We start from the raw sequence: 57,671 nt of genomic DNA on the forward strand, positions 1-57,671 counted from the left end.
GTAATGCTTTGTGTTGCCGCAATATTGTCGGAGGTCATGATCCAATTGAAACCTTCTTCTGCAGATTTTCCTAATTCAGGATTCTGGAATTTAATGAATGGATAAAATGCCGCAATAGGAGCTATATTGGCCATTTGTGAGGAAACCTTATTCTTTACGACAATGGGTAATAATTGTGCCAGAAGTTCATCAGAAGCTCCTTTTAAATCGATTTTATCCGCTAATGTACTGGCCTTGGAAGGATCAACAGTAAGTATAGCTGACAGGGAATTACCGCGTACAGAATTAGAAACAGCCCCCACTCCTTTTTCAAAGACCGGAAGATACTTTTTATCTTTTGTTTTTGCTAAAGCAGCAACCGCAGCACCCTGAACTAATGTTTTAGGGTCATTTGTTGCTAGTTTTTCAACGTCAGCAGCCAAAGCTTTTGCTTGCTCAGGGTTCGAAAGATCCATCAGTTCCAAGGCTTTCATTCTTACTCTGAAATAAGGGTCTTTCAAAGCAGCAGACAATAATTTTGTAGCTGCGGGATTTTTACCAACCTGATCTTTAATGGCTTTTAGCGCTGTATATCTGCTCTTAAACTCTTTGGACCCATTGAATTGCATCAGGTTCTGTTCAGGAGTTTTTGTTTCCGTAATTTCTGAAACTAATATTCCGTCAGCATTGATATTAACAAGATCCGGAGTTTTTGAAACATCAAAATTAAATGTATTCTTTGCTTCAGCATTTACCCACACATTATATCTTTTCGGTTTTCCGTTTTCATAAACATCTATTGCCAATGGAAACTGAAAAGGCTGTTCCTGGCTTTGACTGATCACCAAGCTGATCTGTTTTTTAACGGGTTCAAAAGTATAAGAATAACTCAATTTGGGATGCCCGCTTCCAAAATACCATTGATTGAAAAACCAATTCAGATCCTTTCCGGAAACCTTTTCAAAAGAAAGTCTTAGCTGATGAGCCTCTCCGTTTTTGTATTCATTCGTTTTCAGATAATCATTCATTCCGGCAAAGAATGCGTCGTCCCCAAGATAGTTCCTCAACATATGAAGGATGCCACCCCCTTTCTGATAAGTTACCAAATCAAAAACATCTTCACGGGAATCATAATTAAAACGAACCAGGTTTTTATTAAAATCAGCCGGATTATGAATGTACATATTCACATCGCTCATCTGATGATAGTCCGCCTGATCTTTACCATATTTATATTCGTTCCATAAGTACTCTGAATAATTGGCAAATGATTCATTTACGGTAAGATTACTCCAGCTTTCCGCAGTTACAAGATCCCCAAACCAGTGGTGGAATAATTCGTGAGCAATTGTATCTTCCCATTTATTTTCGTCAATTAATTGTCCCGGTTTCTGTAAAATATCACTTCCATGCAGTGTTGCTGTCGTATTTTCCATAGCCCCACTTACATAATCCCTTCCGGATATCTGTGCATATTTTGCCCAAGGATAATCGTAACCCATTTTCTTTGAGAAAAATTCGATCATTTCAGGAGTATTTCCATAGATCTGCTTTGCATAAGGTTCATATTCTTTTTCAATATAATAATCCACCGGAATATTCTTCCATTTATCTTTCACGATCGCATAATCCCCCACTCCCATAAAAAACAGATAAGTTGAATGTCTTTTATCCATGACCCAATGATCTGTTCTCAGTCCATTCGCTTCTTTCTGGGAATCCTTTAATAATCCATTAGAAAGAGTCACATATTTTTCAGGAACCGTCATATAAATTTCCTGCGTTGTCTTTTGATTCGGTTTATCAATGGTTGGAAACCAGGCGGAAGAAGATTCGGTTTCACCCTGTGTCCAGATTTGGGTTGGTTTATCCGGATCTTTCCCCTGAGCATTAATGAAATATAAACCTTTTGCATCATTGATGGCTGCACTTCCTTCTTGTTTTACTTCATTTGGACGGGAAGTGTATTTGATGTACACTGTGTAATCCTGATCTTTCTGATATGTTTTATCCAAAGTAATGGTTAACACATCATCTTTATATTCATACTTTAAAGGAGATTTCTTACCATTGTTATCTAAAGCGACTTCATGGATCAGCATACTTTTCGCATCAAGAACCAGCTGATTGGCGGAATAAAAATAAGGTGAAGCGGTAAGCCACTCCTCTCCGTTCATCTGTTCTTTCTGGTAGTCAAAATTGACTTTAAGTTTGGTATGCTTTAGTTCTGTTACTTTAGTGTGTGTGGCCCTGTAGACTTTTTCTCTACCTGAAGTTTCAGTTTGTGCTGATACGTTTGCAGAAAAGAAAATCGCTAGTACCGCAATCGATAAAATGGCTTTTTTCATTATTACTTAGAATTATTTTTAGTTAAAATCTCAAAAATGTCATTGACTAATGTTTCATAATCACCTTTTTTAAGTTGTTCCTTTGTTTTTGCAAAAGCTTTCTTCAACTCGCTTTCAGGGTTTTCTTCATCAATAATTTCAGCAGAATTCACTCCTTTTAATTGTAGAATGGCATTCCTTAGCATTTCGAGATCTGCTTTTTGATCCGTATTTATTTTTATATATTTCATTATATTATTCTTTAATAAATTTCACTTTATTACCTCCCTGCAAAATTAGAAGCTGCCTTTTTGTAACATCAAAATCAATAACAATTCCCGCAGCATCAAACTTAAAACTTGTTTGAGAAGTTGCTTCTAAAGGAAAAGCACCCTGTCCCGTTGCCTGGGCCATTAATACTTTTTCTTTAATGAAAATGGTAATTTTCATCGGCATTTGTGCCGTCGCGTATGTTCCGGTAAATTTTTGAAGCTCACTTTCCGGAAGATTCACTACATTAAAATTCGGAATTTCAAAGCTTTTTCCATAAGCTGCATTTAAAGCGGTGATCGAAATATTATTATTGTCAAAATTACTTTGATTACTGATCATAGCAAAAGTTTTCTCGCCATCAGGGAAGTAATACAATATAGAGCTAAAATGATCTATTCCTCCGTTATGCCCAAAACCTGTTTTTCCCATAAACGGAACTTCGGCCAGGCCAAAACCATAATGGTCTTTAAAATTACGCATTTTATCTAAACTTTCTCTGGAAATCAATTTTCCTGAAGCCAGTGCATTTATAAAAATAATCAATTCTGAAGGAGTAGAAACCAAATTTCCTGCGCCCAAGGGAACAGACATATCCGTTTCGGCACTTCTTACATAATTCCCATTTTCATAAGTGTACGAATGGGCCATGTTTTCTAAAGATTCTATCTTTCCTCCTGCTTTTGTATATTTTAGTTGTAAAGGTTTTGCTATAAACTCTTCAATAAGCTTTGCGTAAGATTTTTTATAAACTTTTTCCAGAATAAAACCCAGCAAAGAATAATTCGAGTTGCTGTAACTGAATTGAACACCAGGTTCAAAATCCGAGCCTGCCTTTTGAATAATATCGATAAGCTTTTCCTTGGAAACAGGTTGTAAATAGTAGGATGCATACAAGGCATCATCAGTGAAATTATGAATCCCGCTTCTATGATTTAAAAGATTTTCTACTTTGATCTTCTCAGCGTTCTTTATTTGAGGAAAGAATTGACTTAATGAAGTGTCCAGTGTTAGCTTTTTATCTTCTACCGCCTTCATGATCAAAACGGCTGTAAAAGTCTTTGTTATGGAACCGATCCTGTAAACCGTATTAAGATCTGCTTTTTTCCTAGCCTCAACATCAGAAAATCCAATCGCATTGGAATAAATTATTTTTCCGTGATCTGCAATGGCAAAACTTCCCATCACCTTGTGCTCGCTATCCAGAGCTTTAAAATAATTGTCCAGTTTTTCCTTATCAATATTCTGGGCAAAACTGAAACTGAAAACTCCGATGGAAACGCAAAGAAATATCTTTTTTAACATACTAATGACATTTCATTAATAGGTCATAAAATATGAAGATTTGTTACATATTCAGTAACGTATGAAAATAGTACTAGATCGCCACAGGAGCCTTAATTCCAGGATGTGGATCATAATTCTCCAATGTAAAATCTTCAAAATTAAAGTCGAAAATATCCTTGATTTCAGGATTTAATTTCATTGTCGGAAGAGGTCTTGGGTCTCTCGAAAGTTGTCTTTGAACCTGTTCGAAATGATTATTATAAATGTGGACATCTCCAAAACTGTGGACGTAATCTCCAACTTCAAGATCGCATACCTGAGCCACCATCATTAACAACAGAGCATAGCTTGCAATATTAAAAGGAACTCCAAGGAATACATCAGCACTTCTCTGATATAGTTGTAAAGACAATTTCCCGTCAGCAACGTAAAATTGAAATAATGCATGGCAAGGTGCTAATGCCATATCAGGAATTTCCGCTACGTTCCACGCAGAAACGATCAATCTTCTGGAATCAGGATTTTTTTTGATCTGATCGATCACTTCTGAGATCTGATCAACCACTTTATTATCGGCACCTCTCCAGCTTCTCCACTGCGCTCCGTAAACAGGACCTAAGTCTCCATTTTCATCTGCCCATTCATCCCAGATGCTCACTCCGTTATCTTTTAAATACTGGATATTGGTGTCTCCTTTTAAGAACCAAAGCAATTCATAAATTATAGATTTCAAATGCACTTTCTTGGTGGTTACCAAGGGAAAACCTTTTGACAAATCATATCTCAGCTGATATCCGAAAACGCTTCTTGTTCCGGTTCCTGTTCTATCAGTTTTATCTGTTCCGTTATCCAGAATATGCTGTAAAAGGTCTAAGTAGTTTTGCATTGTGAAAGTTTAATTATTGTGCTTTTAGTAAATTCTAACAGATGTCAAAGTTAATAAAAAAACAGTTGTGAATTTATTTTTCACACTGTTTAACTTTTATTTTTATCCGGCTTACGATTCCCAGATCTCATGACAGGAAATCAATTTTCAGCCATTCAATAAGTAATTAACGTATAACTACCGCAACATCCTTTGTGTTTCCCTCTACTGATTTGATTTTTCCAAATTTTTTCTTTTCCATTATGGTATCATTCCAATAATCCAGAGTGACATTTCCAAATTTTATAAGTTTTTTATACTTACTCTGATCTATAATTTCTTTTCCACCAAAGTCTATTGATATATCTCCAATCGACTTTAATTTTCCAAACTTACTATCATCTATAATATCATGATCCCAATAATCTATAGACAGATTTCCTATCTTTTTTACCTTTCCGTTCTTTTCCTGATCAAAACGATCCCAGTAATCTATAGCAATATCTCCAATATTTTTTACTTTGCCATCTTTATCTATATCAAACTGATCATAATAGTCAACTTTAGAATTTCCTATTTTTTTTATTTTTCCCATTTTCTCCCGGTCGAAATATTGATCATCATAATAGTCGATATTCCCATTTGAAATGGAGTTAAATCCTGCAATTGATCCGTCATTATTAATGGTAATAATTATACCCCCCATTGTAATATCCACAGATATGAGATCGTAGGATTTCCCAGAAATATTAGCTCTTACCTGAGCCAGCAATAAAGAATTTGATATCAGGAATAAAAAGACGAATAGAATGTATTTTAGTTTCATAGCTTACCAGATATTTTCAATCGTTTGATGAACATTATTGATCTCAAACTTCTCTGCTATTTTCTTGCCAAACATTGCTTTTACTAATGGAGATTCAGCAGAAACGGTCATGATCTTCTGATTTTCAAATGTAATTTCTCCAATTGAAACCGAAACATAAAACAATCCCTTATTCGTTTTTATTAATGCTCCATTTTGAACTTTAAAAGATGGTTCCGTAACTATTTTTTGAATCAGAGCCTGTTGATTCAACACTTCATTGAGCTGCCTTTGAAGATGATTAATTTCCTGTTGCAACATCTCACGGCCAGTTTCATATTTATCTCCCATGGAGCTTTTAGTATCATTATTTGAAGCGCGGGTTTCAGCAATCAGCAATTCAAATTTTTGTGCTCTTTCTGAAAGTTTTTCCTTAATAATATATAGTAGTCCTTCTTTATTCATATGAATTAAATGCCGTTATCCGAATTAAAAAGCGGACCTTGGCCCGCCTGTGTAAGTATTATTTTTTTTTTAAATATAATAAAAATGTTCTTAGATTTTAAGCCAGAATCTCAGAGGCTCTGGTCTTCATTTTTCAAAAACCACATAATCAGAAACTTTAAAATTAAAATCTTTTCCTGTGGTGAAATCCCTTTTTGTACCATCAAAAACGTTTCGGAAAACTCCTGACAGATTTTCATCTTGGATGCTGAAACTTACATCTTCTTTAGACATATTCAATACAACAAGAACTTCATCTTTACCATTTTTCCTGACATAAGCTAAAATTTTGTCATTGGCCGTTGTATTTAAAAGATAAGTTGTTACATGAGTGTCTCCACCTCTTAAGGCAGGATTTGAAGATTTCAAAGCCAGTAAGGTCTTATAAAAATCTGCCACCTGATAATTGGCAGTCCACTCAATAGGATCTTTTTCAAAGAATTCCAATCGTTTCATATTAGGTAATTCCTGTCCGGAATATAACAACGGAACTCCATTCCAGGTCGCCGAAAAAACAGCCATAGGTTTTGTGATGACACCATACTTTTCATATTCTGTTCCGTTCCAGGAGTTTTCATCATGATTGGTCGTGAACCAGGCTCTCATTGAAGCATCTCCAATGTTGGAATATTTCAATAATAAATCTTTCAGATCTTGTAATGGCAGGTTCTTTTTATAATAATCTTCAGATTTATGCATCCAGGTCCACGAGTAACTTGCGTCAAAAATTTTCCCGTATTCTGGATTCTCCAATTCGTCAAATTCGCCTAACCAGAAAAGAGGCTTTAGGGTCTCTACCTCAGGACGGGCCTGCTGCCAGAAATCAACCTCAACCCATGAAGCAAGATCGCACCTGAAACCATCAATATTAGTTTCTTTAACCCAGAACTTCATTGCATCAATCATTTCCTTACGCATCTCCTGATTCTTATAATCAAGTTCGATAATATCATCCATTCCCGATGCAATATGGAATTTTCCATCCGGATCTTTTAAATAAAATTCAGGATGTGTTTTTGTCCAGACATGGTCCCAACCGGTATGGTTCGCCACCCAGTCGATGATTACCTTAAATCCTAATCTGTGGGCTTCATTTACCATGTGCTTAAAATCATCGAGTGTCCCGAATTCAGGATTAACAGACGTATAATCTGCAGCAGCATATGGACTTCCCAAGCTTCCTTTTTTATTTTGCTGAGCAATCGGCGTAACCGGCATAAACCAAAGAACTTTTATTCCCATAGACTTTAAACGGGGCATCTCTTTTTCAAAAGCTCTAAAAGTCCCTTCTTGTGTATATTGCCTTACATTGACTTCATAAATATTTGCAGAGTGTTTCCAATCTTTAGGTAAATCCATAGTCTTATTTGTATTTTGTACAGCACAGGAAACAATTCCCAAGCCAATAATTGCCAAAAAAATTAATTTTTTCATTAATTCCGGTTTTAACAAAAGTAAGGATTGTTTTATGATTAAAAGAGGAAAGATAGAACGGAAAAAGGGTTAAAAGCAAATTTAATTCTACCTTTTCAGCATTTCCGCCTGGCATAATTTACAAAAAAGCCCCGGACATTAATCCAGGGCTCTATATTTTTATTGTGTTACCAATTATCTTTCGTCATCGTTGTCATCATCTTCATCGAATACATCGTCATTGTAGTCTTCTTCTTCCTCATCATCAAAACTGTCGTCTTCATCGGAAAAATTCCCTCCGCTTTCGAAATCGTCATCAAAATTAAATTCATCATCGATAAGAGGCATTGCAGATTTCTTTTTAGATCCACCCCCGTTTCCGCTCTTGCTTGGAGCTTTTAACGGAACGTTTCCAAATCTGTATACTGTTATAGGATAATTAACTCCTTTGGTTTCCTCGATTACTTCAATTAATTCACAGAAGAATTCCCAAAGATCCAGAAGTCCATATTGAAACTGAGCTTTATTTCCTACACTTGCAAAAGCTTCATCAATATAAACATCTGACATAATTTCCCCATCACCGTCATCACTCATATCTTCTAATGGAACACTTTTTACTATCGTACCATCTTCTTCCAATAAATTAAAAGTTGAAAGTTCATCTCCCTGCAAGCTGAACGCACTCTTAATTCCCAGATGTAAATTCCATAGTGTCTGTTTTCCCTTCACTTCGATATCACGGAAAATATCTTCTTTCGCATCTAATATTACGCGGATCTTGTAAACCATATCAGTCTTTAAATTACTTTTTGCCTTTATTTATTATGATAAATTTCTGTTGCAAATATATAATAAATGACATGTCACAAAAAAATATTTCAAGATTTTTTAAAATATTTTTTTTCCTTACATTTTGCCCAGATTATTTACTTTTTTCAAGCATAAAACTGAATTTTGTACCTTCAAGGTACACGCTTTCAACTGTAATATTTTCTTTATGAGCTTCCAAAATATGCTTTACAATAGCCAAACCTAATCCGGAGCCTCCTTCTCTACGATTCCGGCTGGTTTCTACACGGTAAAACCGCTCAAATATCCTCGGAAGAATTTCTGACTTGATTCCCATACCGTTGTCAATAACTTCAATTAAAACTTTATTCTTAAGGACGCTGGTTTTCACTACAACCTTTGCTTCCTGCCTGTTAGCATAGTGAATAGCATTAGAGATCAAATTAATAAAAACCTGTGAGATTTTTTGTTTATCAGCTTCCACAAAGATCTGAGGATGCAGTGTCTGAATTTGTAATGTAGTATTGTGCTTTTCTGCTTCAAGATCAAGCAGGTCAAAAACTTCTTTGATTAAGAGATTAACATCAAATCTCGAAACCGTAAGATTGATTTCTCCGGCCTCAAGCCTGTTAATCATATCCAAATCGGTAACAATAGCAATCAGTCTTTCTACGGATATATCTATTCTTTCAAGATATTTATCGCGAATGGTCAGGTTATCTACTCCCCCATCCCTCAACGTTTCTACATATCCCTGAATTGAAAACAATGGAGTCTTAAGCTCATGAGAAACATTTCCTATGTACTCTTTACGATAGCTTTCCATTTCCTTCATCATATCAATCTCAGAAACTTTTTGCTGATTGAGATCTGAAAATCGCTCTCCTAATTCTTTAATGGTAATATTCTCGTCATTGGTATTTACAATTTCCTGTGGCAGGAGCTGGGAAAGCCCACGAACCTGTTTTTTACCATAGTAATTGAACAGCAGTTCAAGAACGAGGTAGTTCACAATAAATATAACAACGAGACATATGATCAGCCCTATTTTAAAAAACGGTGTTTTATAATAAATATCCTTCAGCGAATCAAAGATGATCACCAATAGAAACATCACCAATGTGATAAGACATGATGCTACAAGAGTAAGCCTGTAAAATTTCAATTTTACAAATTTTTTATGGTTATAAGGTAAAGGTAGGCTATTTCGATTAAACGATCAGTTTATACCCTATTCCTTTTAAAGTCTGAATGGTATTAATTCCTAATTTCTCTCTTAATCTTCTGATATGAACATCAATGGTTCTTTCTCCGACAATCACATCATTTCCCCAGACTTTCTCAAGAATTTCTTCTCTTTTGAAAACTTTTTCCGTATTGGAGGCTAAAAGATACAGCAGATCAAATTCTTTCTTAGGAAGTAAAAACTGCTGCCCGCTTTTAGAAACCCTGAAGTTATCTTTATCAATAATCAAGTCTCCAATTTCAATTAGCTTAGCATTGTCTGACACCTGAGATGTTAGCTGTAATAGGGCATTTACTTTAGAAATAAGGATTTTCGGTTTGATCAGCTTTACAATATAATCATTGGCTCCGGCCTGGAAACCTGCTAACTGAGAAAACTCTTCGCTTCTTGCAGAAAGGAATACAATCAATGATTTTTGAAGTTCCTTTACTTTTCGAAGTTCCTGACAAGTTTCGATACCATCTTTTTCAGGCATCATTACGTCTAGTAAAATTAGATCCGGAACAATTTCTTTGGCTTTTTCTATCCCTTCATTACCATTGGTAGCGGTATAAATATCGTAGCCTTCCTTTTCTAAATTGTAAGACAGAATCTCTAAAATATCGAGTTCATCGTCTATTAAGAGTATTTTCTTTTGGTTCATTTTCAATTTTTACGTGTCAAAGTTAATAATTTTTGTACCATAGAATAACAAATCATCTATCGTTCATATAAAGTTAACAATTATATTGTTTTGTTAATGTTTAGTTAAGGAAAAATTAAATTTAACTAAACCATTAAGACCGATAAACTTTTATTCCTTTGCACCGAAAGAATATAGTAAAATAAAATGAATTTTAGAAAAGCTAGTATAGCGGTTATTTTTTTAACCGCCTCATCGACTGCGTTTTACGCTCAAGATACCAGGCAGGACACCATCAAGAAAGAGAAGAAAATCGAAGGTGTTGTCATCCAGGGAAGTAGCAATAAAAAAACTGAAACTGCTGTATTAGGAGAACAGAAAAAAGCAATTATCCAGAAGCAGGCTGTAAGTGCTGAGGAAATTTCCAGAAAGGGAATTTCTAACGTAGAACAAGGCCTTACAAAGGTAACCGGAATTACTACAGTAGAAGGACGAGGGCTTTTCGTAAGAGGTCTGGAGGAAAGATATAATTATCTTTTAATTAACGGTCTTGGCTCTCCTTCCAATAACCCTTTCCAAAAAATCATTGCATTAAAGCAATTCCCTACCGACGTTGTGGGTAAACTCAATATCTACAAAACATTCAATTCTAACCTTTACGGAGATTTTGCCGGAGCTACTTTTGATATCGAAACTTTAACGATTGATAAGCCCTTTTCGAAAATTGAATTCAGTGTTGGAGTTAATACATTGAGTACATTCAGAGATAACTTTAAAGTGGCTGAGGGTGCAGATGGGATGAATGGATATTTGGGTTTAAATTCCAGAGATAGAAGACTTCCAAATGAAGTAAGAGATTATAGACCAAATACCCATAATTTTACTAAAGATGAATCATTAAATTCATTTAAGGATTCATGGAATGTAAATAATATTAAAACTCTACCAAATACAAGTATAGGTTTTACTACAGTACAAAAGGTAAAAACTGGTGAAACGGGAAATATTGGAATCTTATTTTCTTTGAATCAGGGCTCTAAATATTCATATAAAGAAGGAGATAATAATCAGTTTAGAGATAACGGACAGATTATAGAGGTAAGTAATCTACTCAACAAGAAAAGTTATATCTATGAACTTGAGTCCTCAGCATTGTTGGGAGCAGCGTATAAGAATAGGGGTACAAATATTAACTTAAACGCTATTTATTTACAAAACTCTGCTAATATTATTGAAGATTTTAAAGGTTATAAGAACTTCAGTGTGGAGGACAATCGTTTTTTTAGAACCAATCAACAAGATATTTCCAAATTTCTAAATTTACAATTAACAGCTTCTCAAAAAATCGGGGAACGTCATTTGTTTAAAGCTGGAGGCAGTTACGTTCTTAATAATTACAGCCAACCTGACAGAAAAATATTTGAACTTACTTATCCTCAAGATTTTAGTCATGCTGCATTTTCTTATGGTGGTAACAATTTAATCAGACAATATCTAGATGTTGATGGAAAATTCTATGCGTCAGCTTTTGGTGAGTACTCTGTTTTCCTTGGAGAAAAGGGTGATAAAAAAGAGTTCCCTATGCAATTGTCTGTTGGATATAATGGCTTTTCTGATATCAGAAAAAACTCTTATCGCTTTATTTTTGGTACGCCTAAAGGTACTAACACCCCTGTCTTTATAGATATTGACAGTCCTCAATCTACCTTAGAAAATTCAATTAAAAATGATAAACTATTTTATAAAGAAGACTCTGATGCATATTCCTATTTATCAAATATTTATCAGTTCGTAAATGCAGGATATCTAAATTTTGATTATAAACCAACTGAAAGTTGGGATATTTTAATTGGAGGAAGATTCGAAAATGACATGAGAATTATTCGTTACAACAAACCAGGGGTTTCTGATAGAATTAACCTTACCACGAATAAAAATTATTTTCTTCCTTCCCTTTCCATAAAGAAAGCTTTAGATAGTAAAAACAACTTAAGATTATCATTAAGTAAAACGGTTACTCGTCCTATCTTAATTGAAACAATGCCGATTGAATATATCAATCCGGATAACACAACTGTGAGAGGTAACGAAAATATTAAAAATAGTGAAAACTATAATATTGATTTAAAATGGGAGTATTTCCCATCTAATAAAGAAATGTTTGCAGTAAATCTATTTGCTAAAAGAATTGATAATGCAATTGAAAAGTCTATCGCTCCATCGGGAAATGCAAGTGGTGTAGTTATTACTTATTACAACTCCAAGAAAGCAACGCTTGCTGGAATAGAGCTAGAAGGTATATTAAGTTTAGGTAGAATTTCTGATGCACTTGATAAGTTTACGTTTGGTGCCAATGCAACATTTATGTATTCTGACGTAAAAAGGAGTGAAGAACAATTAAAAACAGAACGACCAAATATTGTTGGATTTACAGACGATCAGCTTCATAAAAGAGGCTTGCAAGGTGCTGCACCTTATACTATAAATGCTGATTTAAAGTATGAGTATAAGAATTCCAAAAATCTTAGCAGTACACTTTCTCTAGTATATAATGTTTCAGGATCAAAAATTTATGCTGTAGGTGGGTCTGGAACTGATAATTATTATGAAAAACCGTTTAATCAGCTGGATTTTGTTTACCAAAATCAAATTGATAAAAACTGGAATATAAAATTCCGAGTTCAAAATATCCTAAACAGTAAATATCGTGTTGAGTTAGGAGATGATAATTACTATACACTAAGAACAAACGATAACTATTCTCTAAACAATTATTTCAACGGAGTCAATTTTAACTTTACAGTTGGCTACACATTTTAAAAAATTATAAAAATTAAATCTTACTATAAAATGAAAAAGAATCTTTTAACTTTATTTTCCTTAGCTATAGCTTTGAGTGTAACATTGACTTCATGTACCATAGATATTAACGATGGGGACAACGGTAACGGAACAATAACAAATCCTGGCACCACTGAAAGTGTACTAAGTGGTAGCGGAACCCTTTCAGGTACAATTACAAAAGATATATTAATTAAGAAAGGAACTTATATTCTTGATGGTGTTGTGAAAATAACAAATGGTGCAACTATTACCATTGAGCCTGGTGCTGTTTTCAATGCTGTAACTACAAAATCAAGTAGCTTGGTAGTATTACAAGATGGTAAAATAAATGCTGTAGGAACTGCAAGTGAGCCAATTGTATTTACAACTACAAATAAGCAGCCTGGGGATTGGGGTGGAATTACATTATATGGAAATGCCCCAATTAAAGCAGTTAATGGGTTATCTCAAGCATTATCTGAAGATGGAAATAGTGTTTATTATGGAGGAAATGATGCAAACCATAATTCTGGAACAATGAAATTCGTTCGTGTAGAATATGGAGGAAAGAAAATTAATGATGGTACTTCAGAAACCAATTCTATGACATTCTATGCTGTAGGAGCTGGAACTACATTAGAAAATCTTGTAACTTACAAAGGAACAGATGACGGGTATGAATTCTTCGGAGGGACTGTAAGTGCTAAAAATATTGTTTCTTATGGCAACTTCGATGATTCATTTGACTGGCAAGATGCATGGAGCGGACAAAATAACACAAACTGGTATGCTTTCCAAACGGGTACAGGAAATTTCGGAATGGAGATTGAAGCTTCTGCAAACGTTGATAATATTGCACCAAAAATCTCTAATATAACTTTAATCAGAGATGCAAATACAAATCCAGAGGTTGCAGGTTCAGTAGAAATTTCTGCTATCCAATTTAAGAGACAAGGAACTGGTATTTTCTCTAACGTTTATATTAGCGGATACAAAAACTTAGGTGGTAAAAGTGCTTACTCAGTTCTTATACAAGATGCTGCAACTGAAACAAATCAAGTAAATACAGGAAAAGTAGTAGTTGCACCTATGACCTATCTTAACTCTGATAACGCTGGAGTTTGGGGATATGCATATAATCCAAACGGTGGAAAAACTTTCACAAACGCAACAACAGTTACAAAAGTTACATTGGTACCAGGAGCTTGGGCTACGGTAGATGGTGTTAACCTTTTAGCTGGATTACAATAAGCAAGTAATAGTTTCTCATATCACATTAAAAGCCATCAGAGAGTTTTCTGATGGCTTTTTTAATTTATTACACAAAATAGGCATTGAAAATCTTCAATACCTTTTATATAATTCTGTTTTCTAGGAAATCACAAAGATATATCCTAACATGTTTACATTAGTAAAGTTTGGTCATAGTTAATTAGTTTCGTTGTTGATCAGATCGTAAAAAAATCTTTTGGAATTACTTCTTTCATTTCCTTTGTCTTGAGCAGTCGGTTTTGTCCATAATGCTCTATGGAAATCACCTTCTTCAAATCACTTTTAGTAATTTTAGGTTCCAGAAGTAAGGAGTAAAATTTTGCAATGTCTACCCTTAAACTTTCAGTCTCTATGCTGTATTTTTCTTCACCCGACTTAAGACATTGATCAAATAATTTTAGCAGCTGATGAAAATGAATCAATTCTTCTTTTGAAAGAGTCGTTTTTTTGTTGAAAAGCTTAAATTTACCTTTATTGTTCCTGGTCTCTTCCTGGGCAGGAAAGTCGTTAAAATCCCCATCGGGAACATTCAACTTAATCTTCAGATAGCTAATCATTTGTTCAGGGGATATTCTTTCCTGATAGTAATCGTGGAGTTCTTTAAGGGAAGTCCACCTGCTTCTATCAAGTGATAAATCCACTTGTCGCAGAAAAGCATAGAAGAAAAGAATTTGTTTGTAATCTACTTCTAATTCATTCATAATATACAGTAATTTATAAGGGCTTTCCCCCTATTAGTAATAATGTTGGGAAAGTAAAAAAATAGTTTTTCGTAAAAATATTTGTGTGTAAGGTGTGTATTGTATACTGCAAAAGTACACGGTAATGACAATGCGAATTTATTTCATTATTAAATAATAAACATATATTCTTATGTAAAATTAATATTAAAATTACCTTAACTGTATTTTTTTCAACATAAAATAAAAACACCAAAGTAAATTACAATGGTGCCCGGTTACAAAAACAAGTATTAAAAAATTATATTAAAACTCTTTCCAGAGTAAATGATCCTGGATCAGTAATCCCTCTATTTTAGGGACTCTTGCTACAGCTTCTGCAGAACAGCTCGCATTTAAAAAGACAGCATTTGCCTGGTCTCCTGCTTTTGGCCACTGCATTTCTCCTTTTTCATTTAGAGGAAAAACATTTCTCGTCGCAAATCCTAAAGTCCTTGAAAGTTCAAATTCTGTCTCATATCCATATAACTCAGCAATCAAATTAGCCTTCTGAAGCATATTTCCGGATCCGAAAGTGCTCCAGTGATCCTGGACATTATCATTTCCTACCAGAATATTCACTCCATATTTTTTGAACGCTGGAACAGGCATAATTGTTCCTCTGAAAGGAATAGAAGAGGCTACTCCCACCTTAGCATTCGCAAGTCTTTCAGCGATTTCATTTGTTTCCTTTAAAGATAAATGCCCCAGGGCAAAAGCATGGCTGATGAAAGTTTTTTCCTTGAGAACCGGATTTTCAATAACCTTATCGATCAGATAACTGATGGTTTTCATCCCCGATTCACCTATTTCATGCAAATGAATATCAATTCCTTTCTCATAATCCAGCGCCAACTGAACGGTGAAATCAATTACCTTTTCAATATTCCCATCAATTGAATAGGGGTCTAAGCCACCTATAAAGCTTACACTTTTTAAGGCAGCCGCTTCTTTCATCAGGTGAGCCGAATCGGTATAATACAATCCATGTTGAGGGAAAGCCACCAGTTCAGCACTGAAAAAATCTTTTTTATGTTCTAATGCTTTTTCTAAGTTTTCCAGGGATTGTAATCCTGAAGTAGGATCGACATTAAAATGAGTCCTCGCAAAAGTGGTTCCGTAAGACTGCAATAAAGAGATCAGCTCTCCTCCTCTTTCAACCGATGTCTTTAAAAGCTCAGGAATGATTTCCTGTTCATAAGCAATCATGTCTTTCACTGTTTTTCTTTTCGGCGATATTGCCTGCCATGGAAGTCCATATAAAGTTTTGTCCAGATGGATATGCATGTCACTAAATGCAGGGAGCATCAGTTTGCCATTTACATCAATCCCACCGGAATGTGCATCACCAGGTAGGATATTTTTTATTGTTCCTTTTTCAATTTCAACACAAAACAAATCCGTTTTTGTTCTGATAACGTCTTTCTCATCGTAATCGAATCCGGTTTCCAGGCGTACGTTTTTCAACAGATAGTTTCCGGAGGCAATAACCTTATAGTCTGGCTGCATACTTCTCATTTTATGATAACAAAGTTAAGCCCACCATTTCTAAAACAGGTGTACCAATTATATGATGCTTTGTACGGATTATTACTCTTTAAATTGTGAAGGTGTCATTCCGGTTTGAGCCTTGAAAAATTTTGAAAAACTGGCGTGATCATAAAACCCAAGATCATATACAATATCTTTTACAGACATTGCAGACACTTTCAGCAGACGCTTGGCCTCAAGCAAAATGCGATCCTGGATCAACGAGGAAGCCGATCTATTCAGGTTCTTTCTGCATATTATATTTAAATAGTTGGCAGAGATATTTAATTTTTCCGCATAAAAAGAAACTGAACGTTCTTCTTTAAAATATTGGTCAATAAATGACAAAAATTTAGATATTACGGGATTGGAATTAAAAATTTCAAAATCATTAAAAGCTCCTTCTACTGATTTACTGATCAGCAAACCAATCACTTCTCCTCTTTTTTGAATCAGTTCCCAAAATACAGGCTTATTATTTAAAGAATCTTTAATAGCCTTAAATTCGTACAAAAGCTGCTGAAAGATTTCCTCAGAGACATCAATCACGGGATGATTCTGATAATAAGATGCTGAAAACCGTAATACCGGAAGAAAATTTTCAAACCATTCACGGCTGATCATCAGCTGATATCCTATTGTCTCTTTCTCTATCACCCATTGATGGACCTGTCCGGGAAAAACCAGGTGAATCTGACTATTTTCAACTTTGTACCCCACAAAATCAATTGTATGAAAACCTTTACCTATTTTAAAAAGGTTAATAATGAAAAAATCATGCTTATGAGGCTCATCGATTGATCTTTCACCATACAGCTCATTAAACAAAAGATGACAACCTTTTGACTGGTCCTCACTGAATTCATGAATACCTAAGACGGGAAAATAATCTGACTGATGGCTCATTCCGCTTTTAATTTACTCTCTAAAATAAGTAAATTCTGCCAGAATAGATCACAACCTCTATCAAAAAACAATCGTACCCTGATGAACGAGAGATTCGATATGGGAAATTCTTGAAACCGCCTCAGCAGAACAGCTCGCATTTACAAACACCATATTGGCATCATCCCCTTTTTTAGGCCACTGCTGATTTCCGTTATCATCCAGCGGAAGTACATTTCCTGTTGCCAGTTTTAAACTCCTTGATAGTAAAAATTCTGTTGAATATCCATACAATTGCGCCATCAGATTTGCTTTCTGCAATACGCTTCCTGAGCCGAAAGTATTCCAGTGATCAACAATACTGTCATTACCCGTCAGAACTGTTACACCATATTGATACAATAATGGAATCGGCATAACAAGGCCTCCGAAAGGAATGGTAGAAACAATTCCTATTTTAGCGGCAGCCAGCTTTTCTGCAATTGCTTCCTGTTTTGGTTTTTCAAGCTTCCCCAAGACAAAGCAGTGGCTCAAATAGGTTCTTCCTTTGAGAGATGGGTTTTCATTCACTTTATTAATAAGATACTCTACTGTTTTTAAGCCGGATTCTCCGGACTCGTGCAAATGAATATCAATTCCTTTGTCGTGATCCAAGGCAAGCTGAACTGTAAAATCAATTGTTTTTTCAATAGCTCCGTCAATCGTATAAGGATCTACCCCTCCTATAAAATCAATATCCATAGCAGCTACTTCTTTAAGATAAGGCACCGAATCCGTATAAAAAACACCATGCTGAGGAAAAGCAACCAACTCCGCTCCAAATGTTTTCTTTTTATTCTCCAATGCTCTTTGAAGGTTTTTCAGGGAATCCAGTTTGGATGTAGGCTCAATATTGACATGGCTTCGCGCAAAAGAAGTTCCTTTAGATTGTAAGAGCTCAATCATTTTTTCTGCTTTAAAAGCTGAATTCTTCAACATTTCCGGAAGTATCTTCTGCTCCAGGGCAATCATTCCCTTTACTCCGCCTGTTCTTTTCCTTACAGCCTGCCAATGATCTCCATAATATGTTTTGTCTAAATGAATATGCATATCTTTAAATGCAGGCAGCATTAAAAATCCCTTTGCATCAATCGCTTTAGCATTAGGCTGGTTTGGAGTAATGCTTTTTATTTTTCCATTTTCTATATAAACACAAAACAGATGGGTCTGCGTAGAAATCACCTCCCCTTCTTGATATTGAAAACCGGTTTCCAACCGAACATTTTTAAAGCTCAGTTTTCCATTACTTAAAGTTTCATTTTCAAAAAGCAGGCTTGCAGCATTCATTGTTCCGGATGTTAATGTTGTTAAACCTGCCATTGCCAAGGCAGAGCTTTTAATGAAGTCTTTACGGGTTATATTGCCTGAGGTGTTCATATCCAATCTATTTATTACAAAAATAAATATAACAGAGATGAAGGACAGGTATAGTTTATAACAATGTCTGTACAATTTATTGTGAAACTCATTTTGCGGAAAATTTTATGTATACCGGTATCTGGTGTATTTAAAAACAAAAAGGACAAGATTGATAAATCCTGTCCTTTTTTATTTTTGTTTCTATTGAGTTAAGAATACTCAAATTTCCTTACAGCTTCCAGCGTCATATCGATTTCCTTCTCTTTGATCGCATCACTGATAAAATACGTTTCATAACCGCTTGGCGGAAGGTAAATTCCATTGGTTAGCATTTGATGGAAAAAGTTATTGAACAAGGAATGATTCGCTTCCTGCGCTTCATCAAAGTTTGACACTCTGTTGATATGAAAGAAAACAGACATCATAGAACCTTTTCTGTTGATTTTATGAGCAATCCCTTTTTCATTTAAAATTTTTCCAATTTCAAAATCTAAAGTTTCCGTAGTTCTATTAATTCTTTCAAAAAAGTTCGGATCATTTTTAATCAGCTGAAGTGTTTTTAATCCGGCTTTCATAGCTAAAGGATTTCCGCTCAGTGTTCCAGCCTGATACACTCCTCCTTTCGGAGCCAGGTGATCCATGATCTCATTTCTTCCCGCAAAGGCTCCTACAGGAAGTCCTCCTCCGATTACTTTTCCGTAGGTAACCAGATCTGCTTTTACATTGAACAACTCCTGAGCACCGCCAAAAGCTAATCTGAAGCCGGTCATTACCTCATCAAAAATTAATAAAGCTCCATTTTCATCACAGATTTTTCTTAAATTCTGTAGGAAATTATTTTCAGGTAAAACACATCCCATATTTCCGGCAACCGGTTCTATGATTACGGCAGCTATTTCTCCCTGGTTATGACGGAACAGATCTTCTACCTGCTCAAAATCATTGTAGCGGGCCAAAAGAGTATCTTTAGCAGTTCCCTGAGTTACACCGGGTGAATTTGGGTTACCAAAAGTAGCAGCTCCACTTCCGGCTTTGATCAAAAATGAATCTGAATGTCCGTGATAGCATCCTTCAAATTTTACAATCTTATCTCTTCCCGTGTATCCTCTTGCCAGCCTGATTGCACTCATACAAGCTTCAGTTCCAGAAGAAACCATCCTGATCTGATCAATGTTCGGAACATTTTCTACGATGAATTTTGCAATTTCCGTTTCCAGCTCTGTAGGAGCACCAAAGGAAAAACCTTTTTCTGCCTGTAATTTAAGTTCTTCCAATACCTCAGGATGGGTGTGTCCAAGAATAGCGGGTCCCCATGAATTAATGTAATCCACATAGGTGTTGTTATCCTCATCTGTAAGATATGCACCTTTTGCAGACTTCATAAAAACGGGAACACCTCCCACTGATTTGAATGCCCGTACCGGAGAATTTACTCCGCCCGGAATGTATTGATATGCTTCATTGAATAAAGCTGAACTTCTTTGATATCTCATGTTACGTAAAGAAATGCGCCTCTCGGCGCATATATATTTTATTATTTAATTTCTCGGCTTTTTATCTATCAGATAAATCAACTGTCCAGGCGAAGGTTGTTGTCCTTCATCCATTCTGTTTTTTGCGTATAGCTTGTGTAGTTTGATCCCGAATTTCTGCGCGATGTCGTGCATATCTTCACCAGACTCGGCTTTATACACGGCCGTATTTCCTGTGGAATTTTTAGATTCAAGAAATACGATATCATTTTTCTTTAAAGCAGTTCCTTCTAATTCGTTCCATTTGATCAATCTGCCTTCGCTAACCTTAAATTTGTTGGCAATGTATTTTACATCTGTATCCTCTGGAATAACGATATATTTCAGTCCGTCATTAGGATGGCTTTTTATCAGTATAGAATTAAGGATTTCAGCTTTTGTTTTAATTCTTTCTACCCTTTTCTGCTGTTGTGCATAAGAAGTCTGTTTATAAGGTACATTCACTGTAACAGGATCTTTTTTTGCGACTTTAGAAGGTTCTAATTGTGCCATGAAAGTTCTGTCATCCTTAAGGTTCGGATATAAGCTTAGTACGGCATAAAGAACCTCTTTGGAATTGGTATTGTCAAACTCATACAGTTTATATCTTTCAATTTTACCAATAAGAATGGAAGCATAACGCGGATTGGTTGCATATCCTGCTTTTTTTAATCCGTACGCCCATGCTCTGTAATCTTTCATATCCAGCTTGAAAAGATTGGTGTAGTACTTTCTTGTTGAAAGGAATATGGAATGATCTTCATAAGACTGCCTTGGATCTTCATACACACGGAAACATTCGTTCGGAGCATCATCCGTATGCTTCATTGTTTTCCCTGTCCAGTCTTCTTTGCATTTTATCCCAAAATGATTTTTCCCTTCCAGAGCCAATCTGCTTTGCCCTCCCCCTGTTTCCAGAAGCCCCTGAGCAAGCGTAATAGAAGCAGGAATTTTATATTTTTCCATTTCTTCTACTGCATATTGTGCAAATTTCTGGATGTATTGGTCTTCAGTAGCCCAGGTCTGAGCTGAGAATTTTGATAAAACTAAAAGGCTTACGAGTAAGAAAAGTCTTTTCATGTTTTTCAATTTTTACTTTATATAATTAATTTTCTATTTTGTTTTTCTAAAAGCAAATTTGCGCCTTCAATTCCCTGCAAACCGCCGGTATGGAAGCATAAAATTCTACTATTCTCAGGAAAATATCCATCATCTATCAGTTCAAAAACCTTCTGCATCATTTTCCCTGTATAAATCGGCTCCAGCGGAATCTGGTATTTCTCTTTAAAATCATTTATAAAACGGATATTCTCATCCGTTATTTTCCCATAACCTCCAAAATCAGAATCTATTAGATGATAATTTTTCTTCAAGGTTAATTGGGCTATGGTATCCTCCAATGAAGAATCACCAACCACCTTAAATCCTATAACCTGCTGATTATCTTCACAAAAATTAGAGATCCCGGCAATTGTTCCTCCGGTTCCAACTGCGGTGCAAAGATAATCAAAATCTTTTGTTTCATGATTCAGCATCATTTTCACGCCACGAACGGCATCTTCATTGGTACCTCCTTCGGGAATGATTAGGGCATCCGGAAATTCATGCTGCAAAAACTCAGATAATTTTTCTTTATTACGATATTCCTCACGCGAAACAAATTTCAGATTCATTCCATTCCTGAATGCAAAGAGAAGTGTTGGATTATCACGCCATTTTTTAGAGAGTTCTTCTCCTCTTATAATTCCAACTGTACGAACTCCTGCTAACTTCCCTATCGCTGAAACTGCTGAAATATGATTAGAATAAGCACCGCCAAAAGTGATGATGAGTGGATTTTCAATTGGTTTTTGAAGATAGGTATTAACATTATGAAAAAGTTTCCAATACTTATTCCCCGAAATCAGTGGGTGGACAAGATCTTCTCTCTTAAGAAAAAGACTGATATTCTTATCCATCTTTATTTCATCAATCGGAATAGGCTCTGCAGGAATCTGTAAAATCATTTGTTTTAAAAGTAAGACTGAAACTAAAGGCAAAATTACCATTTTTAAATCTTATCTATCTGTACTTCCAAAAACTCCAAAGTTTTCTGCTCTTAAGATAACCTCCATCATCTTCCATAGCATAGGCTTCTTTTTCGAATGAAATACTCCGGTAAGCCAGATAAGCATCTTTTAACCTGAAAAAGTGATAGTAATATTCTATAACATAAAAGATATAAAAGAAAATAATCAACAGTTCCAGTTGTTGTCTTAAATGAATTTTTTCGTGATTGATCAATACATTATTTTCCTTATCTTCGGGTTTTCTTACGAAGATAAAAGGAAAAAGAGCAATACCATTAATTTTTAATTTTTTTAATGGTTTTTGGCACACAATTATCATAATAACAAATATAAAAGTTTTTGATCAAGATTTAACTTATGGCTCATTTTGACATCAAAGAACATGAAGACTTCTACTATAACGAACAGGGATATAAAGTCTTTACGGAAAAGTTTCATCTGAAGCGAGGATATTGTTGTAAGAGTGGCTGTAGACATTGTCCTTACGGATACGATAAAAAGACTGATACATTCATTAAAAACGATAAAAAAAATAAATAAAATGAAAAAATATATTTTTATTTTGTTAGCCGCGGCTACTTTAGGTTTAACCTCCTGCAGCCCTTTTCAGGTTCGTTCTGACTATGCCGAAACTGCTAATTTCACTTCTTATAAAACATACAAAATAAGAATTGATGATTTGAAACTTAACGATATTGATAAAGACAGGGTTTTGAATGAATTATCAAAACAGCTGCAGAGCAAAGGTCTTTCATCGGGAGAAAATCCGGATCTTATTGTTAATGTAAAAGCTAATCATAAAAAAGTAACGGATATCAACAGTTATTCACCATACGGAATGTGGGGATGGGGAGGACCTTTTGGATGGGGTATCGGAATGAACAGAACATGGACCAGTAACTATAATGAAGGAGCATTAATTGTAGACCTGGTAGATACGAAAAGCAATAAGCTGGTTTGGCAAGGTATAGGAAGCGGAATATCTGTAGACTCACCAAGAGCTAAACAAAGACAGATCCCTGAAATTATGGCGGAAATTATGAAGAACTATCCTCCACAAAGAAAATAAAGATTATTTTAAATCAATTATACTGAGCCAATGCATGATTTTGCATTGGCTTTTTTTATTAATTTGTAGTTCATCACGGTAGTTATCTTATCAAATATATACCATACATAATATAAACGGCCAAAATTAACAGAAATGTAATTTTTCATTTCATAAAAATGTAGTAATCTTACACCCTAAATTTTTATTAAATATGAAAAAAATTATCTTATTTCTTGCTTTAGCAGGTATTGCTAAAGCCCAGGCTCCTGCAGGATACTATTCTTCTGCCAATGGATTAACAGGGGCTGCTTTGAAAACAGAACTCAGTTCCATTATTACGAATGGTCACCAGGACAAAGGTTATGGAGGACTTTGGACCGGATATAAAACTACCGATATTGATAAAACTTATGAAAACGACGGATCTATCATGGATATTTATTCCGAGAAACCCAATAGTGCGGATCCGTACAACTATACTCCGGTGACGAATCAATGCGGAACTTATTCAGTAGAAGGAAATTGCTATAACCGTGAACATATTGTACCACAAAGCTTGTTTAATGAAGCATCACCGATGGTTTCGGATATCAACTTCATCAGAGCTACCGATGGTAAAGTAAACGGAATGAGATCCAATTATCCTTTCGGAAAAGTAGGAACAGCAACATTTACATCCAAAAATGGATCAAAATTAGGGAACTCCGTATCTTCAGGGTATTCGGGAACAGTTTTCGAGCCAATTGATGAATTCAAAGGGGATGTGGCCAGAATGATCTTTTATTTTGTAACACGTTATCAAAGTAAGCTTTCTTCTTTCTCTTCAGGTAACATGCTAGGAAACACAGCTTTTCCGGGGTTACAAACCTGGGAGCTTAATGTTCTTTTAGCATGGCATAATCAGGATCCTGTTTCTCAGGCAGAAATCTTAAGAAATAATGCTTCTTATACTTATCAGGGCAATAGAAATCCTTTTATTGACAATCCTGCTTATGTAGATCAGATCTGGGGATCTCAACAACCATCAAACGATACTCAGGCACCTACAACAGTTACGGGCCTTAGTGTTTCAGGTAAAACATCAAGTAGTGTATCTCTTTCATGGACTGCCTCAACGGATAATGTTGGCGTTTCCTCTTACGACGTTTATATGAACGGAAGCTTAAAAACCAATGTAGCTTCAACTTCTGCAACAATTTCAGGATTGAGTTCATCCACAACTTATACTTTTTATGTAGTAGCTAAGGATGCGGCTGGAAATACTTCTTCCGACAGCTCAACAGTTTCTGCAACTACAGAATCCGGAGGAACAACGAATCCAGGTACAGATTGTGTCAATGAAAATTTTGAAACCATTCCTACGGGAAGTTCATCAAGCTATTCTACAAGAACATGGACCAATGGTGGAATTACCTGGACTGCAACAGATGCAAGAACCGATCAGACGATTTCCAATAAGGCGATTACTGTTCGTGATGGTTCTTTAAAATCGAGCAGCTCAGCTAGTGGTATCGGATCATTAACGGTAACTACTCAATTAAAATTCAGCGGAAGCGCAGGAACGTTTAATGTTTTGGTAAACGGAGTACAGGTGGGAACAATTCCTTACAGTGCAACAACTGCAACCACAACAATCAATAATATTAATGTTTCCGGGAATGTAGTAGTGACATTGGATAATAATTCATCAAGCAATCGTGTAGCTCTTGACAACCTCAGCTGGACTTGCTATTCCGGAACAGGAAAGCAAGGCAAGAGTATCTCTTCTGATGTTCAGCCTGAGTCAAAAGATTTACAGGTTTATCCTAATCCCATTTCAAATCAGGAGATCTTCATAAAAGGAGAAACTCAGAATATTAAAAAAGCTGAGATCTATAATTTGCAAGGAAAAGTAATGGAAACAATTAACAGCCCCTTCAAAAACAGCAGGAATTCAATTAAAATTAAAAATCTTGAGCAAGGTATCTATATCTTAAAACTGGATAATTCCAGTCTTAAGTTTATCGTTAAATAAGCTTTCATGATTTTATTTTAAATAAAAAAAGCCTTCTCTTTATTAAGAGAAGGCTTTTTATTGGTAGTTTAAATATCAGGGAATCAAGACCGCTCTGCCTTTGATTTTCCCTTCTCTTAACCGGTCATAAACCTCATTAGCCTGATCGAGCTTATATTTTTCAATTTCAATATGGATTTTCTTTTGTCTGGCAAGTCCTACAACCTCCATCAGTTCCACCCGGGAGCCCCAGTAAGGATTAGTCATACTTACCCCAAATGGCAATCCGGACATATTGTATTGATAATGTCCTCCTCCCAATCCTACAATGGTAAGGTCTCCGTCAAGGCTTACAACCTTAGTTCCCAACTCAATGGTCGAAGTTGCTCCAACAAAATCCAATACTACTTTAGCCTTTTTTATTCCGGTAATCTTTTTGATCTGTTCTGCAGCATCAGCATCTTTGGAATAAATGGTGTAAGAAGCTCCAAGCTCTCTGGCAAAGGCCAGCTTATCTTCTGTGACATCACATGCAATAATTTCAGCTCCGCTGATCTCCCGTAAGATCTGAAGTGCAACATGCCCTAATCCCCCAACACCGATCACCACCACATACTCATCTGCCATCAACTTATCCAGTGACCTTTTGATCGCTGAATACGGGGTTAAAGCAGCATCGGTAAGTGGTGCAGCTATAACGGGATCGAGATCATAAATAGGAACCAATAAACGGGACGATGGAACAAGCATATATTCTGCCATCCCGCCATTCAGTCCTAATCCTCCACCATACGCCATTTCTGACTGATGGTCACAATAGTTCTCTTTTGATTGCTGACAGGGTTTACAATGCCCGCAGCCCCAAGGTCCATAGACTAAGACAGCATCCCCTTTTTTATATCCTTTGACATCTGAACCGATTTCTTCAATCCATCCCGCATTCTCATGTCCCAAAGTAAAAACAGAACCTGAAACTGTACCTTCATCTATAATATGCAAATCCGAATGACAAACACCTGCACCTCCAATCTTTAATAATACTTCTTCTCCTGATGGTTTTGGGATTTCCATATCATTTACAACACGGACATCTTTGTGTCCGAAAAAACGTACTGCTTTCATACAATTAATATTTGAAATTTATATACTTCAATTTACTAATAACATACTGGTTTACATGAATAAATACCATTAAATAAATCATGTTTCCAATAAAATTTCCTATATACGTATTACATTAAAGAAAATTACAAACAACCCACCAACAAAAAATGACCGCAAAATTGCGGTCATTCAGTTCGATCATATCATTAAAGTTATTTTCCCATATTTTTAAGCTGATTAATCTGCTCCATATATCCGTCCCAGCCGACAGTAGAAAGGACAAAGATCATATAGGCAAGACTCAGAACTCCTATAATCAGACCAATGATGCATAATATTCTTCCTGTTTTAAGGTTATCATAGTCTGAATATACTCCCGGATTCTGAAGATACAGCGCATTATCCTTATTGTACAGATTCATTCCGATTAATCCACAGATTACACCTACAATCCCGTTACAACAACAGCTTCCGAGGATAGCGACGATTCCTAGTACTAGTACGGTTGTCGCGTTTGGTAATTTTTGATTCATAGTTAGTTATTTTAATAATTTAATGTAATGTTAAAGGATGTTTATAAAAATAAGAAACCACCATGATAATTGAATTAATAATGGCTAAAAAAACCAGTATATTACCATAGCTTCTTTTTTTATCAATAAAGTTCACTCCTACCATAAGCAAAAAAAGAAGTAAGGTGTAGACCGCAGGAAACATATGAAAAGCCTCTGAAAATTTTCCTTCAAAGACTAAAACAATTGCCCTTTGGGTACCACAACCAAAACATTCAATTCCTAAGAATTTTTTGCTTGGACAAGGTAGCATAAAATCTTCAATCTTCATTTCCTGAACTTTTATTTTGGTTTCTAAAATTAAGAAGAAATTTTAGCTCTTAGATATTGATGTGGGAAAAAACAGTTTTCATTCATTTCAAAGGATCCCTGAACTGCAATATATGGATTTCTAAGAATTTCCCTGGCTACAAAAATAAGATCGGCATCACCCTTCTGTAAAATATCCTCAGCCTGCTCTATTTTTGTGATCAAACCTACTGCTCCCGTCTTCACTTCAGCTTTATTTTTTACCTGTGATGATAAAGGGACCTGATAACCGTCAAAGACAGCAATCTTTGCTCCATGAATATTCCCACCACTTGAAACGTCCACTAAATCCACCTTATGCTGCTTCAGTATTTTTGCAAGCTCTACACTGCTTTCGATATCCCATCCATTTTCAGCATATTCTGTTCCTGAGATTCTCACAAACAATGCAGTATTATCATTCAGTTCCTCGTTTACCGCATCTACTATTTCTATTAAAAATCGTATTCTGTTTTCGAAGCTGCCTCCATATTCATCTGTTCGTATATTCGAAAGCGGAGATAAAAACTGATGAACTAAATATCCATGTGCCCCATGGATCTCTATAATATCAAATCCTGCTTTCACAGCTCTTCTTGCAGCTTCTTTAAAATTCTGAACCTGAGTTTTGATTTCTTCCAGCGTCAGAGCGTGTGGAATTCTTTCTGTAGGATGATAAGGAATCGGGCTAGGTGCCAGGGTTTCCCACCCCTCTTCCACTGGAATTTGAATATTATTCCAGGTAGAGCCTTTTCTTCCGGCATGTGCCAGCTGGATTCCGATTTTACTCTCAGAATTGGAGTGGACAAAGTTGACAATCTGCTGAAGTTTTTCAGCCTGTTCGTCATTCCATATTCCCATACATTTATTAGTGATCCTTCCCCGGGGTTCAACACCCGTTGCTTCAATCATTATCAGTCCGGTACCACCTTGTGATCTGCTTCCGTAATGTACGAAATGAAAGTCATTAGCCATTCCGTTTTCACTTGAATACATACACATAGGTGACATAACCCATCGGTTAGAGAGTTTAATATTTCTGAATTGTATCGGAGTATATAACATTGTCTATTAATTTTTGAATTTTACTAATGAAGAGGAAATAATCCCGGGTTGCCCACGTGATTAAAAAGAACTAATTTTACCTCCCCTTTTTAGGCTCCAATAAATATATGAAAAAAGATATACAGATCGGCTACGAATATTTTAAAAATAGCTCTGAACTGAACGATATAGAAAAAAAACTTTTCGAAAGAGCAAAACAAGCCCGCGAAAATGCTTATGCCCCTTATTCCCAATTTTTGGTCGGGTGCTCCGTATTACTTGAAAACGGAGAAATATTTTCCGGTAACAATCAGGAAAATGCAGCTTTTCCATCCGGACTTTGTGCTGAAAGAACAGCTCTATTCTGGATAGGTGCAAATTTCCCTGAGGAAAAGATCAAAAAGATTTTTATCGTAGGAGGCCCTAAAGAATCTTCTGAAAAAACACCACCGATTCCCCCGTGTGGCGCCTGCAGACAAAGTCTTATTGAATACGAAACAAAACAAAAAGAAAATATTGATCTTTATTTTTCCAGTATGAATGACGAAATCGTTAAGGTAAATTCGATTAAAGATCTATTGCCATTTTACTTTGACTCGACGTTCTTGTAATCGTGAAACTCTCAATTCTGAGGTTCTGGGAATCGTTATTTTTTCTGCAGACCATTGTTTTGATTACAAATTAACAGATACGACTGAGATTTCTTTTTAAAAACTTATCTTTGCAAAAATTTTGGTTTTCAAGCTATTGAAATAATAGGGAATTGGGTGAAAATCCCAGACTGTCCCCGCAACTGTAGATCGCAATTAAAATTTCTATAAGAAACCACTGTGAAAACGGGAAGGTATAGAAATGCGAAAGTCAGGAGACCTGCCAAAATGATAATATCAAAAATATATTGCTTTCGGTGGAAAAGTAAAATAGTATGAAAAAAACCTTAGTACTGCTTTTATCGTTATCTGCTTATTTTCTTTGTCTGGGACAAGAGAAAGCAATCGATACCGTTTATATTTTTGACAACCAGATGAACAAGGTAAAACTTTTTCATAAGGTTACTCCAATTACTCCTCAGGATGCTGAAAAGAATTCCACGAATCTTTCAGAACTTTTACGTTTCCAATCCAGTATTTATATCAAGGAAAACGGACGAGGTGCAGTTTCTTCGCCTTCGTTCAGAGGAACCTCTGCTCCACAGACAGCCTTTGTTTGGAATGGAATCAATATCAATTCGATATTTCTTGGTCAGGGAGACATTAATAATATTCCTCTTTTCGGATATGATGAGATCGGAGTGAAAGCCGGTGGCGGAAGTGTAATATACGGGAGTGGTGCAATCGGCGGGAGTATACATCTCAATAATAATCTGGGTTTCAATAAAAGTTTTAAAGCCTCCCTGTATTCTGAGGGTGGATCATTTGGTACTTTTAATAATTTCGGAACGGCCTCCTACAGCAATGAAAAGCTGAGTTTTAAAGTCTCAGGAAATCATTCGATCAGTCAGAATGATTATAAAGTCGAAGAAAAAAACTATATTAATAGAAACGGCAAATACTTTAACAGTACCTTTAATGTTGGAATCTCCTATAAAATTGCGAGACATCAGACGATCTCATGGCAAAGTCAGTTTTTTGACTCGACACAGAATTATCCGATTTTTGTAGAGAATGGCAACCGTACAAAATACGAGACACAAAGCACCAGAAGCTTACTTTCCTGGGATATTACTAAAAATAAATTTTCAAATAGCTTAAAAGCTGCTTACACAGAAGAAAATTTCCAATATTTTGGCAATTACAATGCTCCGAAGACCAGTGGTTCAACAGGGAAAAATTATATCTTTAAAAATGATTTTAATTATTTCATCGTACCTGAACTTAATGTCAACATCATCACCGAATTCCAGGTAAACAAAGGTGAGGGGTATCAGCCTGATCTCCAAGGTGTAAAAACTGAAGGAATTGGTAATGTAAGTAGAAATGTAGGCTCTTTAGCGGGGTTAATACGATATTTTCCGACGAAAGATCTGCGTTTTGAAGCTGGTGTTAAAAAGGATTTTGTAGAGAATATAAGTTCGCCATTGCTTTACTCATTCTCGGGAAAATGGAGTCCGGTACAATGGTATAATCTTGGAGTAAATGTATCCAGAAATTTCAGATTTCCAACATTCAATGATCTGTATTGGAATCCCGGAGGAAATCCAAACCTAAAACCGGAAAGGTCTTACCAGATGGATATGGACCATGAGTTTAAATGGGGTAATATTAAACTTGCATTAAGTCCGTATTATCTTTATATATCGGATAATATAGTGTGGTTGCCGACAGCTTACGGATATTGGTCCCCAGTTAATATCAATAAAGTGAAGTCTTATGGTTTAGAATCACAGATTACTTTTGATAAACAGCTTAAAGAACACCATTTTAGATTTAATATAGGATATACACTTGCAAAATCCATCAATCAGGAAACTAAAAAGCAAATGATGTATGTCCCTCTCCATAAGGTTTTTGGAAATTTTGATTATCAGTATTCTTTCCTAAAACTTTATGTTCAGGGAGTTTTTAATGGTCTTACATACACTACAACAGATGAAAAAAGAGAAGATGCTATAGATTCTTATTTCGTCATGAACACGGGTGTATCAGCAACGATCTTAAAAAAATATGTCTTAGGTTTTAAAATCAATAATTTAACCAATACTGTTTATGAAACGGTGTCTTATTATCCGATGCCAAAACGTAATTACAGTATTTCCGCAACGATAAATTTTTAATAAAAAATAACATGAAAATAACTAGACTTTTACAACTTTTATTTGCTGTAGTACTACTTTTCAATATTTCCTGTAGTACTGATAGCGATAATACTTTGCCTGTAGTAACTTATGAAAACGGATATTTAATTTCGAACGAAGGAAATTTCGGAAAGCCAAATGCAGAAGTAACTTTCGTTTCAAGAGACTTAACTTTTAGTCAAAACAGCATCTTTTCCAAAAATAATAATGGAAACCAATTGGGTGATGTTTTACAAGCTATGGCATTCAACGGGGATAAAGCGTATCTCTTGTTAAACAACTCAAATAAAATCCAGGTAGTAAATCGATATACTTTTAAAAGTGCAGGTGAAATTACCAATCAAATAGATAATCCCCGTTATGTTGCAGTTGCCAATAATAATATCTATGTAACCAATGATAAATATCAGGGAGCTAAATATGTAAGTATTTATAAAAATTCAGATCTATCTTTTGTTAAGAAAATTACATTCACGGATAACGTTGAAAGAATTGTTGAAGCAGGAGGAAATATTTTTGTTCAAAATGCAAGCTTTGGATTCGGAAACAAAATAACTTACATCAATACTTCGAACAATGATGTACAATCTGTAATTACATTGCCCAATGTAAACATCAACAAAACAATTTCCTATAATGGTAATGTATATGTTATTGCTACAGGAACTACTGACTCTTATATTTATCAAATTTCAAGTACCGGAAGCATTACGAAAACAACAACGTTGACAGGTATTCCTAATGCTACCAATCTTCAGATTGATGGTGGAAGATATTTCTTCTCTTCAGCAAATAAAGTATACTCAATGGTTATGGCGGCAACTACTCCTCCTACAACTCCTATTATTACTGCTGTAGACGGAGGACAATACTATACACTTTACGGTTTCAGTGTTGTAGATGGAAAGATCTTTACGTCTGATGTGAAGAACTTTACTGAAGACAGTGAAGTTACAGTATATACTACTTCAGGATCAAAAATCAAATCCTTTACAACAGGTAAGGGGACTAATGGCGTGTATTTAAATTAAGAAGTTTCTACTTTTTAATAGACTAATAAATTTTATTTTTTTTTCATCATTTGTGTTTTTTCCGGGCTGCCTAAGGCAGCCCGGATTTCTTCTACAGAAACCAGACAACATCCAAATAAAAAAGATCCGGAAATGAAATCTCCGGATCTTTTTCTTTTTTCAATTGATAGTTTTGGACTCAGATGATCAATCCTAACTTTTCAGCTTCTGCAATAACATACTTTTTTGCTTCTTCATGATCATTCTGGATTTCACCTTCAAGAATAGCTTCTTTAACCTTCTCTTTCAGAATTCCAATTTCACGTCCCGGCTTCAGCTGAAACATCTCCATGATTTCTTCTCCGGATATAGGTGGCTGAAAGTTCCTTACCTGGTCCTTTTCCTCAACTTCTTTTATCTTTACCGCTACATATTCGAAGTTCCTCTTGAACTTTTCCTGTTTTTTTGAATTTTTCGTGGTGATATCCGCCTTACAAAGCGTAAACAGATCTTCAAGATCTTCACCAGCGTCGAATAAAAGTCTTCTTAGAGCAGAATCAGAAGCATCATCCGTAATCAAAGCGATCGGGCGGGATGAAAGTTTGACCATTTTCTGTACATACTTCATATCTGGCCCTAAGGGAAGTTTAAGCTTTTGGAAAAGGGTTTTCACCATTTTCGATCCCAAAAATTCATGACCATGGAAAGTCCAGCCGGTTCCTTCAACAAATTTTTTAGTGGGTGCTTTTCCAATATCATGAAGTAATGCTGCCCAACGCAACCAAAGTTTGTCTGTATTGACGGAAATATTATCTACAACCTCCAAAGTATGGTAAAAGTTATCTTTATGGGTCTGTCCTTCCACCTCTTCTACCCCTTTCAGTTCAATCAATTCAGGAATGATGTATTTTAAAAGACCGGTTTGTTCCAGCAGGCTTAATCCAATAGACGGCTTTTCAGAAAGCATAATCTTATTGAATTCTACCATAACCCTCTCCTTCGAAACAATTTTAATCCTTTCTACCTCCTGGCTGATTGCGGATAACGAGTTTTCCTCTATCGTAAACTGTAAGGTAGAAGCAAAACGAACCGCTCTCATCATTCTCAAGGGATCATCAGAATACGTCTGTGCCGGTTCCAAAGGGGTTCTTAATATTCCTTTTTCTAAATCTTCTACTCCATTAAACGGGTCTATAAGTTCCCCAAAATTATCTTTATTTAAAGAAATTGCCATTGCATTGATCGTGAAATCCCTTCTCTTCTGGTCATCTTCTAATGTTCCCCCTTCCACTTCCGGCTTTCGGCTGTTTTCATTATAGCTTTCCTTTCTTGCTCCCACAAATTCCAGCTCAAGATCTTTATATTTGATCATTGCGGTTCCATAGGTTTTGAACACGGAAACCTTCATTTTCGGATCAATTTCCGCAGCCACGCTTTGTGCAAGCTCTATTCCGCTTTGTTCAGTAACAAAATCAATATCTGTAGACGCTTTTCTTTTCATCAGTAAATCCCGCACGTATCCGCCAACAATATATACTGATTGATTATTCCGGGCTGCAACCTCCGAAATGATTTTAAAAAGCTTTAGATTTTTATTTTGATTGAGATTAATGAACATATTTATTATTTAATGTAAAACCATTAAGAAACCAGGTTATTGGACTTATTTAAAATTCCATGCATTTTAAACAGACTCCACCTCCCACTCTCTTAATGGTTATAATGATTTTGCAAAGATAATTAAAATCTTGTTTTCTACTCCCGAAGTACCTTGATTCTATTATCACTCCAGATTTTGATAACTGAAGATCCGGAATACCTGGAAACCTTTTCCCTGTCTTCTTCCACTGCATAATCAACCATGTTAATGATCTCCGGAGAGATATCCGAAAATTTTAACGGACTCTTGTCTCCGCTAAAATTTGCTGAAGTAGAAACCAACGGTTTATTCAGTTTTGTGATGAGTTTTTTACAAAAATCATTTTTTACTAACCGAATTCCAATACTTCCATCTTCTGCCAACAGTTCTTCAGGTAAGCCTCTTGGATTTTCATAAACTATAGTTACCGGTTTTTCACTTAAATCAATAATTTCCCAGGCCATTTCCGGAACATCAACCAAGTCCTGAAGTCTTTTTTCAGATTCCACCAAAATGATCATCGACTTGTTTTTTTCGCGCTTCTTAATCTCAAAGATCTTATTAACAGCCTCTATATTAGTAGCGTCGCAACCAATTCCCCAAATTGTATCTGTAGGATAAAGAATAGTTCCACCGGATTTTAATATATTGATAATGTTTTCCATTTTTAATATTTAGAATTATGAGAAAAATGAAAGAGAAAGAATCTCTTATATACAATTTTTCAAATTGAATTTACATGTCAAAAATACGGATTTTCCGTTAGGTTTTGGTTGAAGCCATCGGAATAAAAAAATACATCAATACAATTTTATAACAAGAGCATATAATCAATAAAGGTGGGCTAAAGCCCACCCAAAAAATGATAAAAAAATATCATTCTATTTTTTCAAATTTGGTAAATACCTCTCTTCAATAACATTCAGATGGTGATAATTATGCCCTACAATTAACTTACCTACTGTCTCTGCTGAAATAGAATTTCCGTTAGCGTTTCCTACCGTAGCCAAAGCATCAGGCTGTAAACTTTCAAGGAGGATCTTAGAAGATTTCCTTACCAGCTGATACTCATCCAGTAAAGATTTCAGGCTTCTGTCATTAGCATGAGAATTATTTGCGTATTCATTTTCATCAAAACCTGGTAAATCTTTCTGCTCGCCTCTGGCGATCGCCAAAATCCTGTATTGAAAAACTCTTTCCGTATCGGAAAGGTGTAATAATAATTCCTTCAAGGTCCATTTTCCTTCTGCGTACGTAAAATGAGATTGCTCTTCAGAAAGGGCGGAGTAAATATTGGTTGTCTTTTCTTCTGATCTTTGTATTTCTTCCTGCCATTTTCCGGAAGGAATAAGATCGAGGTATCTTTGAATGTATTTTTGAAATTCAGTCATGTGTGAGTGATTATGGGTTATTGATGATAATTGATGTGTGATGAGTGATAAATGATGAAATTTAGACCAATGTTTATATGATGTTTATTACATCAAATCTTGATTCCTGGCTCTTGGTTCTTGATTCCTGGCTCTTGGCTCTTGATTTTTGGTTCCTAAATCTTTCCCTCCTCCTTCTATTCTTCCGGATTACTCCATTCATAGAAATTAACAGAATCGTAGAGCTTAAAACCACAAGCCGGATATAATTGATTTCCTATGTCATTGCTTTTTCCTGTTTCCAATAACACTCCGCAGGCATCAGAGGATTTGCAAAGCTCCTTTGCTTCTTCTATCAACTGTTTTGAATAGCCCTTTCCTCGATATTGGTCATTAACATAAAGATCATTGAGCAACCAATAGCGTTTCATTCTGGTTGAGGAAAAAATAGGATATAACTGAACAAAACCAATTAATTTATCTTCTTCCTGAGCAACAAAAATTTCAGAATCCTGATTCAGGATCCTTTCTTTTAAAAAGTTTTCAGCAGCCGGGATATCAGATACCTTATGGTAGAAAATCCTGTATTGATCAAACAATCCGGATAACTCTTCTATATCCGAAATATTTGCTTTTCTTGTATTTTTCATATGATATAATGCTTATCGGTGATCATAGCTCAGCACCCGCTTGAGTTTCCACTGGTTATGGTCGAAGATCCACAAGTGGGTAAATTTTGCTTTTCCGGTCTTATTCCATTTCCCATTGTTGTTTTCGAAAAACTCATGGTCACCTTCCTGTATAAATCCATATAAGGTTTTATTATTATACAGAGGATACACTTTCATACTTCCGGGAACAAGTTCTCTTTTTATTTTACCGGGAACGCTGCAGATGTTATTTTTTACAGAAGCTATAAACGCTTCTTTACCCAGAGTAATACCACCAATATCATGATAGAACTCAAGGTCATTACTTATGATATCATTATAGTGGGAAGGGTTACATTTATTAAATCCTTCTTTGAAAACCAAACTATCCAATTTCATGGCGGTTTGAAAGAGTTCACCAGTAGATTTAACCTGTGCATATAATAGCTGGTTAAAAATACTCAGGATAAAAATAATTGTAATCCTTCTCACTACTATATTATCTCAATTAAGAAAAAGCTCTTTCCAGGTCAGCGATAAGATCTTCAGCATCTTCAATTCCAACGCTTAGACGAACCAAATCATCTGTGATGCCTAATTCAGCTCTTTTTTCAGCAGGAATGGAAGCGTGAGTCATCAATGCCGGGTGATTAGCAAGAGATTCTACTCCACCTAAAGATTCAGCAAGGGTAAAGACTTTTACTCTTTCAAGGAATTTGATGGCATCTTCTTTCTTTCCGGATTTAAAAGTAAACGAAACCATTCCTCCAGCTTCCTTCATTTGGGATTTTGCTAATTCATACTGTGGATGAGATTCCAATCCCGGATAGATTACCTTATCAACTGCAGGGTGGCTTTCAAGATATTTTGCGACTTCCAGTCCGTTATCCGAATGTCTCTGCATTCTTAATGCCAGGGTTTTAATCCCTCTAAGAACCAGATAAGAATCATGTGGTCCTAAGATACCTCCACTTGCAAATTGGATGAAATGTAGTTTCTCTCCCAATTCTGCATCTTTAGCAATAAGAGCTCCTGCAATAACGTCTGAATGTCCTCCTAAATATTTTGTTGCAGAGTGCATAACAATGTCAGCTCCCAGATCGATAGGTCTTTGTAAATAAGGCGTTGCAAAAGTATTATCTACGGCTACCAAAATATCTTTTCCTTTAGCGATATCAACAACAGCTTTGATGTCCACTAATTTCATCAGAGGATTCGTAGGTGTTTCTACCCAGATCAGCTTTGTTTTATCTGTAATAAATTCTGAAATTTTAGAAACATCATCAAAATTCACGAAAGTAAATTTCAATTGGTATTTCTCAAAAAGTCTTGTAAACATTCTGTATGTTCCACCATACAAATCATCAACAGCTATTACCTCATCTCCCGGGTTCAGTAACTTCAAAACACAATCTATCGCTGCAAGACCTGAACCGAAAGCAAGACCTCTTGCTCCATTTTCAATACTTGCCAAAGAATCTTCTAAAGCTTGTCTTGTAGGATTGGCAGCTCTCGAATATTCGTAACCGGAGTGAACACCCGGACTTTTTTGTGCAAAAGTAGAAGTTAAAAATACAGGAACATTTACGGAACCTGTTGCAGATTCATGGTGCTGGCCACCGTGAATAACTTTTGTATTAAAATTCATAATATTTTTTTTAATCCAACAATCCAATAGTGTAATTATTTAAAAATGCTATTGATGCATTACACTATAAGATTGATATATTAGTAATTGGTTTACATTTTTATCGCAGATTTTACCGCAAATTCCTCTGCCATTTGTTCGATCCACTGCGCCACATCTTCTTCTCCTGTCGCTCTCTGATAGGTATTCCCTAATGAAACTAAAATCTGGTGAATGAACATTTTCATCTGATCCACAGGCATTTCTTTTGTCCAAAGATCAATTCTTAATGCTTCCATTGCTTTTTCATCCCAAACAGAAATCATCGTTGCCTTAGTTTCCTCTTTTTCAATTCCTCCATCCTGAGCATTCCATGTTATGGTTTCCGGAATGTGATTTTCATCTAATTCAACGTCTATCGTTATCTGAGTCTTTCTCATATCAATTTTAAATTTTTCACAAAGTTAATACTTCTTGAGCTTATCTAAAATTTCTACGAAATTATCTTCATCAGGAAAAGGGCTGTTCATGTTAAAAACTTTTCCATCAGGATCTATAATAATAAATCTGGGAATAGTTTGAATTTTATATCTGTTCATAAACTCCTGAGCATCCGCCAGCCAGTATTGAGGTACTTTGGATGGTTTTGTTTTTAGATAATTCAGCCATTTTGATTTATCCTGGTCAAGACTTATTGAAATAAACTGAATATTACTATAGTATTGATATTTAATACTTCTCATGTCAAATATCGGCCGGATCTGTTTACAAGGGCCACACCATGTTGCCCATAAATCAATGATCACATATTTTCCACGATATTGCGAAAGCTGGTGCGACTTCCCTTTGTTATCCAGAAATTTTAAATCTACAAATGCGGCTCCTTTTTGAGAGATGGTCAGCTGTTCATATTTCGATGTTGCCAGCTTTTTATAATCATTATCTCCTAACATCCGGAATTCTCTTTCAAAAAGCTGCTTCCTTAAAGTACTATCCGATTCCAGCTCCATGGTCTTTATAAGATGTTTACTAACCAAACGGTCTTTGTCGATATTATCGGGTAACGCGTTTAATTTCACAAAAAGAATACTGTCAGGATTGGACAACCGGTCCCTGTCGGTGAGCATTTTATCCAATCTGTATTGTAAGTAATCATCATTTTTACTTAACAGAACCGTCGGATTTTTAATTTTAGCATTCAGTTCGTTTAAAAATTCTTTCGGAGCAGCAAATTTAGGGTCATCCCAGGAAGTCATTTTCCGATAGTTATTAATCTCGTTCAAATACTGAATGGCAAGAAGCTGCTTCCTGTAAGATTTATATTCATCAGATAAGGCATTATTTTCAGCATCTGTATAATGTTCCAATCTCTTAATATTTTTATTCCAATCGGATTGCGCTAGCTGATAAAACTCTGAAGGATTATCATTGTATTTCTGTTGCTCCACAGCATATGAGAATTCATATCCGAATCCATCTTCTTCTGTATTATACTGCTGTTCGGCAGACCTGTTGGAGATTAGAAAATATTGAATTTTTAAAGGATTACAACGGATGTCAAAATCAAAATGGTCTCCGCTTCCCATCATGAAATCGATTCTTTTGGTTCCAAATTCAAGACTATATTGATCAAATGGAATCTGTTGACGGGTTTCCCACAGGAATGATCCGTTTTTTACAATGGCACTTCCTACCTGCTTATGAAAATCCTTAGAGAATATTTTTACAGAATCAATCTTCAGATCAGTATATAAGGTACCTTTGATAACAACCCCTGCACCTTTACTTTTGTAATCTTTAGGTTGCTGTATAATGAAAAATATTCCTGCTGAAACTACAATAAAAACAGATGAAAGTACTATTTGCTTTTTATGACGTAGAAATGCAGATTTAAATCCTTTTCCTCTGTACCAGAAATAACCTATAATAAAAAATACAATAGCCCAGAATATACTTAGATATTCACTGTAAGTGATAAAATAATTCAGGTTTCTTACATTAGGTGTTTTGGACAGAATATACATAGAGTTGTAGGGGCAAAAAGGAAATGCTGCTCTTTGTACCAAAGAATAGGTATTGACTATAAGTCCTAAAATACCTACCAAAAAAGCCCATATAAAACCTGGAAAAGCTACTGATATGCAGAGCTGAACAGCTGCCACACCCAATACTCCGATGCATAATCTTATGAACATCTTAAGCATCCAGATTGTATCGAAGCTTAACAATTTTGTTGTACTTGGGTGAATATAATAATCCAGAAATGAAAAGATATTACTGAATGTAAAATAAGAAGCAATACATAAAAAACTTAGTAATAACAATACCACATATTTTGCGAGATACAATTGCAGTTTGCTGATGGGCTGAGTTTCCATAAGCTGCCATCCATTATTTTTATGATCTACCTGAGCGATCCTGTTGGCCGCTATAACGATATAAAGCAAAAGAAAAAAGATGGAAAAGGCTTTAAAACTATCCGTTATAGAGCTTTCAAAAACAGAAAGAGGAAGCTCTTCCTCTGTAATAAATCGGGGATTAAAGGTACTGGTCAAAAAAGCAAGAAGAGGAATCAGCATACCAAGTACTATTGCTAAATAAACCAATCCCAAACCTTTTATTTTAAGCCATTCCGTATTGATGAGTGTTGTTAACTTTTTCATTTGTGCTGTTTTTAATTTTTTGTTATTTCCATGAACCAATCTTCCAATCCCGCACTATTTTTGATTTCAAAAATCTCTGCTTCATTTACAACCAGTTTCTTGGTAAGTCTGATGATGTCTTCCCTGGATTGCACGGTAATTTCTAAAGTATGATCATCAATTATCTGAGGGGCATAATATTCAGGAATATGTTGTAAAAATTGAGGTGCATTATTAAGTCCTATCCTCATATGGTTATGGCGGTAATGCGTGTTAAGCTCTTCAACACTTCCGGAAAATTTGATGGCTCCATGCGATATAATAGCAAGGTGGGTGACCATTTTTTCCACTTCCTGCAACAAATGACTTGAAATGAATATCGTAATACCCTGTTCTTTGTTGAGTTTAAGCAATAGTTCTCTGATCTCTAACATCCCGTTAGGATCAAGACCATTCACCGGCTCGTCGAGGATCAGAAGTTCGGGATTACCAAGAAGTGTCATAGCGATTGCAAGCCTTTGCTTCATCCCTAATGAATATTTCTTCATTTTCATTTTCCTGCTGTCCCAGAGATCTACCAGATTCAAAACTCTTTCACACTCAGAATCAGGGAGGTTTCTTAATTTGGAAAGAATAGTAAGATTATCCCAGCCGGACAAATGATCATAAAAGGCAGGGCTGTCTATAAGGCTTCCGATCCTTTGAAACCCATCAGGATAAAGTTCAGGTAATTTCTGACTAAAAATTTCAATGGTATTGTTTTCATCGGGAATACTGCCCAGCATAAGCTTCATGGTCGTTGATTTACCCGCTCCGTTAGCTCCCAGGAACCCAAAAACACTTCCTTTCGGAACCGAAAGGCTCACATTTTTAAGAATAAGTTTATTTTTTGAAAATCCGTAACTGAGGTCCCGGATTGTAATCAGATTTTCCATACATAGGTATTTTTGATTAGTGTCTAAAAAATAGAAAAGACCTTTTGTGAAGAACAAAAGGTCTTATATAGGTCTTAAAAATAATCTATTTTGTTACAGCGGGTTTATAACCAGATTGGTTAAAAATTTCAGTTGCATCCATTTTAAGAAAATCTGTAAGCTTTACCTCAGGCTTTTCTTTCAGATATTTTTTACAGATCTGCCATCCTGTATAAATACCGATCTGCGGAGAGGATTCATTGTCAATATCGGTATAAAATTTAGAAAAAGGTCCCGGAGAGATAAAACGCTCCTCCAGTCTGTGGTCATCCCCAAACAATAAATTATTCTCGACAAAATAATTCCAGATGTTGCCTTCATTGCTTACTGCCCACTCATACTGCTGTTTCGTATAATTCATTTTAAGGTAATCAGGAGTATCCGGAAGAAATGCGTCCTGGAGGATCATTACTTTTCCGTTATATATCAGCAGGTCAATAAACTTCTGATGATCTGTAGAGAAAGGAACAATGTTTTCGGCAAACATCCTTGATACTTTAGGGACGATATTGTTTGGATTCATGGATTTCTGGAAATACAATTCCAGTCCTTTGTAATTTGGGTTTTTGTCCCCCATAAATCCGGTAATATCTATAAACAAAAGGTTTCCTTTTTCATCATAAAAAACCGGATCCTGAATCATCTGCAACGCTGATGAAAAAAGATACACTTTAGGGCTTTTAAATTTAGGGAAATAATTCCTGATATGTGAAAACAGATCCTGAAGCTCTTTTTGGAGTTTCTTCTGATCAATTTTTGCAACGGCCTCTCTATAAATCTTTATTTCTTCTGCGTCAGCTCTTCTCTTTCCAAAATCTTCATCAGAAACAGTACCCTGAAACCAAGGAAACTCCGATTTAAATTTTTCCAGCGGTATATTCTGGTCGTAGAACTGACTAGAAATATCTGTCATCTCCACTTTTTCGGCAGGTTCCTTTAATTCTACTTTCCATACATTGTCCGCTTCTTTCTTGCAGGAATACAATCCTAAAACTAATATAGAAGAAAGCGCTATAGTTCTAAAAATCTTCATTATTTTTACAGAAATTTAAGGTTACGAAAATACGGATTTAAACATAATATCATGATGAAAAATAAATAAACAGCTTGCTTTGCTGCAATATTTTCCTTTTTTCATGATTTAAAATACCCATTCCATTTCGAAATCTGTTATTGATTAAAAAATAAACATATGCAACTGGAAACTGAAAGACTGATTCTAAGAAAATTCGAAGCTGATGATGCCGAGCGTCTTTTTCTTCTGGATTCCGATCCGGAAGTGGTAAAGTATGTATGTACTCCCCCGGCAAAAGATATCAGTGAATCTGAAAATGTTATTAAAATGATCCAACAGCAATACGAGGATAATGGTGTGGGAAGATTTGCAGTGATTGAAAAGAAGAGCAATCTTTTAATCGGATGGAGCGGTTTAAAATTCATCACTACAGAAATAAATGGCTACAAGAACATTTACGATCTTGGTTATCGTTTTATTCCTGAATTTTGGGGTAAGGGATATGCGATTGAATCTGCAAAAGCTTCTTTGGATTTTGGGTTTTATGATCTTGATCTCCCCGTTATATATGCCTGTGCGCATTCTGAGAACAATGGTTCCAATCATATATTGAGTAAGTTAGGGTTTGAAAATAAAGGGGAATTTGAAGAACCGGACGGTATATGCTTTTGGTATGAACTGAAACGTGAAAAATACAATTCAAAAAAATGATTGTAAGACAGGAACTGGAAAAAGATTATCCACAGGTTTTTGAATTAGTGGAACAGGCATTTAAAAATGCGGAACACAGCGACCATCAGGAACAGTTTTTAGTAGAAAAGCTAAGAAGATCGGATGCTTTCATTCCAGAATTATCCATTGTCGCCGAAATAGAAAACGAAATTGTCGGCCATATACTTTTTACCAGGCTGTCTGTTAAAAATAATGACAAAGCCTTCAATTCATTGGCTCTGGCTCCTGTTTCCGTGAAACCTCAGTATCAGGGACAAGGAATAGGTAGTCAACTGATCAGTTCTGGACATAAAATTGCCAGGGAATTGGCTTATGAATCAGTGATTTTAATAGGCCATGAAAAGTATTATCCGAGATTTGGATATAAAAAAACAAGTAATTTTGGAATATCATTTCCTTTTGACCTTCCGGAAGAAAATGGGATGGCTATAGAATTGATACCCGATGCTTTAAAAAATGTAACCGGGATTGTAACATATCCTAAAGAATTTGGAATAGATTAAAAATATCATATATAATGCAGACACAAAAAGTAATTGATCATATTGTAAGCTGGTTAAAAAATTACGCAGAAAAATCAAAAGTAAACGGATACGTGATTGGAGTATCGGGAGGTGTTGACTCAGGAGTAGTATCAACACTAGCAGCGATGACCGGTCTGAAGACTTTATTAATAGAAATGCCGATCCGTCAGAAAGAAGATCAGGTAAATCGTGCATGGGAGCACATGAATGATCTAAAGTCAAGATTTCCTAATGTAGAAGCCATGTCTGTTAATCTGACTCCTGCTTTTGAAGAACTGTACAAGACTTTCGATGTAAAGGATGATTTGTATCCGAATGAAAAATTAGCTTTTGCCAATACAAGGTCACGTTTGCGTATGCTTACCTTATATTATTATGGACAGCTTAACGGCTTATTGGTTTGCGGAACCGGAAATAAGGTCGAGGATTTCGGAATCGGATTTTACACCAAATATGGAGACGGAGGTGTTGATGTTTCCCCTATTGCAGACCTTTATAAAACGGAAGTTTATACACTTGCAAGAGCCTTGAACCTTGTTAAAAATATCCAGGAAGCTATTCCTACAGATGGACTTTGGGATGTAGACAGGACTGACGAGCAACAAATTGGTGCCACCTATCCGGAACTTGAAAAGATCCAGAAGGTATATGGTTCTAAAACTGCAGAAGATTATGAGGGACGTGATCGCGAGGTATTCTTAATATTTGACAGAATGCATAAAGCAGCCCAGCATAAAATGAATCCTATTCCTGTTTGTGATATTCCTGAAGAATGGAGATCATAAAATAATCAGTATGCTAATATCACCGTCTTGGTAAAATTGGTAGATTGTTTATATTGGTAAAGTATATAATAGAGTATGAATAGTAAAATGAGACCCGTATTTTTTGCCTGTATCGGCCTTCTGTTTGGAATGTCTGTGATGTATATTTTCAATAAGTTTTCTGGTACAGAAAAAGATACTCAGAATCCAAAAGCTGAATACAGCACAACTGCCGGTACAGCAAATCAACAATCTATCGATCAGCTTACCGCAGAAAAAACGGTAATCAGTTATGTAAAGGAACATCATCAGTTACCTGATTATTACATTACAAAAAATGAAGCCAGAAAGCTTGGCTGGAATCCTTCGAAGGGAAATCTTTGCGATGTTCTCCCCGGACGTGCCATCGGAGGAGACCGCTTCGGAAACAGAGAAAGAAGTCTTCCGCAAGGGAATCAATACTATGAAGCTGATGTAAATTACAGTTGTGGAAGTAGAAATGCCGACCGTATTATTTTCACAAAAGATGGGGATGTATATCTTACCAAAAATCATTATAAAAGTTTTGAAAAACAGTAGCTGCTTAATCAGCATTCTGATGCTGATGCTTATTCTATTTTCCTGTTCAGATAAATCGCATAAGCTGACAATGGAAAATAAAGGATTGATAGTATTGGTTCAGCCATTTAATGATTTAAAACCTGAAAGTGTAAAATTCGTAAGCAATGAGATCAGGAAAATATATCCGGATATAAAAATTCTGAATGCTATAGATTTACCGAAAGAGGATTATTATCCGGAGAGAAAACGCTACAAGGCTGATTCTGTTATCAGATTTTTAAATAACAGAACCGACAGAGGTTATGTCACAATCGGCTTAACATCAAAAGATATAAGCACCACTAAGGGTAAAATAAAAGACTTTGGTATAATGGGACTCGGTTATAGACCCGGAAAAGCATGCGTAGCATCAAATTTCAGATTAAATAAAGCAAAAGCTGATGAACAGCTTTTTAAAATTGCCATTCATGAACTTGGTCACACACAGGGATTGGGGCATTGCCCTGAAAAAACATGTTTTATGAGGAGCGCAGAAGGTAAAAATCCCACAGATGAAGAGGTGGATTTTTGCAAAAAATGCAAAGCCTTTTTAATAAATAAAAATTGGAAATTCAATTCAATATGAAAACAGTATATATAGATTTTACAGATATAGGAGATTATGAAGATTTCTATAGCCAGTTGAAAGAGAAAATCAGTCTTCCGGAACATTTTGGGGACAATCTTGATGCCCTTTATGATGTTATTACGGGTGACCTGGAAATGCCTCTGCATCTTGAGTTTGTTAATTTAACGGTAGATCAGCTGGAATTATTTGAGGACCTGCTCACCACCCTGGAGGATGCAGAAGAAGAGCTTGAGGGTTTTACTTTCAGCTATTATCTGGAGCAGTATGAAGATGATGACGAAGAAGCTCCCGAAGAAGACTAAACTTAAATCCCATCAAAAAAATAAAACTCGCAGATGTATCTGCGAGTTTTTTTGGCCTGAGTCAAATAAAAGTGTCCAATTTTTATCTACTGTTTAATGAATTTTAGACTTTGTAAAATTTCCCCCTTCACAAAAATCTGCAGTATGTAATTCCCTGTCGACAATGAGGAAACTTTAATCTGATTTCCTGCAGAATCTGAGGTCATTACTTTCTGACCGACCATATTATAAATTTCAGCTTTTTCTATTTTTTCAATTCCTTTCACGTAGAGGATATCTTTTACCGGATTGGGATAGACAGATATTCCCTGACCTTTTTTGATTGCTTCGTGGGTAGATAAGAATTCAGAAAGGTCCAGATAGAATGCTACAATCTGATTGGAAGAATTGGTTCCAACACCCGCTATTTTTTTTCCATCATGGGAAATAGCCAATGGCAGGGACATCATTACTCCTTGAGTATTGATCCCCAGGCTTGTCGCATAATCATTTAAATTGATTCTTCCCCCGGCAGCTGTCCATATAAAGCCTTCTCCAGACATCGGAGGTGCTGCAAAAGGCCTGAAATAACCTATTACCGTTCCGCCATCAGCAGAAATTCCGGTTGCACCGCCTCTGAAGAAGGCTGAGGAATTAGGATGTGTAATGTAAGTAAGTCCTGAAGTACTGTTCCATACATAAGGATTGGGCATACCTGCCCCTATTATTGTATTTCCGTCGGCGGAAACGGCTCCTGCTTCGCCAACATTATTTCCGTTACTGTCTGTAATATAGCTTTCTGTTCCATTCACCCATTTAGCACCACTTCTGGTTCCGTTGTCTTCATCCTGCCAGCCAACCACTACCGTCCCATCAGCATTTACGGCATTAGCCCTCGAACTTCTTCCCGAAACCATGCTTCCCAGGTCTACCATCCCGTTTTGTACAGTCCATTTTACCGCATGAGCATTGGCAGCAGTTAACCATCCTAATCCTACAATGATACTTCCGTCATACGAAAATCCCCAGGTAGAACTTACAGAGCCGTCCCATCCTGTAGGAACAAGTCCTCCCAGGGAAGTCCATGTTGAATTAGCGATATCATAAACTGATATCTCATTAAATCCCGTACCCGTATTGGTCATTGTAGAGGCAATTTTTGTCCCGTCATTAGAAATTACAGCCCTCCCTGCACCGGGATAGCCATTAGAGGTTGCTCCGATCTGAGACAACCCGTTAATGGCATCCCATTTAAAAATCTGACCACCACTACTCTGCATGCTTACAACCCCATTATCAGATACTGCACCGGGTGAGTAATTGGCTGTCGCCATCACCGTCACCTGAGCATTCATGATCAAAAACAGGTTGAATAAAAAGTAAGCGTATACTGTTTTTGTTAAAATCTTGTAAAAGTTTTCCATATTTATTTGGTTTTAATATTTTGAATTGGCGGAAACAATATTAATATTATATTTACCATTTAAAAAGAATTTGGCTTACATAATTCGTGAAATCCAAAAACATTTAAAATTTAAATAATTAAAAATCAACATATTATAAAAATTCAACTTTGAGGACAGATTGTAAGACGATTGAAAAAAGAAAAGCAAAAAACGAATTATTTTTATCTTGTAGTGTCATAAAATGTGCGATTTTACTCCTGACTTTTTTATCCTCCGTTTTTTACCATGCACAATCCGGCCCCGATTTTTCCATTTTAGCAGATAAAGCATTTCAGAAGCTTTACCAGAATCCAGATAACTGTATCAGTTATACCCAAAGCTTATTGATCAGCGACCAGAATACAGAGCATAAAATGATTCTGCAAAATATAATCTCACAGGCTTACGCCATGAAAGGGGATTATGTACAATCCGTTACAACATCAGCACAGCAAAATGATTCCGAAAGAAAAAACCTTTCTTATTTTATGCAACTGTTCAGCGATTATAATCTCGCGGATCAATACCAGAATTTAGATTTGTATAACCAGTCCGGAGAGATCATTTCCCGTCTTTTATCAGATCCTAAACTATTAAAAAATGACAGTCCGAAGTCTAAAATTACCGTTGCCAAACTGTATCAACTGCAAGCCATCAATTCTGCCATTATAAGAAATTTTGATACCGCTTTTGCGAATCTTAGCAAAAGTGATCAGTATATTGATCTTCATAATGAGGAAAACCGCATGATCAGCATAGAAAATAAAATCTTCCGTGCCTCCTATCTGCTTCGGCAAAACAAGTATATTGATGCTAAAAAATTATTGGATCATGTTATTTCTGATGTTGAGAGAAGCCCCGACCAACCTTTTCTCTCCGCGTTAGCCAATGAAAATTTATCCCGTTATTATTTTCTTAACGGAAATTATAAAACAGCCCTTGCCCATCTTGAAAAAGGACTTTCTGAAATTGAAGATCTTCCTTATAATAATTTGAAACTGAAAATATATGAATCACTGGCAAAAACCAATTTCGCTTTACATAATGATATAAAATACCATCAATACAATAAGCTGTATACCGAATTAAGATCTAAACTTGATTTCAATCAAAAAGAAGGTATACGGTATATCGTTAAATTGGTAGAAACTTACCAGAATAACAACCTTGAATTCCAGAAACAGAATGAGTCCAGGAAATTATGGATTTTAACCTTTATCATTCTTGCAGTTATTACAGCATTGGTTATCTATTTCTTTCTGGAAAAAAACAAAAATAAGGACCTGAAAAAACAGCTGTACTTTTTTGAAAAACAAAAACTGCGGGCACTTTCCGCTCCTCTTAAAACAGATCATGTGGAGACCGGAAAAGAAAACAGAATTGACCTTAACTCTGAAAAAGACACCCATAAAATTTCGAAAGAGAAAGAAAAAGAAATTCTCCAAAAATTGAATGAGTGGGAGCAATCTCACCGGTACCTTAACCGCAATATGTCTCTTTCATCTTTATCCGCACAGATGGGAGTTAACACCAAATATTTATCTGAAGTAATCAATACCAGCAAAGGTAAAAATTTCAATGGGTACATCAACGAGCTCAGGATCAACCATATCGCTCATTTATTAAAGACAGATCCCAGCTTTCTTCACTATAAAGTAAGCTATCTGGCAGAGTTTTCAGGATTTTCGTCGCACAGTGCTTTTACAACAGTATTTAAATCAGTAACGGGAATGTCTCCCAATGTATATATTCAGGAAATCACAAAAAATAAAGCATTATGAGAATAGGATCCCATACCATTTTTATGATCATATTATTTGTTAACTCTTTTTTCGTGTGTGCTCAGAGCATTTCTCATGATTCACTGCTCAAAAAGGCCCGCCTCGATATTTATGATAACCCCGATCACGCTATAGCCATTGGAAAAAATTTATTGAAAAAGGAAAAGGATATTAACAAGTCCATATCTGTTTATCTGTTATTGTCTACCGCAAATATTGCAAAAAGAAACTTTGATGAATCATTTCAATATATTCTGAAAGCAAAAGACCTGGCTCAAAAGACCAACGATCTGAAACTACAAACCAGTGTTTTGGTTTCCGTAGCTATACAATACCAGCAAATGGAACTATTTAGTAAGAGTTTGGAAACCCTTAATGAAGCTGACCGTTATTTAGAGCGTCTTCCAAAAGAATCTCCTGAAAAACTTATTGAAACAGCTAGAAGCTATGCTATCCGGGGCATGATTTATAAAAGCCAGTCCAACTCGGAAATTGCTCTGGAAAAATTCCTGATCTCTATCGGGAATTTTGAAAAAGTAAAAATGAAGAAAACCACCTTTGCCAATATGAGTGTGGTTTATTACAACATAGGATATTGTTATCTTAATCTGAATGAACAGGAAAAAGCCAGGCAGGCATTTATCCGCTCTATACAATACGCAGAAAAACTCAATGCCAAAAGTCTCAAAGCATTTGCCCTTAAAGGCTTGGCAGAAATGTACAAGCAAAACCGGGAAAATGAAAAAGCCCTGGGACTTCTTATCCAGGCAGAAAGCCTTTCTCAAAATACAGGAGACCTCATCCTCAATGAGGGAATCTACAAAGAAATGTCAGAAAACTATCTGGCCATGGGAAAGCCTGACCTTTACCAGGTTTACAACAAAAAGTATTTTGAAATGCGATTTAAAAGGGAACAAAGTGAATTAAGCTCCATTAATCATTCCATCAATAACCACAACAGGGAAACACAGAAGAAAGCGAAAGAACTTAGAAATAAATACAACTATCTTAGTATTGGGATTATTTTATCCGGTTCAGCAATTATTGCTATTCTCATTTACTTCATCGTAAGTATTAGGAAACGAAATAATAAATACCATAAAGAAATTCAATTACTGATCAGATCATAATCTGAAAATTTCAGCATGACCAACAAAAAAGCATCCCGAAAGGAATGCTTAATAATGTATACTATGTGGTAAGTTTATTTTCCAATCACTTCCGTAATAGGATTTCCAACCGTACCACTTGGAAACTGAATTTTAAGTAAAGAAGACACTGTAGGAGCAATATCCGTCATAAAATAAGGTTTATTACTTTCTCCGTGCTGAACTCCCCATCCCATAAATAATAACGGAATGTGAGAATCATATGAATTCCATACACTGTGCGTTGTCCCCGTTTTTGCATAAGACGGAAGCATGGAATCATGAGAGATCAGCTGAATATCTCCACTTCTCTGCCTGTTGATTCCGTTGATAATTCTCTGCTTAATCGGCTCCGGGATCGAAGATTCCTGTACTTTGGTTACAGAAACAGCATATAAAACGGTAGGATCATTTTCCAATTCTTTAACTGTAAAATTTACTACATCATCTAATTCGATCTTATTATCTTTTAATAATTTTCTATCAAAATAAATCTGATAGTTGTCTACAGCATTAATCAGTTTGTCTACTCCGAATTTCTCTTTTAATTTCTGATTGATATCTTTCTGGCTGTTTTCTCCAAAGAAACCTGTAGCTATTTTATGCTCTTGCAGGAAACCTACAGAATGTGCTCCACCATGGTCTGCAGATAGAAAAACAGTATATTCACCCTTTCCTACCTTAGAATCAAGATAATTAAAGAATTCCGCAAGATCCTGGTCTAATCTTAAATAAACATCTTCTACCTCAATCGAGTTAGGTCCGAACTTATGTCCCGCATAATCCGTTGAAGCAAGATTGATCGCTAAGAAATCTGTAACATTATCATTTCCTAACTTCTCCCCTTCCACTGAAGCTTCAGCTAATTTCAGTGTCAAGGTATTACCAAAAGGAGTGTAGCGTATATTGTCTTTTTTATCCTTATAATCTTTTGCGAGATTACTATAAGGGAATGTTGGCGTTTTTGAACTTCCTAAAAGACCTTCCCAAGCAGAGTTATCCGGTGCACTTTCTGTATACTGATTAATAGGCAATAAAGTATTCCATCCGTTAGCAACCAGCTTTTCAGGTAAATTTTGTGAATTGAAAGATTTCACCCACTCTGGCAGATCATTCATATACCAAGTACTGGTAATAAAATTCCCTGTGGAATCATCAAACCAGAACGCTCCGTTTGGAGTATGTCCCGCCGGAAGAATGGAAGCTCTGTCTTTTAAAGATACCCCGATTACCTTTGCCTGGAAATTGGTTGCCAATTTTAGCTCATCCGTCACAGTTGTCGACCAAAGATTCTTCGGCGAGTGGCTTCCTATTTTAGTATTTTTGGTTCCAACAGGCTGTACACTTTCATCGGTAGTACAATAGACATTCTTTCCTGTCTCCTTATCGGTCCAGTCGTTTCCTGCAATTCCATGAATAGCCGGAACAGAGCCTGTATAAATACAAGTATGTCCTAGAGCTGTTATCGTAGGTACATAAGGAATATGAACATTATTTAAAGCATAACCTGTATTCAGCAATCTTTTAAAACCATCATTTCCATACTTATTATAAAAGCGGTAAAGATAATCCCAACGCATCTGGTCTACAACTAAGCCTACAACTAATTTGGGTCTTTCTAATTGAGAATTTTTGTTCTTCTGAGCATCAATTGTAACTACGGACAACATGGTAAGTGCCGCAATTGAAATTTTCCTAAGCATCTGGTAAATTTTTATTGCTAGCAAATTTAAGGGTTTTGAAAGTTTTGTAGTATGAAATTTTGATTAAATTTGGATTTTATATCTTAATTAAAACTGATATACTTAATGAGTCTAAAGATATTCTCCGTATCTGTCTTTTTCTATTGAACGGCTGAATATGCGATATGAAAATAAGATTTAGTATAAAAAAAGTGAAAACGGATTATTAGATTTTTTGATCCTGAGTTAAGAAAAAAGTAAAAAATAAAAATTACGGAAATGGAATTATCAAAAAATTACAATAATTTTCAAGAGCCGAAATAGACGAATATTAATACTGGCCTAATATCACAAAAATGCATTCACAAGCAATTAATCAAGAAGAAGATAATAACCCTTCATTTGATCCTTCTCTCTGGAACTCTCATTATATCTATGGTTTTATCAATGGTAATCCAATGCAGAAAATTTCAGATAAAGAAGCAGTTTCGGAAATTATAAGAAATACCGTTGGTAATCAAGGTTTCATTGCAATAGATTCTATTTTTCACCCTTATTATCTTGTTAATCAAAATGGAGCAACGGCATGGGACCTTGCCTGGTTTTCGATTTTTCTTAAGGAAAAAAAAGTGATCACAGAAGTTGCCAACAATGAAACTGCAATCGTAGTAGAATCTGATAACCTGGGATTAAAACAATTCAGGGTTTGGCCAAATGATAGCCTGGATCCTAATAAATATCAACAATATCAGAAGTTCGTCCCTTTTATTTTACCTTATCTTACTTATTCAAAGAATGAAGAGACCCCTCCACATTGGACAAAAATGATCGAAGCAGAGATACAGTTGCAAGGGCATGCCGAAACCTATATTGAGAATTTCAATTCAGTATTTTCACAATTTGTTTCAGGGCATATCATGACTTTGGGATTTGGTCAATTTGACAGGGAAAATCCCGATGATCTCCTTGAAAGATTTACTGATTTTTATGAAAATAATATTGCTAACCGATAGACCTTTCAAATGACAGAAATTAAGAAGTTAGAAAAACTGATATCTGACCCAACAGTCAATTGGGGACTTAATGGATATGAGACAGATACGATATTTGTTGTTTCCGCCATTGCGATGGGTAATATTTTTGAATTTTCATTAAGAGAGAAAAAACAGCATTATAAAAAAAACTGGGAAACAGGTCCTGATGAGATTAATGATCTCAATGAGGTTATAAAGCAGGGACACTCTTTCGGGGCCTTTATCAATGGTGAACTTGTAGGATGGCTTATTGCCGAATTCCGGGAGTGGAATAATAGCTTTTATATTGAAAATATTTTAATCAGTGAAAAATTTAGAGGACAGGATATTGGAAAGCAACTGATTAAAAAGGCAAACAGAGAAGCCCGGGATTTAAATTGCAGAATCGTAGAACTGGAAACCCAAAACACCAACTACCCTGCCATAAAATTTTATCTGCGTGCAGGATTTAGTTTTACTGGGATCAATACAAAACTCTATAATGACTCTACGGAAACAGCAATATACATGAGCTTTGATGTCTTATAGCTCTACCATTCACTTAGAATTCTTGATCGGTGAGAAAGTCCCCAGAAGTGCAGCTCGTCCAAAACTTTTTCAAGGGACATGCCGTGCTCTGTAATGGAATATTCTACTTTAGGCGGAACAGTATCAAAAGCTTCCCTTTTTATCAGTTTATTTACCTCCAGAAGTTTCAACTCTTTGGACAGAATTTTATCTGTAATACCGGTTACTTCTTTAGAAAGTTCGCCAAATCTTTTGGGTTTTTCAGATAAAGAAAATAAAATTAATAATTTCCACTTTCCTTCTACTGCTTCAAGAGCATCCTTAATAGAAAGCATTGTCTTGGGGCATCCTCCTTTTGCCAGCATAACTTATTGATTTCATTATTACTTTCCGGCCGGAAAGTACTATCCAAAGGGAAAGTAACCATGGCCGCATAACAAATGTAAGTAATTTTGAATCATTAAAATCAATAGATCATTAGAAATGAAAACCTCAAAAATTTTAAGCATTACCATTTGGGCTGCAAAAATCTTTTTATCCGTTTCACTACTTTGGGCAGCCTCTATGAAATTATTCCAGCCTGCTGAAACATTAGCTCAAATGTGGCCATGGACTGAACAAAACCGTAGTTTGGTTTTGGTAACAGGAATTATTGATGCGGTGGCTGCGATCGGGATTCTTCTTCCTGATCTGATAACACTCAAATCAAGGCTTACCTTATACACAGCATATGGAGTAATTATATTGATGATTTTCGCAAGTGTATTTCATATTTCACGGGGAGAAGCAGGACAAATTGGTATAAATATATTTTTTCTGCTGGTGGCTCTGTTTATTATCTGGACGAAAAAGAGATGCTCTCATTTTTAACTCAATCGACAAAATCAATTAAAGATATTACAAATTCCATTTTGTACCGAACGGTACAATTGCATACCTTTGCTCTGTTAAATCATTCATCATGGCAGGAAGACCTAAAATATTCGACGAGCATCAGGCAATTGAAAAGGCTACTGAAGTTTTCAGAGCAAAGGGATACGATGCGTCTTCTGCAGACGAATTGCTTAATGCGATGGGAATAGGAAAAGGAAGTTTTTATCATGCCTTTAAAGGAGGAAAACAGGAGCTTTATGTACGTTCCATTGAACAGTTTTCCGAAGGTTTTCTTAGTAGATTTGAGCAGCAGCTTTCAAGTTCTGATAACGAAATTGAATTGATTAAAACATTTTTTTTACAGCTTTCCCAAAAACCTGATTGCGATAGAGAGACAGGTTGCTATCTGGGGAATGCTTTAGTACAGCTATCCGAAAAAGATATTGAAGCCAAGCACATCTCAGGAAGGCTTTTGAAAAAACTTCAGCAGACCTTTAAAAAATCGATCAAAAAAGCTCAGGACACCGGACAAATAAAAAATGCAGAAGATCCCGAAATTCTTGCGTGGCATCTCACCAATTTATGGAATGGACTTCATGTTACAAGACGTATGGAGAATTCATCTAAAACACTTCGTTCAATCATTGAAATGAATTTGAAAGTGCTTGACTAAATTTTTTTGGACAATTTTGTACTAAATAGTACAATATTAAATAAATATTTTAAATCAACAGTTATGAACATTACAAACAACACCATCCTTATCACAGGAGGAGGATCAGGAATCGGCTTAGAAATTGCAAAATTGTTAAATCCGTCCAATAAAATTATTATTGTAGGTAGGAACAAAGAAAAACTGGACAATGCTGCCCAGGGATTGGAAAATGTATTCACTATTCAGGCAGACATCACCGATGAAAATGACATCAATCGTCTGATAGAAGAGATCAAAATCAATTTTGGGACATTGAACATCCTGATTAATAATGCCGGCCATGCATATGCTTATACTTTATCGGACTCTTCTGACACCTATACTAAAGCGATTGCAGAATTTACAACCAATTACTTTGCTCCTATCCGACTTACTGAAAAATTACTCCCTTTACTGAAACAGCAAAACAACGCGGCAATAGTTAACGTATCCTCAATTGTTGCATTTATTCCGGGATCTCATGTGCCCACCTATTCGGATTCCAAGGCAGCTTTACATTCCTATACAAGATTATTGAGATATGAACTGGCAAAAGATACGGGCATTAAGGTTTTTGAGCTTATGCCTCCTTTGGTTGACACAGATTTCTCTGTAGAGATCGGTGGCCGTGAAAACGGCATTCCAGCATCTGTTGTTGCTGAAGATCTTGTAAAAGCCCTTGAGCAAGATACCTTCGAAGTTCGCGTCGGAAATACCGAAATGGTTTACAGTAATTTCTTTGCAGGCTCAGAAGGCGCTTTCGAGGTATTCAATAAATAATCAAGAATTAAATAATAGTTTTTAGAAGTTAATAGTTCTTTTATATAAATGCAAAGCCGGTGTTCAATTGAATATCGGTTTTGTATTTGTAATAAAAGAGTTTAAAATTATAGTGAAGAAGCATAGGGTATTTCCAGATTTTCAAATTAACTATGAACCCCACAACAAAGAAAATTTGAACTCCTCAACAAAGCCAATAGCTTAGTTTATTATGAACTTTGTCCTGTAAAATTAAAAAAATGGAAAATTTAATATCAGGAAAAACGGTATTGGTAACAGGAGGAACCGGATTCGTGGGAATACACACAATTCTTCAATTATTACAACAAGGATATACAGTAAAAACAACCCTTCGCTCACTTCATAAAAAAGATGTCATATTGAAAGCACTGAAAGAAGGTGGAATTTCAGACTTCTCACACCTGTCCTTTTATGAAACAGACCTTACAAGTGACCGTAATTGGGAAGCAGCAACCAAAAACTGTAATTTTGTAATTCATATAGCGTCTCCTTTCCCTGCTCAAGATCCTAAAGATGAAAATGAGCTGATTATTCCTGCCAGGGATGGAGCTTTACGCGTATTACAATTTTCGAGATCTGCAGGGGTAAAAAGAGTAGTTCTTACCTCATCTTTTGCCGCAGTTGGTTATACTAATAATACAGAAGGACACATTTTCACAGAAAGAGACTGGACAGATCTCAATGCTGAACTTCCTCCTTATATAAAATCGAAAACTGTTGCCGAAAAAGCAGCTTGGAAATTTATACATACAGAAGGTAATAATATGGAATTAACCGTAATAAATCCCGTGGGTATTTTTGGTCCTGCGCTCGCTGGAATTTCTTCAGCTTCATTGGATATTGCAATTACAGGAATTATTAACGGAACTACCAATTACAATCCCAATTTCACTATGGGTGTAGTAGATGTAAGAGACGTTGCGGATATTCATATCAAAGCCATGCTCCATCCTAATGCTGCTGGAGAAAGATTCATTGCCACTTCAGAAGGAGTTATGTCATTTTACGATGTAGCTGAACTAATAAAGGAAAAGAGAAGCGAATATGCTTCCAATATTAAGGCGTTAAATCCAATTGACATTCATTTCTACAAAGAAATTTCTAATGAAAAAGCCAGATCTTTACTGGGATGGAATCCCAGAAGCAGAGAAGAAGCAATATTAGCCAGTGCAGATAGTTTAATGTTAAAACCATAAATTTGTCATACTAAAGCAATAGTCCATTGAAATTTAACAACATACAATCCTGCCACCTTGGTCCTGAAATATCACCGGAACAATTTATTCCAGAACATTTCTTTCTGTTTTTGCTCAAAGGATCAATGGTTTCATATGATGGTTATAAGCATTACACTATGAGACCCGGGGATTACTGCATTGCAAGAAAAAATCATCTGGTACGTTACACAAAGCACAAGGAAGACGGAGCCTTTGAAAAAGTAATTATAGCTTTTGATGAAGCATTCCTAAAAAAATTTCTGGAACGTCATCCCTACTCTGTAGAACCAACGGAAAACGACGACTCCTTTTTGTTTATAGATGAAGATAAACTGATTAAAAATTTTGTTCAGTCCTTAGAGCCATATTACAACGGAACAGAACAATTAGACAGTATTTTTGTTGATATTAAAAGAGAAGAACTTCTTATGATTCTGTTAAAAAACAATCACGAACTAAAGAATATCTTCTTTAATTTCAGCGCCCCTCATAAAATTGATTTGGAACTATTTATGAATCATAATTTTAAATTCAACATCAGCCTTGAACGCTTTGCATTTATGACAGGAAGGAGTTTGTCAACATTCAAGCGTGAATTTAAAACGATCTTCAACATGGCTCCCGGTAAATGGCTAATAAAAAGGCGTTTGCAAGAAGCTTATTTTCTATTGGACAAAGAGCATAAAAAACCGACAGAAATTTATATTGATCTTGGCTTCGAAGATCTCTCCCATTTTTCTTATGTATTTAAAAAGCAATATGGATTTTCTCCCGCATATTTGAATAACAGATCCCACTCCTCATCAATGACCCATCAGTCGCATTAAATTGCCTTAATAATTTTAGTATATTAGTAATCAATAAATTAAAATACTATTACTATGAAAAATTCAAAGAAATTATCAAGAA

At 35.7% G+C, this 57,671-nt stretch carries 59 protein-coding genes and 1 riboswitch (2 of these 60 cut by a window edge); of the genes, 24 read left to right on the forward strand and 35 right to left on the reverse strand.

All coding sequences use genetic code 11. From position 1 onward, the window contains the following. The 10 genes from MTQ00_RS10055 to MTQ00_RS10100 all read right to left on the reverse strand — a co-directional run. Nucleotides 1–2,327 carry the 5' portion of a M1 family metallopeptidase gene (locus MTQ00_RS10055; RefSeq protein WP_273648733.1) on the reverse strand. Its footprint begins 184 nt before the window's first position, so 2,327 of the gene's 2,511 nt are visible here — the first part of the coding sequence; the start codon lies at nt 2,325–2,327; its stop codon lies beyond the left edge, outside the window. Nucleotides 2,328–2,329: 2 nt separating this feature from the next. Then, on the reverse strand, nt 2,330–2,557 hold the full coding sequence (locus MTQ00_RS10060) for a hypothetical protein (RefSeq protein WP_172279749.1): 228 nt from the start codon (nt 2,555–2,557) through the stop codon (nt 2,330–2,332). 4 nt (nt 2,558–2,561) lie between these two features. Beyond that, a complete protein-coding gene (locus MTQ00_RS10065; protein WP_273648735.1) occupies nt 2,562–3,881 on the reverse strand; it encodes a serine hydrolase domain-containing protein in 1,320 nt (439 codons plus the stop codon). Between the two features lie 73 nt (nt 3,882–3,954). Then, entirely contained in the window at nt 3,955–4,749 is a 795-nt protein-coding gene (locus tag MTQ00_RS10070; protein ID WP_172279753.1) for a thymidylate synthase, read from the reverse strand. Nucleotides 4,750–4,915: 166 nt separating this feature from the next. Beyond that, nucleotides 4,916–5,554: a hypothetical protein gene (locus MTQ00_RS10075; protein WP_273648737.1), complete on the reverse strand. Its 639-nt coding sequence runs from the start codon at nt 5,552–5,554 to the stop codon at nt 4,916–4,918. A gap of 3 nt (nt 5,555–5,557) precedes the next feature. Then, nucleotides 5,558–5,998 carry a hypothetical protein gene (locus MTQ00_RS10080; protein ID WP_172279757.1) on the reverse strand — a complete coding sequence of 147 codons (441 nt, stop codon included), beginning with the start codon at nt 5,996–5,998 and terminating at the stop codon, nt 5,558–5,560. Between the two features lie 126 nt (nt 5,999–6,124). Beyond that, nucleotides 6,125–7,471 carry an alpha-amylase family glycosyl hydrolase gene (locus tag MTQ00_RS10085; RefSeq protein WP_273648739.1) on the reverse strand — a complete coding sequence of 449 codons (1,347 nt, stop codon included), beginning with the start codon at nt 7,469–7,471 and terminating at the stop codon, nt 6,125–6,127. Nucleotides 7,472–7,645: 174 nt separating this feature from the next. After that, on the reverse strand, nt 7,646–8,242 hold the full coding sequence (locus MTQ00_RS10090; protein WP_172279762.1) for an IS1096 element passenger TnpR family protein: 597 nt from the start codon (nt 8,240–8,242) through the stop codon (nt 7,646–7,648). Between the two features lie 133 nt (nt 8,243–8,375). Further along, nucleotides 8,376–9,407 (reverse strand): sensor histidine kinase, encoded by a 1,032-nt coding sequence (locus MTQ00_RS10095; RefSeq protein WP_172279764.1) that lies wholly within the window; start codon nt 9,405–9,407, stop codon nt 8,376–8,378. 46 nt (nt 9,408–9,453) lie between these two features. Then, nucleotides 9,454–10,131 (reverse strand): response regulator, encoded by a 678-nt coding sequence (locus tag MTQ00_RS10100; protein ID WP_172279766.1) that lies wholly within the window; start codon nt 10,129–10,131, stop codon nt 9,454–9,456. Nucleotides 10,132–10,317: 186 nt separating this feature from the next. Here MTQ00_RS10100 and MTQ00_RS10105 point away from each other — a divergent pair, with 186 nt between their 5' ends. Beyond that, entirely contained in the window at nt 10,318–12,930 is a 2,613-nt protein-coding gene (locus MTQ00_RS10105; RefSeq protein WP_273648742.1) for an outer membrane beta-barrel protein, read from the forward strand. A 30-nt stretch (nt 12,931–12,960) separates the two neighbouring features. Continuing rightward, on the forward strand, nt 12,961–14,184 hold the full coding sequence (locus MTQ00_RS10110; RefSeq protein WP_273648744.1) for a hypothetical protein: 1,224 nt from the start codon (nt 12,961–12,963) through the stop codon (nt 14,182–14,184). A gap of 197 nt (nt 14,185–14,381) precedes the next feature. Here the strand turns inward: MTQ00_RS10110 and MTQ00_RS10115 are convergent, their stop codons facing one another. From MTQ00_RS10115 to MTQ00_RS10150, 8 genes are all read right to left on the reverse strand, one after another. Further along, entirely contained in the window at nt 14,382–14,906 is a 525-nt protein-coding gene (locus MTQ00_RS10115; protein WP_273648746.1) for a hypothetical protein, read from the reverse strand. A gap of 285 nt (nt 14,907–15,191) precedes the next feature. Then, on the reverse strand, nt 15,192–16,433 hold the full coding sequence (locus MTQ00_RS10120) for an amidohydrolase (protein ID WP_273648748.1): 1,242 nt from the start codon (nt 16,431–16,433) through the stop codon (nt 15,192–15,194). A gap of 81 nt (nt 16,434–16,514) precedes the next feature. Next, complete coding sequence (locus MTQ00_RS10125; RefSeq protein WP_273648749.1) at nt 16,515–17,360, reverse strand: AraC family transcriptional regulator; 846 nt, start codon at nt 17,358–17,360, stop codon at nt 16,515–16,517. A gap of 60 nt (nt 17,361–17,420) precedes the next feature. Then, nucleotides 17,421–18,755: an amidohydrolase gene (locus MTQ00_RS10130; protein WP_273648751.1), complete on the reverse strand. Its 1,335-nt coding sequence runs from the start codon at nt 18,753–18,755 to the stop codon at nt 17,421–17,423. A 191-nt stretch (nt 18,756–18,946) separates the two neighbouring features. Then, nucleotides 18,947–20,230, reverse strand: coding sequence for a glutamate-1-semialdehyde 2,1-aminomutase (gene hemL / locus MTQ00_RS10135; RefSeq protein WP_273648753.1), 1,284 nt, complete (start codon nt 20,228–20,230; stop codon nt 18,947–18,949). Nucleotides 20,231–20,275: 45 nt separating this feature from the next. After that, entirely contained in the window at nt 20,276–21,328 is a 1,053-nt protein-coding gene (locus tag MTQ00_RS10140) for a glucosaminidase domain-containing protein (protein ID WP_172279782.1), read from the reverse strand. Between the two features lie 17 nt (nt 21,329–21,345). Continuing rightward, a complete protein-coding gene (locus MTQ00_RS10145) occupies nt 21,346–22,254 on the reverse strand; it encodes a 1-aminocyclopropane-1-carboxylate deaminase/D-cysteine desulfhydrase (protein WP_273648757.1) in 909 nt (302 codons plus the stop codon). Nucleotides 22,255–22,309: 55 nt separating this feature from the next. Next, the gene (locus MTQ00_RS10150) at nt 22,310–22,636 is read right to left on the reverse strand and encodes a hypothetical protein (RefSeq protein ID WP_273648758.1); all 327 of its coding nucleotides are present in this window, start codon (nt 22,634–22,636) and stop codon (nt 22,310–22,312) included. Nucleotides 22,637–22,674: 38 nt separating this feature from the next. Here MTQ00_RS10150 and MTQ00_RS10155 point away from each other — a divergent pair, with 38 nt between their 5' ends. The 3 genes from MTQ00_RS10155 to MTQ00_RS10165 all read left to right on the forward strand — a co-directional run bounded on the left by MTQ00_RS10155 (nt 22,675) and on the right by MTQ00_RS10165 (nt 25,382). After that, nucleotides 22,675–22,857 (forward strand): DUF5522 domain-containing protein, encoded by a 183-nt coding sequence (locus tag MTQ00_RS10155; RefSeq protein WP_089027353.1) that lies wholly within the window; start codon nt 22,675–22,677, stop codon nt 22,855–22,857. A gap of 1 nt (nt 22,858) precedes the next feature. Continuing rightward, nucleotides 22,859–23,386 (forward strand): DUF4136 domain-containing protein, encoded by a 528-nt coding sequence (locus MTQ00_RS10160; RefSeq protein ID WP_172279788.1) that lies wholly within the window; start codon nt 22,859–22,861, stop codon nt 23,384–23,386. Between the two features lie 193 nt (nt 23,387–23,579). Then, nucleotides 23,580–25,382: an endonuclease gene (locus MTQ00_RS10165; RefSeq protein ID WP_273648761.1), complete on the forward strand. Its 1,803-nt coding sequence runs from the start codon at nt 23,580–23,582 to the stop codon at nt 25,380–25,382. Nucleotides 25,383–25,457: 75 nt separating this feature from the next. Here MTQ00_RS10165 and MTQ00_RS10170 read toward each other — a convergent pair whose 3' ends face one another. The 4 genes from MTQ00_RS10170 to namA all read right to left on the reverse strand — a co-directional run bounded on the left by MTQ00_RS10170 (nt 25,458) and on the right by namA (nt 28,390). Then, on the reverse strand, nt 25,458–26,483 hold the full coding sequence (locus MTQ00_RS10170; RefSeq protein WP_273648763.1) for an NAD(P)-dependent alcohol dehydrogenase: 1,026 nt from the start codon (nt 26,481–26,483) through the stop codon (nt 25,458–25,460). A gap of 194 nt (nt 26,484–26,677) precedes the next feature. Beyond that, nucleotides 26,678–26,998: a CCC motif membrane protein gene (locus MTQ00_RS10175; RefSeq protein WP_273648764.1), complete on the reverse strand. Its 321-nt coding sequence runs from the start codon at nt 26,996–26,998 to the stop codon at nt 26,678–26,680. Nucleotides 26,999–27,017: 19 nt separating this feature from the next. After that, complete coding sequence (locus tag MTQ00_RS10180) at nt 27,018–27,308, reverse strand: DUF2752 domain-containing protein (RefSeq protein ID WP_172279796.1); 291 nt, start codon at nt 27,306–27,308, stop codon at nt 27,018–27,020. A gap of 29 nt (nt 27,309–27,337) precedes the next feature. Next, entirely contained in the window at nt 27,338–28,390 is a 1,053-nt protein-coding gene (gene namA / locus MTQ00_RS10185; RefSeq protein WP_273648766.1) for an NADPH dehydrogenase NamA, read from the reverse strand. A 107-nt stretch (nt 28,391–28,497) separates the two neighbouring features. Here namA and MTQ00_RS10190 point away from each other — a divergent pair, with 107 nt between their 5' ends. The 3 genes from MTQ00_RS10190 (at nt 28,498) to MTQ00_RS10200 (ending at nt 32,194) form a co-directional block, all read left to right on the forward strand. Continuing rightward, the gene (locus MTQ00_RS10190; RefSeq protein WP_273648767.1) at nt 28,498–28,980 is read left to right on the forward strand and encodes a cytidine deaminase; all 483 of its coding nucleotides are present in this window, start codon (nt 28,498–28,500) and stop codon (nt 28,978–28,980) included. A 105-nt stretch (nt 28,981–29,085) separates the two neighbouring features. Next, nucleotides 29,086–29,261, forward strand: a riboswitch (cobalamin riboswitch). 33 nt (nt 29,262–29,294) lie between these two features. Then, nucleotides 29,295–31,142, forward strand: coding sequence for a TonB-dependent receptor plug domain-containing protein (locus tag MTQ00_RS10195; protein ID WP_273648769.1), 1,848 nt, complete (start codon nt 29,295–29,297; stop codon nt 31,140–31,142). A gap of 11 nt (nt 31,143–31,153) precedes the next feature. Next, nucleotides 31,154–32,194, forward strand: coding sequence for a hypothetical protein (locus tag MTQ00_RS10200; protein ID WP_273648771.1), 1,041 nt, complete (start codon nt 31,154–31,156; stop codon nt 32,192–32,194). A 178-nt stretch (nt 32,195–32,372) separates the two neighbouring features. Here MTQ00_RS10200 and MTQ00_RS10205 read toward each other — a convergent pair whose 3' ends face one another. From MTQ00_RS10205 to gldB, 10 genes are all read right to left on the reverse strand, one after another. After that, a complete protein-coding gene (locus MTQ00_RS10205) occupies nt 32,373–33,791 on the reverse strand; it encodes a CCA tRNA nucleotidyltransferase (RefSeq protein ID WP_273648773.1) in 1,419 nt (472 codons plus the stop codon). A 137-nt stretch (nt 33,792–33,928) separates the two neighbouring features. Next, nucleotides 33,929–34,477, reverse strand: a complete 549-nt coding sequence (locus MTQ00_RS10210) for an L-threonylcarbamoyladenylate synthase (RefSeq protein ID WP_273648775.1) — start codon at nt 34,475–34,477, stop codon at nt 33,929–33,931. Between the two features lie 216 nt (nt 34,478–34,693). Further along, the gene (locus MTQ00_RS10215; RefSeq protein ID WP_273648777.1) at nt 34,694–35,203 is read right to left on the reverse strand and encodes a DinB family protein; all 510 of its coding nucleotides are present in this window, start codon (nt 35,201–35,203) and stop codon (nt 34,694–34,696) included. Between the two features lie 176 nt (nt 35,204–35,379). After that, nucleotides 35,380–35,832: a GNAT family N-acetyltransferase gene (locus MTQ00_RS10220; protein ID WP_172279812.1), complete on the reverse strand. Its 453-nt coding sequence runs from the start codon at nt 35,830–35,832 to the stop codon at nt 35,380–35,382. 12 nt (nt 35,833–35,844) lie between these two features. Continuing rightward, the gene (locus MTQ00_RS10225) at nt 35,845–36,324 is read right to left on the reverse strand and encodes a DUF4440 domain-containing protein (protein WP_273648778.1); all 480 of its coding nucleotides are present in this window, start codon (nt 36,322–36,324) and stop codon (nt 35,845–35,847) included. Between the two features lie 16 nt (nt 36,325–36,340). Next, nucleotides 36,341–37,480, reverse strand: a complete 1,140-nt coding sequence (locus MTQ00_RS10230) for a cystathionine gamma-synthase (protein WP_172279816.1) — start codon at nt 37,478–37,480, stop codon at nt 36,341–36,343. Between the two features lie 92 nt (nt 37,481–37,572). After that, a complete protein-coding gene (gene gldC, locus MTQ00_RS10235; RefSeq protein ID WP_034687059.1) occupies nt 37,573–37,899 on the reverse strand; it encodes a gliding motility protein GldC in 327 nt (108 codons plus the stop codon). A gap of 24 nt (nt 37,900–37,923) precedes the next feature. Beyond that, entirely contained in the window at nt 37,924–40,122 is a 2,199-nt protein-coding gene (locus tag MTQ00_RS10240; protein WP_273648783.1) for a thioredoxin-like domain-containing protein, read from the reverse strand. Between the two features lie 11 nt (nt 40,123–40,133). Beyond that, on the reverse strand, nt 40,134–41,036 hold the full coding sequence (locus MTQ00_RS10245) for an ABC transporter ATP-binding protein (RefSeq protein WP_172279820.1): 903 nt from the start codon (nt 41,034–41,036) through the stop codon (nt 40,134–40,136). 85 nt (nt 41,037–41,121) lie between these two features. Continuing rightward, complete coding sequence (gene gldB / locus MTQ00_RS10250; protein WP_273648786.1) at nt 41,122–42,108, reverse strand: gliding motility lipoprotein GldB; 987 nt, start codon at nt 42,106–42,108, stop codon at nt 41,122–41,124. A gap of 159 nt (nt 42,109–42,267) precedes the next feature. Between gldB and MTQ00_RS10255 the strand changes: the two genes are divergently transcribed. From MTQ00_RS10255 to MTQ00_RS10280, 6 genes are all read left to right on the forward strand, one after another. Then, the gene (locus MTQ00_RS10255; RefSeq protein ID WP_273648787.1) at nt 42,268–42,801 is read left to right on the forward strand and encodes a GNAT family N-acetyltransferase; all 534 of its coding nucleotides are present in this window, start codon (nt 42,268–42,270) and stop codon (nt 42,799–42,801) included. Further along, nucleotides 42,798–43,325 carry a GNAT family N-acetyltransferase gene (locus MTQ00_RS10260; protein ID WP_273648789.1) on the forward strand — a complete coding sequence of 176 codons (528 nt, stop codon included), beginning with the start codon at nt 42,798–42,800 and terminating at the stop codon, nt 43,323–43,325. Before MTQ00_RS10255 ends, MTQ00_RS10260 begins: the two co-directional genes overlap by 4 nt. Before the next feature lie 14 nt (nt 43,326–43,339). Then, nucleotides 43,340–44,131, forward strand: coding sequence for an NAD(+) synthase (gene nadE, locus MTQ00_RS10265; protein ID WP_273648791.1), 792 nt, complete (start codon nt 43,340–43,342; stop codon nt 44,129–44,131). A 75-nt stretch (nt 44,132–44,206) separates the two neighbouring features. Further along, the gene (locus tag MTQ00_RS10270; protein ID WP_273648793.1) at nt 44,207–44,689 is read left to right on the forward strand and encodes a ribonuclease domain-containing protein; all 483 of its coding nucleotides are present in this window, start codon (nt 44,207–44,209) and stop codon (nt 44,687–44,689) included. A gap of 70 nt (nt 44,690–44,759) precedes the next feature. Further along, a complete protein-coding gene (locus MTQ00_RS10275) occupies nt 44,760–45,296 on the forward strand; it encodes a matrixin family metalloprotease (RefSeq protein ID WP_273648795.1) in 537 nt (178 codons plus the stop codon). Then, nucleotides 45,293–45,601, forward strand: coding sequence for a barstar family protein (locus MTQ00_RS10280; RefSeq protein WP_172279834.1), 309 nt, complete (start codon nt 45,293–45,295; stop codon nt 45,599–45,601). The genes MTQ00_RS10275 and MTQ00_RS10280 overlap by 4 nt, the downstream gene beginning before the upstream one ends. An 86-nt stretch (nt 45,602–45,687) precedes the next feature. On the opposite strand, the gene MTQ00_RS10285 is transcribed toward MTQ00_RS10280, so the two are convergent. Then, complete coding sequence (locus tag MTQ00_RS10285; RefSeq protein WP_273648796.1) at nt 45,688–47,004, reverse strand: T9SS type A sorting domain-containing protein; 1,317 nt, start codon at nt 47,002–47,004, stop codon at nt 45,688–45,690. A 149-nt stretch (nt 47,005–47,153) separates the two neighbouring features. Between MTQ00_RS10285 and MTQ00_RS10290 the strand changes: the two genes are divergently transcribed. Beyond that, nucleotides 47,154–48,806, forward strand: a complete 1,653-nt coding sequence (locus tag MTQ00_RS10290; RefSeq protein ID WP_273648798.1) for a helix-turn-helix domain-containing protein — start codon at nt 47,154–47,156, stop codon at nt 48,804–48,806. Next, entirely contained in the window at nt 48,803–49,936 is a 1,134-nt protein-coding gene (locus MTQ00_RS10295) for a hypothetical protein (RefSeq protein ID WP_273648799.1), read from the forward strand. Before MTQ00_RS10290 ends, MTQ00_RS10295 begins: the two co-directional genes overlap by 4 nt. Before the next feature lie 74 nt (nt 49,937–50,010). Here MTQ00_RS10295 and pafA read toward each other — a convergent pair whose 3' ends face one another. Next, nucleotides 50,011–51,657, reverse strand: coding sequence for an alkaline phosphatase PafA (gene pafA, locus MTQ00_RS10300; RefSeq protein ID WP_273648801.1), 1,647 nt, complete (start codon nt 51,655–51,657; stop codon nt 50,011–50,013). Between the two features lie 335 nt (nt 51,658–51,992). On the opposite strand from pafA, the gene MTQ00_RS10305 reads away from it, so the two are divergent. Further along, nucleotides 51,993–52,649: a hypothetical protein gene (locus tag MTQ00_RS10305; RefSeq protein WP_273648802.1), complete on the forward strand. Its 657-nt coding sequence runs from the start codon at nt 51,993–51,995 to the stop codon at nt 52,647–52,649. Between the two features lie 9 nt (nt 52,650–52,658). Then, nucleotides 52,659–53,198, forward strand: a complete 540-nt coding sequence (locus MTQ00_RS10310; protein ID WP_273648803.1) for a GNAT family N-acetyltransferase — start codon at nt 52,659–52,661, stop codon at nt 53,196–53,198. A gap of 2 nt (nt 53,199–53,200) precedes the next feature. Here the strand turns inward: MTQ00_RS10310 and MTQ00_RS10315 are convergent, their stop codons facing one another. Beyond that, nucleotides 53,201–53,542 carry a winged helix-turn-helix transcriptional regulator gene (locus MTQ00_RS10315; protein ID WP_172279846.1) on the reverse strand — a complete coding sequence of 114 codons (342 nt, stop codon included), beginning with the start codon at nt 53,540–53,542 and terminating at the stop codon, nt 53,201–53,203. A gap of 118 nt (nt 53,543–53,660) precedes the next feature. On the opposite strand from MTQ00_RS10315, the gene MTQ00_RS10320 reads away from it, so the two are divergent. The 6 genes from MTQ00_RS10320 to MTQ00_RS10345 form a co-directional block, all read left to right on the forward strand. Continuing rightward, the gene (locus MTQ00_RS10320; protein WP_273648806.1) at nt 53,661–54,047 is read left to right on the forward strand and encodes a DoxX family protein; all 387 of its coding nucleotides are present in this window, start codon (nt 53,661–53,663) and stop codon (nt 54,045–54,047) included. Between the two features lie 91 nt (nt 54,048–54,138). Beyond that, nucleotides 54,139–54,723, forward strand: coding sequence for a TetR/AcrR family transcriptional regulator (locus MTQ00_RS10325; RefSeq protein ID WP_273648808.1), 585 nt, complete (start codon nt 54,139–54,141; stop codon nt 54,721–54,723). 63 nt (nt 54,724–54,786) lie between these two features. Next, a complete protein-coding gene (locus MTQ00_RS10330; protein ID WP_273648810.1) occupies nt 54,787–55,524 on the forward strand; it encodes an SDR family oxidoreductase in 738 nt (245 codons plus the stop codon). Between the two features lie 239 nt (nt 55,525–55,763). Then, nucleotides 55,764–56,741: an SDR family oxidoreductase gene (locus MTQ00_RS10335; RefSeq protein ID WP_273648812.1), complete on the forward strand. Its 978-nt coding sequence runs from the start codon at nt 55,764–55,766 to the stop codon at nt 56,739–56,741. 26 nt (nt 56,742–56,767) lie between these two features. After that, nucleotides 56,768–57,589: a helix-turn-helix transcriptional regulator gene (locus MTQ00_RS10340; protein WP_273648814.1), complete on the forward strand. Its 822-nt coding sequence runs from the start codon at nt 56,768–56,770 to the stop codon at nt 57,587–57,589. Between the two features lie 54 nt (nt 57,590–57,643). Beyond that, nucleotides 57,644–57,671 carry the start of a hypothetical protein gene (locus MTQ00_RS10345; protein WP_172279854.1) on the forward strand. It continues 209 nt past the right edge of the window, so 28 of the gene's 237 nt are visible here — the first part of the coding sequence; the start codon lies at nt 57,644–57,646; the stop codon falls past the right edge of the window.

Source organism: Chryseobacterium sp. B21-037 (assembly GCF_028570785.1).
Lineage (GTDB): Bacteria > Bacteroidota > Bacteroidia > Flavobacteriales > Weeksellaceae > Chryseobacterium > Chryseobacterium proteolyticum.

Excerpts from the sequence above, each read along its gene's own strand:
- MTQ00_RS10315 (WP_172279846.1), bottom strand. The coding sequence starts at position 53,542 with ATGCTGGCAAAAGGAGGATGCCCCAAGACAATGCTTTCTATTAAGGAT.
- gldC (WP_034687059.1), bottom strand. The coding sequence starts at position 37,899 with ATGAGAAAGACTCAGATAACGATAGACGTTGAATTAGATGAAAATCAC.
- MTQ00_RS10065 (WP_273648735.1), bottom strand. The coding sequence starts at position 3,881 with ATGTTAAAAAAGATATTTCTTTGCGTTTCCATCGGAGTTTTCAGTTTC.
- MTQ00_RS10320 (WP_273648806.1), top strand. The coding sequence starts at position 53,661 with ATGAAAACCTCAAAAATTTTAAGCATTACCATTTGGGCTGCAAAAATC.
- MTQ00_RS10215 (WP_273648777.1), bottom strand. The coding sequence starts at position 35,203 with ATGACTGAATTTCAAAAATACATTCAAAGATACCTCGATCTTATTCCT.
- MTQ00_RS10100 (WP_172279766.1), bottom strand. The coding sequence starts at position 10,131 with ATGAACCAAAAGAAAATACTCTTAATAGACGATGAACTCGATATTTTA.
- MTQ00_RS10200 (WP_273648771.1), top strand. The coding sequence starts at position 31,154 with ATGAAAATAACTAGACTTTTACAACTTTTATTTGCTGTAGTACTACTT.
- MTQ00_RS10275 (WP_273648795.1), top strand. The coding sequence starts at position 44,760 with ATGGAAAATAAAGGATTGATAGTATTGGTTCAGCCATTTAATGATTTA.
- MTQ00_RS10270 (WP_273648793.1), top strand. The coding sequence starts at position 44,207 with ATGAATAGTAAAATGAGACCCGTATTTTTTGCCTGTATCGGCCTTCTG.
- MTQ00_RS10240 (WP_273648783.1), bottom strand. The coding sequence starts at position 40,122 with ATGAAAAAGTTAACAACACTCATCAATACGGAATGGCTTAAAATAAAA.
- MTQ00_RS10230 (WP_172279816.1), bottom strand. The coding sequence starts at position 37,480 with ATGAATTTTAATACAAAAGTTATTCACGGTGGCCAGCACCATGAATCT.
- MTQ00_RS10130 (WP_273648751.1), bottom strand. The coding sequence starts at position 18,755 with ATGAACACCTCAGGCAATATAACCCGTAAAGACTTCATTAAAAGCTCT.
- MTQ00_RS10075 (WP_273648737.1), bottom strand. The coding sequence starts at position 5,554 with ATGAAACTAAAATACATTCTATTCGTCTTTTTATTCCTGATATCAAAT.
- MTQ00_RS10070 (WP_172279753.1), bottom strand. The coding sequence starts at position 4,749 with ATGCAAAACTACTTAGACCTTTTACAGCATATTCTGGATAACGGAACA.
- MTQ00_RS10245 (WP_172279820.1), bottom strand. The coding sequence starts at position 41,036 with ATGGAAAATCTGATTACAATCCGGGACCTCAGTTACGGATTTTCAAAA.
- MTQ00_RS10175 (WP_273648764.1), bottom strand. The coding sequence starts at position 26,998 with ATGAATCAAAAATTACCAAACGCGACAACCGTACTAGTACTAGGAATC.
- MTQ00_RS10105 (WP_273648742.1), top strand. The coding sequence starts at position 10,318 with ATGAATTTTAGAAAAGCTAGTATAGCGGTTATTTTTTTAACCGCCTCA.
- MTQ00_RS10220 (WP_172279812.1), bottom strand. The coding sequence starts at position 35,832 with ATGAAAAATACAAGAAAAGCAAATATTTCGGATATAGAAGAGTTATCC.
- MTQ00_RS10165 (WP_273648761.1), top strand. The coding sequence starts at position 23,580 with ATGAAAAAAATTATCTTATTTCTTGCTTTAGCAGGTATTGCTAAAGCC.
- MTQ00_RS10210 (WP_273648775.1), bottom strand. The coding sequence starts at position 34,477 with ATGGAAAACATTATCAATATATTAAAATCCGGTGGAACTATTCTTTAT.
- MTQ00_RS10255 (WP_273648787.1), top strand. The coding sequence starts at position 42,268 with ATGCAACTGGAAACTGAAAGACTGATTCTAAGAAAATTCGAAGCTGAT.
- MTQ00_RS10060 (WP_172279749.1), bottom strand. The coding sequence starts at position 2,557 with ATGAAATATATAAAAATAAATACGGATCAAAAAGCAGATCTCGAAATG.
- gldB (WP_273648786.1), bottom strand. The coding sequence starts at position 42,108 with ATGAAGATTTTTAGAACTATAGCGCTTTCTTCTATATTAGTTTTAGGA.
- MTQ00_RS10115 (WP_273648746.1), bottom strand. The coding sequence starts at position 14,906 with ATGAATGAATTAGAAGTAGATTACAAACAAATTCTTTTCTTCTATGCT.
- MTQ00_RS10125 (WP_273648749.1), bottom strand. The coding sequence starts at position 17,360 with ATGAGCCATCAGTCAGATTATTTTCCCGTCTTAGGTATTCATGAATTC.
- MTQ00_RS10155 (WP_089027353.1), top strand. The coding sequence starts at position 22,675 with ATGGCTCATTTTGACATCAAAGAACATGAAGACTTCTACTATAACGAA.
- MTQ00_RS10195 (WP_273648769.1), top strand. The coding sequence starts at position 29,295 with ATGAAAAAAACCTTAGTACTGCTTTTATCGTTATCTGCTTATTTTCTT.
- MTQ00_RS10325 (WP_273648808.1), top strand. The coding sequence starts at position 54,139 with ATGGCAGGAAGACCTAAAATATTCGACGAGCATCAGGCAATTGAAAAG.
- MTQ00_RS10090 (WP_172279762.1), bottom strand. The coding sequence starts at position 8,242 with ATGGTTTACAAGATCCGCGTAATATTAGATGCGAAAGAAGATATTTTC.
- hemL (WP_273648753.1), bottom strand. The coding sequence starts at position 20,230 with ATGAGATATCAAAGAAGTTCAGCTTTATTCAATGAAGCATATCAATAC.
- MTQ00_RS10110 (WP_273648744.1), top strand. The coding sequence starts at position 12,961 with ATGAAAAAGAATCTTTTAACTTTATTTTCCTTAGCTATAGCTTTGAGT.
- MTQ00_RS10310 (WP_273648803.1), top strand. The coding sequence starts at position 52,659 with ATGACAGAAATTAAGAAGTTAGAAAAACTGATATCTGACCCAACAGTC.
- MTQ00_RS10295 (WP_273648799.1), top strand. The coding sequence starts at position 48,803 with ATGAGAATAGGATCCCATACCATTTTTATGATCATATTATTTGTTAAC.
- MTQ00_RS10170 (WP_273648763.1), bottom strand. The coding sequence starts at position 26,483 with ATGAAAGCAGTACGTTTTTTCGGACACAAAGATGTCCGTGTTGTAAAT.
- nadE (WP_273648791.1), top strand. The coding sequence starts at position 43,340 with ATGCAGACACAAAAAGTAATTGATCATATTGTAAGCTGGTTAAAAAAT.
- MTQ00_RS10335 (WP_273648812.1), top strand. The coding sequence starts at position 55,764 with ATGGAAAATTTAATATCAGGAAAAACGGTATTGGTAACAGGAGGAACC.
- MTQ00_RS10150 (WP_273648758.1), bottom strand. The coding sequence starts at position 22,636 with ATGATAATTGTGTGCCAAAAACCATTAAAAAAATTAAAAATTAATGGT.
- MTQ00_RS10305 (WP_273648802.1), top strand. The coding sequence starts at position 51,993 with ATGCATTCACAAGCAATTAATCAAGAAGAAGATAATAACCCTTCATTT.
- MTQ00_RS10160 (WP_172279788.1), top strand. The coding sequence starts at position 22,859 with ATGAAAAAATATATTTTTATTTTGTTAGCCGCGGCTACTTTAGGTTTA.
- MTQ00_RS10190 (WP_273648767.1), top strand. The coding sequence starts at position 28,498 with ATGAAAAAAGATATACAGATCGGCTACGAATATTTTAAAAATAGCTCT.
- MTQ00_RS10280 (WP_172279834.1), top strand. The coding sequence starts at position 45,293 with ATGAAAACAGTATATATAGATTTTACAGATATAGGAGATTATGAAGAT.
- MTQ00_RS10120 (WP_273648748.1), bottom strand. The coding sequence starts at position 16,433 with ATGCAGCCAGACTATAAGGTTATTGCCTCCGGAAACTATCTGTTGAAA.
- MTQ00_RS10140 (WP_172279782.1), bottom strand. The coding sequence starts at position 21,328 with ATGAAAAGACTTTTCTTACTCGTAAGCCTTTTAGTTTTATCAAAATTC.
- namA (WP_273648766.1), bottom strand. The coding sequence starts at position 28,390 with ATGTTATATACTCCGATACAATTCAGAAATATTAAACTCTCTAACCGA.
- MTQ00_RS10180 (WP_172279796.1), bottom strand. The coding sequence starts at position 27,308 with ATGAAGATTGAAGATTTTATGCTACCTTGTCCAAGCAAAAAATTCTTA.
- MTQ00_RS10145 (WP_273648757.1), bottom strand. The coding sequence starts at position 22,254 with ATGATTTTACAGATTCCTGCAGAGCCTATTCCGATTGATGAAATAAAG.
- MTQ00_RS10080 (WP_172279757.1), bottom strand. The coding sequence starts at position 5,998 with ATGAATAAAGAAGGACTACTATATATTATTAAGGAAAAACTTTCAGAA.
- MTQ00_RS10260 (WP_273648789.1), top strand. The coding sequence starts at position 42,798 with ATGATTGTAAGACAGGAACTGGAAAAAGATTATCCACAGGTTTTTGAA.
- MTQ00_RS10205 (WP_273648773.1), bottom strand. The coding sequence starts at position 33,791 with ATGTTCATTAATCTCAATCAAAATAAAAATCTAAAGCTTTTTAAAATC.
- MTQ00_RS10330 (WP_273648810.1), top strand. The coding sequence starts at position 54,787 with ATGAACATTACAAACAACACCATCCTTATCACAGGAGGAGGATCAGGA.
- pafA (WP_273648801.1), bottom strand. The coding sequence starts at position 51,657 with ATGCTTAGGAAAATTTCAATTGCGGCACTTACCATGTTGTCCGTAGTT.
- MTQ00_RS10285 (WP_273648796.1), bottom strand. The coding sequence starts at position 47,004 with ATGGAAAACTTTTACAAGATTTTAACAAAAACAGTATACGCTTACTTT.
- MTQ00_RS10085 (WP_273648739.1), bottom strand. The coding sequence starts at position 7,471 with ATGAAAAAATTAATTTTTTTGGCAATTATTGGCTTGGGAATTGTTTCC.